Source organism: Denitratisoma sp. (genome assembly GCA_032027165.1).
Taxonomy (GTDB): domain Bacteria; phylum Pseudomonadota; class Gammaproteobacteria; order Burkholderiales; family Rhodocyclaceae; genus Desulfobacillus.
This window is the reverse complement of record JAVSMO010000001.1, coordinates 1,854,239-1,910,290: the sequence shown is the minus strand read 5'-3', so window position 1 is coordinate 1,910,290 and position 56,052 is coordinate 1,854,239. Positions and strand designations below refer to the sequence as shown.

The 56,052-nt window shown below is 69.6% G+C and carries 48 protein-coding genes (2 of these 48 only partly in view); 17 read left to right on the top strand and 31 right to left on the bottom strand.

Translation table 11 applies throughout. The features are described from left to right. Together ROZ00_09395 and ROZ00_09390 are read left to right on the top strand one after the other, a co-directional pair. Positions 1 to 883, top strand: partial view of an NADH-quinone oxidoreductase subunit C gene (locus ROZ00_09395; protein MDT3736427.1) — the 3' portion only. It extends 677 nt beyond the left edge of the window; the window shows 883 of its 1,560 coding nt (coding positions 678-1,560); its start codon lies off the left edge, out of view; its stop codon occupies positions 881 to 883. A gap of 5 nt (positions 884 to 888) precedes the next feature. Next, on the top strand, positions 889 to 1,383 hold the full coding sequence (locus tag ROZ00_09390; protein ID MDT3736426.1) for an NADH-quinone oxidoreductase subunit B family protein: 495 nt from the start codon (positions 889 to 891) through the stop codon (positions 1,381 to 1,383). Between the two features lies 1 nt (position 1,384). On the opposite strand, the gene ROZ00_09385 is transcribed toward ROZ00_09390, so the two are convergent. The 4 genes from ROZ00_09385 to chrA form a co-directional block, all read right to left on the bottom strand. Then, entirely contained in the window at positions 1,385 to 3,175 is a 1,791-nt protein-coding gene (locus ROZ00_09385; protein MDT3736425.1) for an ATP-binding protein, read from the bottom strand. A 10-nt stretch (positions 3,176 to 3,185) separates the two neighbouring features. Next, positions 3,186 to 3,923 carry a transporter substrate-binding domain-containing protein gene (locus ROZ00_09380; protein ID MDT3736424.1) on the bottom strand — a complete coding sequence of 246 codons (738 nt, stop codon included), beginning with the start codon at positions 3,921 to 3,923 and terminating at the stop codon, positions 3,186 to 3,188. Positions 3,924 to 4,049: 126 nt separating this feature from the next. Beyond that, entirely contained in the window at positions 4,050 to 4,658 is a 609-nt protein-coding gene (locus ROZ00_09375) for a hypothetical protein (protein MDT3736423.1), read from the bottom strand. 22 nt (positions 4,659 to 4,680) lie between these two features. Next, a complete protein-coding gene (chrA, locus tag ROZ00_09370; protein MDT3736422.1) occupies positions 4,681 to 6,045 on the bottom strand; it encodes a chromate efflux transporter in 1,365 nt (454 codons plus the stop codon). Between the two features lie 57 nt (positions 6,046 to 6,102). Between chrA and ROZ00_09365 the strand changes: the two genes are divergently transcribed. Further along, positions 6,103 to 7,302 (top strand): MFS transporter, encoded by a 1,200-nt coding sequence (locus ROZ00_09365; GenBank protein ID MDT3736421.1) that lies wholly within the window; start codon positions 6,103 to 6,105, stop codon positions 7,300 to 7,302. Here ROZ00_09365 and ROZ00_09360 read toward each other — a convergent pair. The 8 genes from ROZ00_09360 to ROZ00_09325 all read right to left on the bottom strand — a co-directional run bounded on the left by ROZ00_09360 (position 7,296) and on the right by ROZ00_09325 (position 13,407). Then, complete coding sequence (locus ROZ00_09360; protein MDT3736420.1) at positions 7,296 to 7,877, bottom strand: hypothetical protein; 582 nt, start codon at positions 7,875 to 7,877, stop codon at positions 7,296 to 7,298. The two genes, ROZ00_09365 and ROZ00_09360, sit on opposite strands and share 7 nt — an antisense overlap. Next, entirely contained in the window at positions 7,877 to 8,401 is a 525-nt protein-coding gene (locus ROZ00_09355) for a universal stress protein (protein ID MDT3736419.1), read from the bottom strand. Before ROZ00_09355 ends, ROZ00_09360 begins: the two co-directional genes overlap by 1 nt. Then, entirely contained in the window at positions 8,398 to 8,532 is a 135-nt protein-coding gene (locus ROZ00_09350; protein MDT3736418.1) for a hypothetical protein, read from the bottom strand. Before ROZ00_09350 ends, ROZ00_09355 begins: the two co-directional genes overlap by 4 nt. Positions 8,533 to 8,543: 11 nt before the next feature. Next, complete coding sequence (locus ROZ00_09345; protein ID MDT3736417.1) at positions 8,544 to 10,226, bottom strand: putative sulfate exporter family transporter; 1,683 nt, start codon at positions 10,224 to 10,226, stop codon at positions 8,544 to 8,546. 276 nt (positions 10,227 to 10,502) lie between these two features. After that, a complete protein-coding gene (locus ROZ00_09340; GenBank protein ID MDT3736416.1) occupies positions 10,503 to 11,933 on the bottom strand; it encodes a bifunctional serine/threonine-protein kinase/universal stress protein in 1,431 nt (476 codons plus the stop codon). Further along, positions 11,909 to 12,652, bottom strand: a complete 744-nt coding sequence (locus tag ROZ00_09335; protein MDT3736415.1) for a metallophosphoesterase family protein — start codon at positions 12,650 to 12,652, stop codon at positions 11,909 to 11,911. Before ROZ00_09335 ends, ROZ00_09340 begins: the two co-directional genes overlap by 25 nt. Positions 12,653 to 12,769: 117 nt before the next feature. After that, the gene (locus ROZ00_09330; GenBank protein ID MDT3736414.1) at positions 12,770 to 13,012 is read right to left on the bottom strand and encodes a hypothetical protein; all 243 of its coding nucleotides are present in this window, start codon (positions 13,010 to 13,012) and stop codon (positions 12,770 to 12,772) included. A gap of 95 nt (positions 13,013 to 13,107) precedes the next feature. Further along, complete coding sequence (locus ROZ00_09325; protein MDT3736413.1) at positions 13,108 to 13,407, bottom strand: hypothetical protein; 300 nt, start codon at positions 13,405 to 13,407, stop codon at positions 13,108 to 13,110. Between the two features lie 92 nt (positions 13,408 to 13,499). Here ROZ00_09325 and ROZ00_09320 point away from each other — a divergent pair, with 92 nt between their 5' ends. Next, entirely contained in the window at positions 13,500 to 14,756 is a 1,257-nt protein-coding gene (locus ROZ00_09320; protein MDT3736412.1) for a glycerate kinase, read from the top strand. Here the strand turns inward: ROZ00_09320 and ROZ00_09315 are convergent. From ROZ00_09315 to ROZ00_09305, 3 genes are read right to left on the bottom strand one after another with little or no spacing between them, the layout of a single operon-like run. Further along, positions 14,753 to 15,124, bottom strand: coding sequence for a response regulator (locus tag ROZ00_09315; protein MDT3736411.1), 372 nt, complete (start codon positions 15,122 to 15,124; stop codon positions 14,753 to 14,755). The two genes, ROZ00_09320 and ROZ00_09315, sit on opposite strands and share 4 nt — an antisense overlap. Continuing rightward, on the bottom strand, positions 15,121 to 18,354 hold the full coding sequence (locus ROZ00_09310) for a response regulator (protein ID MDT3736410.1): 3,234 nt from the start codon (positions 18,352 to 18,354) through the stop codon (positions 15,121 to 15,123). Before ROZ00_09310 ends, ROZ00_09315 begins: the two co-directional genes overlap by 4 nt. Further along, positions 18,344 to 19,396 (bottom strand): response regulator, encoded by a 1,053-nt coding sequence (locus ROZ00_09305; GenBank protein MDT3736409.1) that lies wholly within the window; start codon positions 19,394 to 19,396, stop codon positions 18,344 to 18,346. Before ROZ00_09305 ends, ROZ00_09310 begins: the two co-directional genes overlap by 11 nt. 164 nt (positions 19,397 to 19,560) lie before the next feature. On the opposite strand from ROZ00_09305, the gene ROZ00_09300 reads away from it, so the two are divergent. From ROZ00_09300 to ROZ00_09280, 5 genes are all read left to right on the top strand, one after another. Beyond that, the gene (locus ROZ00_09300; GenBank protein ID MDT3736408.1) at positions 19,561 to 21,018 is read left to right on the top strand and encodes an FAD-linked oxidase C-terminal domain-containing protein; all 1,458 of its coding nucleotides are present in this window, start codon (positions 19,561 to 19,563) and stop codon (positions 21,016 to 21,018) included. A gap of 5 nt (positions 21,019 to 21,023) precedes the next feature. Continuing rightward, positions 21,024 to 22,070 carry a glycolate oxidase subunit GlcE gene (glcE, locus tag ROZ00_09295; protein ID MDT3736407.1) on the top strand — a complete coding sequence of 349 codons (1,047 nt, stop codon included), beginning with the start codon at positions 21,024 to 21,026 and terminating at the stop codon, positions 22,068 to 22,070. Position 22,071: 1 nt separating this feature from the next. Further along, complete coding sequence (glcF, locus tag ROZ00_09290; protein ID MDT3736406.1) at positions 22,072 to 23,307, top strand: glycolate oxidase subunit GlcF; 1,236 nt, start codon at positions 22,072 to 22,074, stop codon at positions 23,305 to 23,307. Position 23,308: 1 nt separating this feature from the next. Continuing rightward, positions 23,309 to 24,985, top strand: coding sequence for an AMP-binding protein (locus ROZ00_09285; GenBank protein MDT3736405.1), 1,677 nt, complete (start codon positions 23,309 to 23,311; stop codon positions 24,983 to 24,985). A gap of 63 nt (positions 24,986 to 25,048) precedes the next feature. Continuing rightward, a complete protein-coding gene (locus tag ROZ00_09280) occupies positions 25,049 to 25,873 on the top strand; it encodes a protein phosphatase 2C domain-containing protein (protein MDT3736404.1) in 825 nt (274 codons plus the stop codon). Here the strand turns inward: ROZ00_09280 and ROZ00_09275 are convergent. Together ROZ00_09275 and corA are read right to left on the bottom strand one after the other, a co-directional pair. Next, the gene (locus ROZ00_09275) at positions 25,833 to 27,098 is read right to left on the bottom strand and encodes an ATP-binding protein (GenBank protein ID MDT3736403.1); all 1,266 of its coding nucleotides are present in this window, start codon (positions 27,096 to 27,098) and stop codon (positions 25,833 to 25,835) included. The two genes, ROZ00_09280 and ROZ00_09275, sit on opposite strands and share 41 nt — an antisense overlap. Positions 27,099 to 27,310: 212 nt before the next feature. Continuing rightward, complete coding sequence (gene corA / locus ROZ00_09270) at positions 27,311 to 28,378, bottom strand: magnesium/cobalt transporter CorA (protein ID MDT3736402.1); 1,068 nt, start codon at positions 28,376 to 28,378, stop codon at positions 27,311 to 27,313. 148 nt (positions 28,379 to 28,526) lie between these two features. Between corA and ROZ00_09265 the strand changes: the two genes are divergently transcribed. The 4 genes from ROZ00_09265 to ROZ00_09250 all read left to right on the top strand — a co-directional run bounded on the left by ROZ00_09265 (position 28,527) and on the right by ROZ00_09250 (position 33,298). Then, the gene (locus ROZ00_09265) at positions 28,527 to 30,119 is read left to right on the top strand and encodes a Re/Si-specific NAD(P)(+) transhydrogenase subunit alpha (protein ID MDT3736401.1); all 1,593 of its coding nucleotides are present in this window, start codon (positions 28,527 to 28,529) and stop codon (positions 30,117 to 30,119) included. A 13-nt stretch (positions 30,120 to 30,132) separates the two neighbouring features. Next, entirely contained in the window at positions 30,133 to 31,542 is a 1,410-nt protein-coding gene (pntB, locus tag ROZ00_09260) for a Re/Si-specific NAD(P)(+) transhydrogenase subunit beta (GenBank protein MDT3736400.1), read from the top strand. A gap of 61 nt (positions 31,543 to 31,603) precedes the next feature. Beyond that, positions 31,604 to 32,863 carry a TIGR03862 family flavoprotein gene (locus tag ROZ00_09255; protein ID MDT3736399.1) on the top strand — a complete coding sequence of 420 codons (1,260 nt, stop codon included), beginning with the start codon at positions 31,604 to 31,606 and terminating at the stop codon, positions 32,861 to 32,863. A 24-nt stretch (positions 32,864 to 32,887) separates the two neighbouring features. Further along, on the top strand, positions 32,888 to 33,298 hold the full coding sequence (locus ROZ00_09250) for a hypothetical protein (GenBank protein ID MDT3736398.1): 411 nt from the start codon (positions 32,888 to 32,890) through the stop codon (positions 33,296 to 33,298). Between the two features lie 27 nt (positions 33,299 to 33,325). On the opposite strand, the gene ROZ00_09245 is transcribed toward ROZ00_09250, so the two are convergent. From ROZ00_09245 to ROZ00_09215, 7 genes are all read right to left on the bottom strand, one after another. Next, positions 33,326 to 34,171 (bottom strand): hypothetical protein, encoded by an 846-nt coding sequence (locus ROZ00_09245; protein MDT3736397.1) that lies wholly within the window; start codon positions 34,169 to 34,171, stop codon positions 33,326 to 33,328. A gap of 1 nt (position 34,172) precedes the next feature. Further along, positions 34,173 to 36,575 carry a PAS domain S-box protein gene (locus ROZ00_09240; protein MDT3736396.1) on the bottom strand — a complete coding sequence of 801 codons (2,403 nt, stop codon included), beginning with the start codon at positions 36,573 to 36,575 and terminating at the stop codon, positions 34,173 to 34,175. A gap of 56 nt (positions 36,576 to 36,631) precedes the next feature. Beyond that, positions 36,632 to 39,295, bottom strand: a complete 2,664-nt coding sequence (locus ROZ00_09235) for an EAL domain-containing protein (protein MDT3736395.1) — start codon at positions 39,293 to 39,295, stop codon at positions 36,632 to 36,634. Then, positions 39,292 to 39,669, bottom strand: a complete 378-nt coding sequence (locus tag ROZ00_09230; protein MDT3736394.1) for a response regulator — start codon at positions 39,667 to 39,669, stop codon at positions 39,292 to 39,294. Before ROZ00_09230 ends, ROZ00_09235 begins: the two co-directional genes overlap by 4 nt. Before the next feature lie 103 nt (positions 39,670 to 39,772). After that, entirely contained in the window at positions 39,773 to 41,578 is a 1,806-nt protein-coding gene (locus tag ROZ00_09225) for a response regulator (protein ID MDT3736393.1), read from the bottom strand. 138 nt (positions 41,579 to 41,716) lie between these two features. Next, positions 41,717 to 42,358: a response regulator transcription factor gene (locus tag ROZ00_09220; GenBank protein ID MDT3736392.1), complete on the bottom strand. Its 642-nt coding sequence runs from the start codon at positions 42,356 to 42,358 to the stop codon at positions 41,717 to 41,719. Beyond that, entirely contained in the window at positions 42,355 to 43,476 is a 1,122-nt protein-coding gene (locus tag ROZ00_09215) for a sensor histidine kinase (GenBank protein MDT3736391.1), read from the bottom strand. The genes ROZ00_09220 and ROZ00_09215 overlap by 4 nt, the downstream gene beginning before the upstream one ends. 164 nt (positions 43,477 to 43,640) lie before the next feature. Between ROZ00_09215 and ROZ00_09210 the strand changes: the two genes are divergently transcribed. Together ROZ00_09210 and ROZ00_09205 are read left to right on the top strand one after the other, a co-directional pair. Continuing rightward, complete coding sequence (locus ROZ00_09210; GenBank protein MDT3736390.1) at positions 43,641 to 43,997, top strand: response regulator; 357 nt, start codon at positions 43,641 to 43,643, stop codon at positions 43,995 to 43,997. Positions 43,998 to 44,079: 82 nt separating this feature from the next. After that, positions 44,080 to 45,096, top strand: coding sequence for a cobalamin-dependent protein (locus tag ROZ00_09205; GenBank protein ID MDT3736389.1), 1,017 nt, complete (start codon positions 44,080 to 44,082; stop codon positions 45,094 to 45,096). A 10-nt stretch (positions 45,097 to 45,106) separates the two neighbouring features. On the opposite strand, the gene ROZ00_09200 is transcribed toward ROZ00_09205, so the two are convergent. From ROZ00_09200 to ROZ00_09180, 5 genes are all read right to left on the bottom strand, one after another. Continuing rightward, entirely contained in the window at positions 45,107 to 47,275 is a 2,169-nt protein-coding gene (locus ROZ00_09200) for an ATP-binding protein (GenBank protein MDT3736388.1), read from the bottom strand. An 84-nt stretch (positions 47,276 to 47,359) separates the two neighbouring features. Beyond that, entirely contained in the window at positions 47,360 to 47,836 is a 477-nt protein-coding gene (locus ROZ00_09195) for a hypothetical protein (protein ID MDT3736387.1), read from the bottom strand. An 11-nt stretch (positions 47,837 to 47,847) separates the two neighbouring features. After that, positions 47,848 to 48,693, bottom strand: a complete 846-nt coding sequence (locus ROZ00_09190) for a fumarylacetoacetate hydrolase family protein (GenBank protein MDT3736386.1) — start codon at positions 48,691 to 48,693, stop codon at positions 47,848 to 47,850. 16 nt (positions 48,694 to 48,709) lie between these two features. After that, on the bottom strand, positions 48,710 to 49,453 hold the full coding sequence (locus tag ROZ00_09185; GenBank protein MDT3736385.1) for a ferredoxin--NADP reductase: 744 nt from the start codon (positions 49,451 to 49,453) through the stop codon (positions 48,710 to 48,712). Between the two features lie 35 nt (positions 49,454 to 49,488). Next, positions 49,489 to 50,979 carry a DEAD/DEAH box helicase gene (locus ROZ00_09180; GenBank protein MDT3736384.1) on the bottom strand — a complete coding sequence of 497 codons (1,491 nt, stop codon included), beginning with the start codon at positions 50,977 to 50,979 and terminating at the stop codon, positions 49,489 to 49,491. 252 nt (positions 50,980 to 51,231) lie between these two features. Between ROZ00_09180 and ROZ00_09175 the strand changes: the two genes are divergently transcribed. Together ROZ00_09175 and ROZ00_09170 are read left to right on the top strand one after the other, a co-directional pair. Then, complete coding sequence (locus tag ROZ00_09175; GenBank protein ID MDT3736383.1) at positions 51,232 to 54,741, top strand: PAS domain S-box protein; 3,510 nt, start codon at positions 51,232 to 51,234, stop codon at positions 54,739 to 54,741. Between the two features lie 5 nt (positions 54,742 to 54,746). After that, positions 54,747 to 55,115 carry a response regulator gene (locus tag ROZ00_09170; GenBank protein MDT3736382.1) on the top strand — a complete coding sequence of 123 codons (369 nt, stop codon included), beginning with the start codon at positions 54,747 to 54,749 and terminating at the stop codon, positions 55,113 to 55,115. A 3-nt stretch (positions 55,116 to 55,118) separates the two neighbouring features. On the opposite strand, the gene ROZ00_09165 is transcribed toward ROZ00_09170, so the two are convergent. Further along, a complete protein-coding gene (locus ROZ00_09165) occupies positions 55,119 to 55,580 on the bottom strand; it encodes a hypothetical protein (GenBank protein ID MDT3736381.1) in 462 nt (153 codons plus the stop codon). Further along, on the bottom strand, positions 55,577 to 56,052 hold the 3' portion of the coding sequence (locus tag ROZ00_09160; protein ID MDT3736380.1) for a hypothetical protein. The gene runs 4 nt beyond the window's last position; the window shows 476 of its 480 coding nt (coding positions 5-480); the start codon falls outside the window, past its right edge; the stop codon is at positions 55,577 to 55,579. The genes ROZ00_09165 and ROZ00_09160 overlap by 4 nt, the downstream gene beginning before the upstream one ends.

The window sequence follows — 56,052 nt, the reverse complement described above, 5'->3', positions numbered from 1 at the left end:
CTATGCCTGGGCCTATGCCTCGGCCGTCGAGGCCGCCTGCGGCGCCAGCCCGCCGCCGCGCGCGCTCGGCCTGCGCGCGCTGATGCTGGAGCGCGAACGCGTCGCCAACCACCTCGGCGACCTCGGCGCGCTCGGCAACGACGCCGCCCTGGCCTTCGGCTTTTCCCAGTTCATGCGCCTGAAGGAGGACTGGCTGCGCCTGAACGCCGCGCTCTTCGGCCATCGTTTCATGATGGACCGCATCGTGCCCGGCGGCACGGCGCTCGACCTGGAGGCGCCCGCCTTGCGCGCCATCGCCGAGCAATGCGAAGCCATCGGGCGCGAGGTGAAGGCGCTCGGGAAAATCTACGACGAACACGCCGGCCTGCAGGACCGCTTCCTCACCACCGGCGCCATCGATGCCGAGCTGGCGCGCGAACTGTCGCTCACCGGCGTTGCGGCGCGCGCCACCGGACTGATCCTCGATGCCCGCGCCCACCGGCAGGGCTACACGCCGCCGCCGCCGTGGGCGATGCTGGGCGTGCGTCCGGCCACGGACGAGCGCGGCGACGTGGCGGCGCGGGCCGCGGTGCGCTTCGCGGAGATCGTCGAATCGCTGCGCCTGCTGCGCGAGCTCGCCGCCGGCCTGCCCGACAGCGAAGTGTGCGTCGAAGTGCCGCCGGCGCCCGGGGGCGACGGCCTCGGCGTGATCGAAGGCTGGCGCGGCGAGGTGCTGGTCGGCGTGGCGCTGGACGGCGAGGGCCGGCTGGCCCGCGTGCACCCGCACGATCCGTCCTGGCAGGCCTGGCCGGCGCTGGAGCATGCGGTGATGCGCGACATCGTTCCCGACTTCCCGCTCATCAACAAGTCGTTCAACCTCTCATACAGCGGAGCCGACCTGTGATCCCCATGCTCAGGCGCATCCTGCGCACCGGCATCGTCACCGAGCCGCCGCCCGGAACCGGCGCGGAAGCGCGCGAGGTCGCGCGCCTGAACCGGGAGATCCTGCGCATCCTCGGCCGCGCGCTGACCATCCGCCAGGTCGACGCCGGCTCCTGCAACGGCTGCGAGCTGGAGATCCACGCCCTCAACAATCCCTACACCAACCTCGAAGGCTACGGCATCAAGTTCGTCGCCAGTCCGCGCCACGCCGACATGCTGCTGGTCACCGGCCCGGTGACGAAGAACATGGAGCACGCGCTGAAAGTGGCCTACGACTGCACGCCGGACCCGAAGCTGGTGGTGGCGGTGGGCGACTGCGGCTGCACGGGGGGCGTCTTCGGCGAGAGCTACGCCAGCTGCGGCGCCGTGGAGAAGGTCATCCCGGTGGACGTGCGCGTGCCCGGCTGCCCGCCGACGCCGGTGGCGCTGCTCGCCGGCATCCTGGCGGCAGTCCGCCGCTGACTCATCCCCTCGGGATCGTGAAATGGAAGGTGGCGCCGGCGTCCGGCGCCGACTCCGCCCAGATGCGGCCGCCGTGCCGCTCGATCAGGCGCTTGACGATGGCCAGGCCGACGCCGGTGCCCGGGAACTGACTTTCGCTGTGCATGCGCTGGAACATGCCGAACAGTTTGTCGGCGTAGCGCATGTCGAAGCCGGCGCCGTTGTCGCGCACGAAGAAGACGTCTTCATCCCCCTCGCGGCGGCAACCCACCTCCACGCACGGCGCGCTGCGTCCGGCGGAGAACTTGAGGGCGTTGCCGACCAGGTTCTGCAGGACCTGGTGCAGCATGGTCGCATCGCCCTCGACCAGCGGCAGGGCCGCGACGTCGACGCGGGCGGCCGGATGGTCGCCGGCCATCTCTTCTGCGATGCCGCGGGCCAGCTTGCCCAGGTCGACCGGCGCGCGATGCAGCGGCTTCTGCGCGGCGCGGCTGTACTCGAGGATTTCCTCGATGAGCGCGCCGAGCTTGCTGCTGTTGGCGACGATGCGGTCGAGCATGCCCTGGCCTTCCTCGGACAGGCGCCCTCGCTCGTTTTCCAGCAGCAGCCGCGCGAAGCCGTTGATGGCGCGCAGCGGCGCGCGCAGGTCGTGCGAGACGGTGCTCGAGAAGGACTCCAGTTCCTTGTTGGCCCGCTCCAGCGCGGCGGTGCGTTCGGCGACGCGGCGCTCCAGCGATTCGTTGAGCTCTCGGATGCTGCGCTCGGTCTCGACGCGCTCGGTGATGTCTTCCTTGATGGCGACGTAATTGGCGATTCGGCCGTGCTCGTCGACGATGCCGGCGATCGTCGTGTTCTCCCAGTAGAGCGTGCCGTCCTTCTTGCGGTTGTAGAGCCGGCCGCTCCAGATGCCGCCGCCGGTGATGGTCTGCCACATGTCCTTGTAGACCGCCGGGGGCGTCTGGCCCGATTTGAACAGGCTCGGTTTCTTGCCGACAACCTCCTCCGGCCGGTAGCCCGTCACCCGGGTGAAGTGGCGGTTGGCGTACTGGATTCTCGCCTCGGTGTCGGTGACGAAGATCGACACCGGGCTCTGCTCGACTGCGTGAAAAAGCGGGCGGATGCGGTTGTAGGAGTCCGTCAGGTTCTCGCGCAGATTGTTGTAGGCCGCCACCAGGGCGTCGAGCTCGTCCGGGCGCGGCGGCGGCCTGCGCTCGAGCACCACCGGGGTGTTGAGGTTCTCGAAGGAGGCCTGGCCGACATGGCGGGCGAAGTCCTCGAGGTGGCGGGTGACGAGGCGGTGCACCAGCAGGAACATGAAGAGGGCGACCAGCGCCGTCTTGGCGACGTTGGCGCCGACGATGAAGACGGCGCGCTCGACGAAGCGCGCGCGGGTGACTTCCAGGTCGGCGTCCACGACCAGCTCGCCGATGGCCTGGCGGCGGCCGCGGTAGTCGTACTCGAGGGGCCAGCGCCGGGTCATGCGCGCCTCCGTCTTTGCCTGGCCCGTCGAGGCCAGCACCTGGCCGTCGACGACCACCTCGGCATGGCTGAAGTCGCGGCGCTGCTTGATGCCGTCGAGGAGGATGGCGAGCTGCCTGCGGTCGGAGACCCACACCGCCTCGACGATGCCGGGCAGGAGGCTCCGCTCGATCTGCTCGAAGCGCTCCTCGACCTCGCGCAGGTCGTCGCGGTACTCCCACGTCAGTTGCAGGACCGTGATGACCAGCGCGATCGAGCCGCTGAAGAGGATGGTCCACAGGATCAGCCGGCGCGCCAGCGTGTGGGAGATGACCTGGGGCAGATCGCGCAGCATGCCGGGTGGACTAGCGGCGCGCCGACAGGGGCGCCAGGGTGTCGTCGAAGATGCGCTTGTAGCTGCCGTCCTGCTTCATGGCGGCCAGCGCCGCCGCCAGCTTGCCGACCAGCGGCGCATGCTTGCGGTGCAGGTAGATGAACATCTCCTGGCTGGCGAGCGGCGGCTCGAGCAGACGGGCGTCGAGGGCCAGCTCGCGCGCCCACCACAGGCCCTGCCAGCGCTCGTAGAGGATGACGTCGGCGCGGTCCTGGCGCAGCAGATCGAAGAGCTGCTCCGCGTTGCGCACACGGGTGATTTCCCCGCGGTTTCCCAGATTCTTCTCGAACACCTTCCAGCCGATGATGTGGGCGACGTGGTAGGGCGCCAGGGCTTCCCAGTTCCGCGTCGGGAAGGCGTGCCGGCGGCTGTAGGCGACGAAGTCGTTGTCGATGACCTTCTCGGGCACGCGGACCAGGTTCGGGTACTGCTTCTCGAGCCCCTTGATGCGCATCGCCATGCCGTCGTCGATGCCGGCGTCGGCGTTCTGCATGGCCCGTTCCGAGGCCTCGTAAACCTGCACCTCGGCCTGCAGGCCGATGCGGCGGAAAAGCTCCGCCACCAGGCGGTCGAGGAAGCCGCTGCGGTCGGACTGGGTATAGGGCGCGCGCACGCCGGTGTTGAGCACCAGCGCGCCGCCGGCCTCGGCCCGCGCGGTGAGCGCGAGCAGCAGGCCGGCCAGGACAAGAAAAGACGTCAGACGTTCCACTATTGCCGTTCTCCCCAAAGGGCGTGATTCCTGGCGGAATCGCGCTTCTCATGCGGGTTCACGGCATGTTTCTGAAGATATTGAACCATAAAGCGAATAGGGACAAGCCCCGGGGCGCGCTAAACGCTATGGGAGGCGTTCCTTGTCCAGCGCCTGCAGGCGCGCCGGTTGTTCGGTGCGCAGGCGCAGATAGTAGTCGCCGGGCTTGTCCGCTTCCAGAACCACCAGTGCCTTGCCTTCCTGCGTCCTGACCGCGGGTTGTTCGGCGATATCGAATCTTGCCGAAATCAGTTGGATGGTGACCAGGGCATCGTGCTCGAAGGTGAGGGTGAAGCGGTACCTGCCGGCCTCCAGCTTGCCGAGCGGTATGAAATAAGCCTTTTCTTCCGCCGCATGCAGCTGCTGCAGCAGCTCCGCCTTCCAGCGGCCGTCCTTCGGCGAAGGCAGGTCGATGGCGTAATAGCCGCACTCGAGCTTCATGTGCTCGAGCAGCGCGTTGAGCTCGCGGGCGGTCTGCAGCGTGATGTCGCCGGTATAGCGGCGGATGTGGCTGTCCGTGGCGCCGGGGTCGAGCCGGAAACTCAGGCGCGAGCTGCATTCGCCTTCGTGGCAGGTGGCACAGAGGATGTTGAAACGGACAACCGACGAGGGCGGAATGGGCGCCTGTTGCGCCGCGGCCGGCAATGGGACAGCCAGGCAGGCCCATGCCGCCAGAAGGCTCAGTTGGTTTCGCATCGCCTTGCCCATCCGCGGCCGTTCAGGCAGTCGCCTGAGAGAAAGCCAGGCCCGCCGCCGCGCAGGCGCCGATCACCGGCATGATGCCGATCCTGAAACGGAACAGGGCGAGGGCGGCGGCCAGCCCGATCAGCGCCGCCGGCCACTCGAAGCCGCCGGCGAAGGGCGCCGCGGCGCTCGCCTGCGGCCACAGCACGTGCCAGGCGAAGAACACCGCCAGGTTGACGATCACGCCGACCACCGCGGCGGTGATGCCGGTGAGCGGCGCGGTGAACTTGATGTCGCCGTGGGTGGCCTCCACCAGCGGGCCGCCGACCAGGATGAAGAGGAACGAGGGCAGGAAGGTGAAGAAGGCGGCGACGAAGCCGCCGGCGACGCCGGCCAGCGCCAGCGCCTCCGGCCCGAACGCCTGTTTGGTCCAGCCGCCGACGAAGCCGACGAAGGCCACCACCATGATGAGCGGACCCGGCGTCGTCTCGCCGAGTGCCAGGCCGTCGATCATCTGCGGGCCGGTGAGCCAGCCGTAGGTCTCGACGCCGCCCTGATAGACATAGGGCAGCACGGCGTAGGCGCCGCCGAAGGTGAGCAGCGCCGCCTTGGTGAAGAACCAGCCCATCTGCGCGAAGGTGCCGTGCCAGCCGCCCTGCGCCGCGAGCAGGGCCATGGCGAGTGCCCAGATGATCGCGCCGACGGCGCAGAAGGTGCCGAAGCGGGCCCAGGAAAAGCGCGCCCACGGCGGCGGCGGGGTATCGTCGTCGATCAGCGCCGCGCCGCAGGATTTTCCCGTCGCGCCGTGGCCGCCGCCGGCGGCGAACTTCGCCGGCGCCAGCTGGCCGCCGAGGTAGCCGAGGATGGCCGCCGCCAGCACGATGGCGGGGAAGGGCACGTTGAAGGTGAAGATGGCGACGAAGGCCGCCGCCGCCATTGCCCACAGCAGGCCGTTCCTCAGCGCGCGCGAACCGATGCGCCAGGCGGCGAAGACGACAATGGCGGTGACCGCCGGCTTGATGCCGTAGAGGATGCCGGCCACCGCCGGCACGTCGCCGAAGGCAAGGTAGATCCACGTAAGGGCGATCAGCATGAACACCGAAGGCAGCACGAACAGCGCGCCGGCGACGAGGCCGCCCCAGGTGCGGTGCATCAGCCAGCCGATGTAGACGGCGAGCTGCGTCGCCTCGGGGCCCGGCAGCAGCATGCAGTAGTTGAGGGCGTGCAGGAAGCGCCGCTCGGAGATCCAGCGGCGGCGTTCGACCAGTTCCTGGTGCATCATGGCGATCTGCCCGGCCGGCCCGCCGAAGCTGATGAAGCCGAGCTTGAGCCAGTAGCGGAAGGCTTCGCCGAAGGAGATGGGGGCAGGTGCGCGATGGCTTGCGTCGGGCGGTTCCATTCGAGGCTGTCGCGGGCAACGGGATGAGGGCAGTGTAGCGCAGGGGGTGGAGACGGCATGCTTTCCGACCGGCAAATAATTTTCATCACGGCATTCCTGCGCGCCCTCGCCACCGGCATGGCCGGCGTGCTGCTGGGACTGACTTTGGCGCGGCTCGGCTTTTCCGCAGCCGCCATCGGCGCCGTGCTCTCGGCAGGACTGATCGGCGCGACGCTGGCGCTGGTGGTGGTCACCTGGGCGGGCGACCGCCTCGGGCGGCGGCGCTGCCTGCTCTGGCTGTCGCTGCTGGGGGCCGCAGGCGGCCTCGGCGCGGCGCTGGTGTCCGGCCCTCTGGCGATGGCCGCGGCGGCCTTCGTCGGCACGCTCAACGGCATGGGCCGCGACCGCGGCGCGGCGCTGGTGCTGGAGCAGGCCATCCTGCCGGCGACGACGGACGATGCGGGACGCACCGGCGCCTTCGCCCGCTACAACCTGCTCACCGACATCGGCCACGCGCTCGGCGCCTTGCTGGCCGCGGCGCCGGCGCTGCTCGCTGCCGCGGGTATCGACGAGACGCAGGCGCATCGCGCCATGTTCCTGCTCTACGCGCTGCTGCTCGCCGCCGGTGCGCCGCTGGCGCTGAAGTTGTCGGCGGCGGCGGAGAGCGGCGCCGCCGAAGCGCTCCGGCCGGTGTCGCCCGAGAGCAAGAAGATCGTCTGGAAGATCTCCGCGCTGTTCGCCGTCGATTCGATTGCCGGCGGCTTCCTCGGCTCGGCGCTGCTCTCCTATTTCTTCTTCGAGCGCTTCGCCGTTTCCGCCGCGCTGATCGGCGGCCTGTTCTTCGCCGCACGCGTGCTCAACGCCCTCTCGCATCTCGGCGCGGCCTGGCTGGCGGCGCGCATCGGACTGGTGAACACCATGGTGTTCACCCACATCCCGTCGAGCGTGCTGCTCGCCTCGGTGGCCTTCGCGCCGAACTTCTGGGTGGCGGCGATCCTCTTCCTGCTGCGCGAGGGCCTGGTGGAAATGGACGTGCCGACGCGCCAGTCCTACGTGATGGCGGTGGTCGGGCCGGAGGAGCGCACCTACGCTTCGGGCGTGACGCATCTGGTGCGGGTGGGCGGCTGGGCGGTGGCGCCTTCGTTCGCCGGCTGGCTGATGCAGGCGGCGTCGCTCGGCGCACCGCTGTTCATCGGCGCCGGCATGAAGATCGCCTACGACCTGCTGCTGTGGCGCGCCTTCCGCAAGCTCAAGCCGCCGGAGGAACGGGATCAGTAAAGAAATGCCCAGATGGCGGCGACGAAGAGCACGAACTCGAACAGCGTCGCCCAGACGATCAGGCGGGCGATGCGCCGCTCACGCGGTTTCATGCCCAGCCAGACCCGCTCGCGCCACCAGCGGTAGCCCGGCAGGCGGTTCCAGCGCGCCAGGCCGAGCAGGTGCCGGCGGAGGGCCATGCCCCAGGGCGTCAGGCTGCGGTCGACCTGGGCAAGCGCTGCCGCGTTCTCCGGCTGGCGGTAGCTTTCGCGGATCGTCAGCAGTGCGCCGGCCGCGTGCGGCGCCACCGCCACTTGCGTGGCGAGCTTGAGGCCGCTGTCGTAGTCGAGGCGGAAGCCGTTCGCGCCTTCCTCCCGAAAAGTCAGTCCGCAGGAGACGGCGAGGCCGTTCATTTCGTTGAGCCCTTCGAGGCGGTAGCACCCGTCGGCGGCGCGCTCGAAGCGGCTTATTTCAAGGTAGGGGTTCAGGCGCAGCAGGCGCTCGACGTTGCGCGCGTAGCCGAGCGCCTGTTGCGGCGCGAGCGGCAGTTCGATGTCGACCCAGGCGGCGTTCTCCGCCGCGGCCGGTTCCGCCATCAACGCGCGGTCGCCACCATGAACGGCACGGCGAGGCCGCGGCCGAGCCGGTCCAGGTCCATGCGCGAGCGCAGTCCGGGCGCGCCCTTCTGCCGCGGCGGCCCGATCACCACCAGGTCGGCATCGCATTCGCGCGCCGCGGCGAGCAGGCACTCGGCGGGCTTGCCGTAGGCGAGCCGCGGCACGCACTCGATGCCCTGCGCCGCGCAGCGCTCGGCCACGCTGTGAAGCTGCTCGCGCGCATCGGCTTCCAGCTGGCCTTCGACGTGGCGGCCGAAGGCGTCGCGCGTCCACGCGTTGTTGAGCCAGTCGTCGCCCTGCATGCCGTCCCAGAAGTCCGGCACGACATACAGTGAGACGATGCGGGTGTGACCCGGCACCGCCAGCGACAGGGCCAGCGCCGCCGCCTGCTCCGCCCCGGGCGTGCCATGGTGGGCGAGGAGCAGGGTGCGCGGCGCGAGGCCGGTCGCCATGGAACGGGCGGCCGCCATGCCGGCGACGGCCGCGTCAGTCGATGCACTCATTTGCCGATGTACAGCAGCACGCCGAAGGCGATGAGGCAGGCGGCGATCAGGGCGCCGACGTCCTCGAAGCGGTCGCTGACGAAAATCGACAGCTGGGTGCCGCGCTCGAACTTCTTCTCTTCTTCAGCCATGACGGTTCTCCTTAAACGAATTCGCGCACGAACAGCAGGACGACGATCAGCGAGCCGATCGCCTTGATGAGGCCGACCACCGAGCCGATGATGAGCGGCTTGCCGCCGGCCTGCTTGATCGAGGCCACGGTGATCTGCATGCCGAGGCCGGTGAGGCCGAAGGCAAACAGCCAGGCGATCCAGTCGCGGTAGGCCTTGATGATCTTCGAGTCGTGCCAGGCGGCCTTGTGGGCATTGCCGAGCGCGTCCTTGGCGCCCTTGTCGAGGCCTTCCATCTTGGCGACGCCGCGCAGCAGGACATCCTGCTCGCGGGTGGCCAGCTTCCTGTTGGCGATCAGGTCCTGCAGGGCTTTGTTGTCCTCCGGCGCCGTCACCTTGGGCAGCGCCGCCTGCAGCGCGGCGAGGTCCTTCTCCTTGAGCAGCTTGTCCTCCTTGATTTCCGTGCTGGAGAAGTACTTGCCCTGGTAATGGCCGGCCGGCGCGAACACGCCCATCGTCGAAAGGATGAACAGGCCGAGGAAGCCGAGCACGAAGACCGGGAACTTGGCGATCAGCACCTGGCTGAGGTCGATCTTCTGCGCGCCGGCTTCGCGCTTGACGTACCAGGCGGCGAGCCAGACGACGATGATCGGCAGGAACAGCACGCGGGTGATGTTGAAGATCTCCGCCACCTTCAGCGTCTGGATGCCGTGCGGGTCGAAGGCCAGCGCCGCGCCCGCCACCTGCGCCGAATTGAGGATGCCGGTGCCGGCCCAGGCGCCGAACTGCACCGGGCCCATGCCGAGCAGGTGGCCGATGGTCGGGAAGATGAACATGCACAGCACGCCCCACAGCAGGATGGTGCCCAGCGTGAAGGCGATGTCCACCGCCTTGGCGTTCACCACCGGCGAGGCCGCCACCGCCGCCGAGACGCCGCAGACGCCGACGCCGGAGGAGAGCACGCCGGTCATCGAGTTGCTGGCGCCCATGCGCGGGCCGGCCAGCAGCACCAGCCAGACGGAACCCAGCACGAAGACGCCGATCATCACCACCGAGAGGGCGCCGAGCTGCGCCAGCTCCGCCGCGCTGTACAGCGTGCCGAGCAGCACCACGCCGGTCTTCAGGAAGAAGCGCGCCGTGCGCACGCCGTTGGCGGCCCAGCCCGGGATGCGGAAGACGTTCACCACGATCATGCCGATGACGATGCCCAGCACGACGTAGTTGAGGTTGAGGATCTTGGCGAAATCCCAGCCCAGCGTCGGCAGGGCCGCCTTGCCCCAGTTGGCGAACATCGGGTCGAGGCCCCAGCGCACGACGAAGGCGATGGACAGGATGAAGGCCATGCCGGGGAAGATCGAGATGTAGTAGTCGAGGTGGCCTTCCTTCGGCTTCACGAGCAGGATGAGCAGGCCGATGACGCCGAAGATGCCGCCGAAGATGAAGGCGAACTGCGCCTGGCCTGCCTTCAGTGCGTCGAATTTGCCCGGCTTCATGGCCTTGGCTTCGGGGGCCGGCTTGCCTTCGGCCGCGGCCTTGTCGGCGGCGGCCTTTTCCGCAGCCTGATGCTTGTCGACGGCCTGCTTGTGCTCCTTGTATACGCCGGGGTGCAGCCAGGCCTGCAGGCCGTCGACGGCGCCGGTGTTGTTGAGCCAGCCCCACAGCAGCATGACGATGCCGATGATCAGCAGTGCCGGCGATTTGTGTGTGTAAACCATGCCTTCCCTCCTCTCATTTCATTTTTCTTCAAGGACGCACCCGGCAGCGGCGCGTTGTATTTGTTGGCATGCGCGTTGCGCTAGCAACCGGTGGGCGGCGGGGTGGCCTTGCGTGCGGGGGGAAGGGGAAGAAACGAAATCGAACGACACGAATTGCTCATGACGCTGCGCCTCCTCGTTGGTTATGCAACCTTGTTCTTATTGTTGGATGTGCATTTCTACAGCGAGGCGGTGCGCACTACAACTTCATCAATTGAATAAATAGATGTAAAAATTCTATGGATTATTTTCCGGCGGCCTGACGACGCTCACGCTGCAGGGCGCTTCGGCCACCACCCTGGCCGAGACGCTGCCGAGGTAGCGGCGCAGGGCAGAGTGGCCGCGCGCACCGACCACGATGCGGTCGACATGGTGCGCCGCAGCGTAGTCGAGCAGGGTAGCGGCCGGATCGGCGCTTTCGGCCAGATGGACGCGCAGCTTGTCGGCGGGCAGGCCGAGGGGGTGCGCCCAGTGGCGCAACTCGACCAGGGCGGACGTCTGCCGGGCGTGATCGATCTCGGGCGCCGATTCCTCGCCGAAGGGCTGCGGCGCCAGCACGGCGATGAGGGTGATGCGCAGGTCCGGTTCGGCGATCAGCGAACGCCGCAGTGCGGCGCGCATCGCCTCGGCGAGGGGCTCGCGGCGGTCGGCCAGGTCTATCGCGGCCATCACGTGGGGCGCATGGGCGAGATGCCGGGCCGGCGTCGCGGCGACCGGCGCCGGCTCACGCAGGGCCTGCAGCCAGCGTTGCGCCGCGGCGATGGGTCCGGCGCGCCGCAGTCGGGCGGCGCGCGCCGTCAGCGGCACCTGTCCGGGGTGGGCGAGGTCATGCAGCAGTTGCGCGGCGGTGGCGTAGCGCGCCTCCGGGCGAATCTCCAGGCAGCGCAGGATGATTTCCTGCAGCCAGGGCGGCAGTCCGGGGCGCAGCGCGCGCGGCGGCACGGGTTCGACGTACAGCCGCCGCCGCATGCCGCCGCGCGTGGTCGGCGCGCCGAAGGGCAGCGCGCCCGTCGCCAGGCGGTAGGCGAGCACGCCGAGGGCGAACAGGTCGCTGCGCGGATCGTTGCGGATGCCGGCGAGCTGCTCCGGCGAGATGGCGGCGCCGGTGCCGGCCGGCAGATGGAATTCCTCCTCGACGAGGTCGGGCAGTTCGCCATGGCGGGCGAGGCCGAAGTCCACCAGCACGGCACTGCCGTCCTCCCGGAACAGCACGTTCTCCGGCTTGAGGTCGTGGTGGATGACGTTCTGGCGGTGCAGGTCGTGCACGGCCGCGGCGACGGTTCCCGTCAGGCGGACGACTTCCGCCGGGTCGAGCGGCGCGCGCGCGGCGGCCTGCGTCAGGCTGCCGCCGCCGATGCGTTCCATGGCCAGCCAGGGCGCGCCGTCGACGCGGCCGCTGGCGACGAGCCGCGGCACGTGCGGTCCCGCCAGCCGGCCGAGGATCATCAGCTCCACCTCGAAGCCGACCAGGCAGCCGGGATGGCTGCCGAAAGCCAGCCTCGGGATCTTCATGACGAGCGGGAAGGGCGGGGGATCTTCGCCGCTGGCCTCGACCGCATAGAGCAGGGCCATGCCGCCCTCGTGCAGCAGGTCCACGATGCGGAAAGCGCCCACCTCCGCCCCCGGCGGAAGCCGGCGCTCGCCTATTCCCCCCTGATCAGTCGCCATGCCAGTCGCTCCGGCAGTCCGGCCTCGAGAATCCTGTTCGCCGCCGCCCGGGCATCATAAGGCACGCGGTAATGGGTGAGCGTGCCGGCGGCCGAATCGTGGAGGGCGTAGCAGGCGGCCGGATTGCCGTCGCGCGGCTGGCCGGCGGAGCCGACGATGACCAGCCAGCGGCGGAAGTCGCTGAGCGGCATGGCCACGCCCGGCACCGGCGTGAAGGCCCGAAGCGCGCCGCCGGGGGTGGTGAAATACAGCTGGGGGTGATGCACGTGGCCGACGAAGACGATGCGCGCCGCGGTTGCGTCGAGCGCCTGCGCGGCCTCCCGCGCGCCGGTGATGTAAGTCCATGCTTCCGGCCGGTCGGCGCTGGCATGCGCATACAGGCGGTCGTCCTCGGCCACGGTCAGCGGCAGGCCGGAGAGGAAATCCCGCTGGCGCGGGTCGAGCCGTTCGCGCGTCCAGTAAATGGCATCCCGGGCGGGAAGGCTCATGGCGTCGAGGTGGCCGCCGAGGCAGGCCGTGTCATGGTTGCCGGCCACGGCCAGGGCGCCCGCGCCGACCAGGCCGGCGACGATGTCGAGGCAGGCCAGCGGGTCGGCGCCGTAGCCGACCAGGTCGCCGAGGAAGGCGAACCGGTCCGTACCTTCCCGGCGCGCGTGGTCCAGGCAGGCCTGCAGGGCCTCGAGGTTGCTGTGGACGTCGGCCAGCAGGGCGGTGCGCATGGACGGATCATGCCTGACCGCCCCGGTCGCGTCGATGCCAAAAAACAAGCCGGCGTCAGACGCCGGCTTGGAGCCGCCCAGGAGGGGATTTTGGGCGGGTGAGGAGTCGTTGCGGGTTCAGAAGGCCAGGTTGCCGGGCGCGCTGGACTGCCGGTTCCGATACACGCGGGAGGAGGCCATGACGAGCTGGAACAGGTCCAGGGTCGTCAGCTGCGGATAGGCGGCCCGCGCCGTGCGGAAGACCACCCACTCGACCGGCAGGCCCTGCGGCGGCCGGGTTTCATAGCAGGGCTCGATCCGGTTGTAGGCCTCGTCGAAAAGTGCCCGCAATTTGAGGTTCTTGCGTCGTTCGTTATTCATGAGCCATTCCTTTTATTGCTGTGTTTGCCTGATTTAACGACAAATAACTTGAAGCCTGAATAGGTCGGCAGATAAATCGCTTGTAGGAATCTTTCCTACACGGCGGCCTGCGGCATGCGGATTTCCTCCGGCTGCGGCAGATGCCCGGCCTGGTCCCGCATGCGCTGGCGGTAGACGCGCACCGAGGCGCACACCAGCAGATGGACCTCCTGTGGCGGCAAGTCGGGGTATGCTTCGCGCAGCATGCGGAAGGCGAGGTGCTCCAGCGGCACCCGGCCCCAGGCCTGGCGCGGGTCGAGGCAGGGCAGGACCCGCTCGTAGGCTTCCTCGAACAGATCGCGCAGCCTGTGGTTGTGGCGCCGTTCTACGGGGGGAAAATCGGTTTTGCCGGCCATGTCCGCTCCTGGATATCGAAGTTTCGGGCGGGTTCATGGCCTTCAAGGTTTTTTACGGCAACTGAATGGGAAACTTTAGGCCGGACATGGAAATGGATGCGCGACAGTTCCTGAAGGGGCTTTTCGAGGCGGCGGTCGCCGCCGCCGACCCGGCCGCCTGCGTGCCGCGCCACTTGCCGCCGCCGACCCGGGGCCGGACCGTGGTGATCGGCGCCGGCAAGGCTGCCGCGGCCATGGCCCATGCCGTGGAGCAGCACTGGACCGGCGAATTGTCCGGCCTGGTGGTGACGCGCTACGGCCATGCCATGCCCTGCCGGCGCATCGAGGTGGTCGAGGCGGCGCATCCCGTGCCCGACGAGGCCGGCCGCGCCGCGGCGGCGCGCATGCTCGCCGCGGTGCAGGGACTGACTTCCGACGACCGGGTGCTGGTGCTGGTTTCCGGCGGCGGCTCCGCCCTGCTGGCCCTGCCCCACGAGGGCATCACCCTGGCCGACAAGCAGGCGGTGAACCGCGCCCTGCTGAAGAGCGGCGCCGGCATCGGCGAGATGAACTGCGTGAGGAAGCACCTCTCCGCCATCAAGGGCGGGCGCCTCGCCGCGGCGGCCTACCCGGCGCGGGTGCTGACGCTGGTGATCTCCGACGTGCCGGGCGACGACCCGGCGGTGGTGGCCTCCGGGCCCACCGTGCCGGACCCGACCACCTGCGCCGACGCCCTGGCGGTCCTGGAGAAATACCGCATCGCCGTGCCGCCGGCGGTGGAGGCCCTGCTCAGGTCGGGCATCAGCGAGACGCCGAAGCCGGACGACCTGCGCTTCGCCCACTGCGAGACGCGCGTCATCGCCACGGCGCAGGCCTCGCTGGCGGCCGCCGCCGCGGCGGCGCGCGCGGCCGGCGTCGAACCGCTCATTCTCGGCGATGCCCTCGAGGGAGAGGCGCGCGAGGTGGCGAAGGCCCTGGCCGGCATGGCGAAATCCTGCGCCCGGCACGGCGCGCCGGCGCGGCCGCCCTGCGTGCTGCTCTCCGGCGGCGAGACGACGGTGACGGTGAAGGGGCGGGGGCGCGGCGGGCGCAACGCCGAGTTCCTGCTGGCGCTGGCGCTGGCGCTCGACGGCGCCGCCGGCATCCATGCCCTGGCCGGCGACACCGACGGCATCGACGGCACCGAGGACAATGCCGGTGCGGTGCTGACCGACGATACGCTGGCGCGCGCCCGCGCCGCCGGCATCGACGCGAAGGCGCGGCTCGCCGACAACGACGGCTACGGCTTTTTCGCCGCGCTGAATGACCTCGTCGTCAGCGGGCCGACGCGCACCAACGTGAATGACTTCCGCGCGATCCTGATCGCCTAACGGCCCAGCGCCGCCGCGACCTTCTCCAGGAACTCGGCGGGATGGAAGGGCTTGGCGATGTAGCCGTCGCAGCCGGCAGCCAGGATGCGCTCCTCGTCCCCCTTCATGGCGAGCGCGGTGAGTGCGACGATCCTCAACCCCGCCGTGGCCGGATCGGCGCGCAGGCGGCGCGTCGCTTCGAGGCCGTCGATGCCGGGCATCTGGATGTCCATCAGCACGAGATCGGGCAGGCGCTCCCCGGCGAGGCGGACGCCCGCCTCGCCGTCGGCGGCGGCCAGCACGGCATGGCCGGCCTTCTCCAGCAGCAGCGTGGCGAGCTTGAGGTTGGCCGGGTTGTCCTCGACGATCAGGATGGTGGCCACGGTCATCGGTCCCTCGATCCGAGTGCGCGCCTCACTTCGGCGAGGAAGGTTTCGGGCGAGAAGCGGCTCTTTTGCACGACGGCCTGGACGTGGCCGTTGAGTGCCGTGCGGTCCTCCGGGGCGAGGTCCTTGCCGGTGACGATGACGATCGGCGCGAGGGCCGTGCGCGAGTCGGTGCGCAGCACCGTCACCACGTCGAAGCCGGAGAGGTCCGGCATCATCAGGTCGAGCAGGATCAGGTCGGGCGGGGCGGCGAGCGCCTTTGCGACGCCCTCGCGTCCGCCGTAGGCCCTGTCTACGGCGTAGCCTTCCGCGGCGAGCAGCGTGGAGAGATGCTCGACGGCCGCCGGATCGTCGTCCACCACCAGGATGCGTTGCCCGGCCTCTCCGGCCGGGCCGAAACCGAACTCGGCCAGCGCCCGCATCAGATCCTCCCGGTGGAAAGGCTTCTGCAGCACCGCGGAGGCGCCCAGCGAGAATCCCTTTTCCTGCTCGGCGACGATGGAGATCACCACCACCGGGATGTGCGCGTAGGCGGCGGAGAGCTTGAGCCAGTTGAGGAACTGCCAGCCGTCCTCGCCCGGCAGCAGGATGTCGAGGGTGACGAGGTCGGGCGTCTCCGCCTCGAGGTGCGCGCGCGCCTCGGCGGCATTGGCGGCGCGGATCGCGGTGAAGCCTTCCTGCTCCAGCGTCAGGCGCAGGAGTTCGAAGGCGCGCACATCGTCCTCGACCACCAGCACCTTGCCGCCGCGGGTTTCCGCCGCCTTACCGGAATGGCGGCGCGCGACGGCAAGGCAGTCGGCCGCCGGCCGGTAGGGCAGCCAGACGCGGAAGGTCGAGCCCTTGCCCGGCGCGCTGTCCACCGCGACGGCGCCGCCGTGCAGCTGAGCCAGGGATTTCACGAGGCTCAGCCCCAGCCCGGTCCCCTCATGGCGGCGCGACAGTGCCGAGTCGATCTGGGTGAAGGCGGTGAACAGCCTTGCCTGGTCCTCCGGCGCGATGCCGATGCCGCTGTCGGCAACGGCGATCTCCAGGTAATCGAGGACGCCGGGGGGCTGCTCCGTTCCGGACGGCACCTCGGCGAGCGGCACGCGGCGGGCCGAGAGCGCGACGCGGCCGCCCTCCGGGGTGAACTTCACCGCATTGGAGAGCAGGTTGTAGACGATCTGCTTGACCTTGCGCCCGTCGGCGCAAAGCTCGCCGACGTCGGGCGCGGCCTGCAGCTCCAGCGCCAGGCGACGGGCCATCGCCTTCTCGCGCACCACGGCCAGGCCGGCGCGCAGGAGCGAATCGACCGGCAGGCACTCCAGCTCCAGCGTCATTTTGCCGGCCTCCACCTTGGACAGGTCGAGGATGTCGTTGATGAGTTCGAGCAGATGGGTGCCGCTGGCGAGGATGTCCTGCAGGTATTCGCGCTGCTGCGGCGTCACTTCGCCGGCCATGCCGTCGCGCATCACCTCCGAAAAGCCGATGATGGCGTTGAGCGGCGTGCGCAGCTCGTGGGACATCGAGGCGAGGAAGTCGCTCTTGATGCGGCTGGCCTCGCGCGCGGCCCGCTCGCGCGCCTGCGCCTGCAGCGCAGCCAGCCCGATGGAGAGGTCGTCGGCCGCCTGCGCGAGCAGGGATACCTCCGCCTCGCTGAAGGCATCCGCCCTGCCGGCGTAGAGGGCAACGGCGCCCCACAGCTCGCCGTTCAGGCGGATCGGCAGCGCCGCCGCGGAGGCGAGGCCGCGCGGGGCCGCGAGCGCCTGCCAGGGCGCATACAGCGCGTCGGCAAGGATGTCCTGCATGATCACCGTGCGCTGTTCGCGGATGGCGGTGCCGAGGGGGCCGCGGCCGGCCGGCGTATCGGCCCAGGTGAGTTGCCGCAGCGCCGCCTCGAATTCGCCGTCGATGCCCTCGCCGGTGACGTACTCGATGCTGTGCGCCTCGTCGTCGATGCGGCGGCCGATCCAGGCGGCGCGGTAGCCGCCCTGGCGCACCATGTGGCGGCAGATGGCGGAGAGCAGCGTCGCTTCGTCGGCGCTCTTCAGCAGCTCGCGGTTCGAGGCGTTGATGATGCGCAGCGCGCGGTTGGCGCGGTCCAGCTGGCGTTCGCGCTCCTCCACGGCTGCGGCCATGCCGTCGAAGGCGGCGGCGAGGCGGCCGATCTCGTCCGGCGCATCGATGCCGCTGCGCGCGCCGAGATCGCCCCCCGCAAGACGGCCGGCCGTATCCGACAGTCGACGCACGCGGCTCAGCACCATTGCTTCGGCGGCGAGCCAGGCCAGGGCGAAGCCGGCCAGGAGGATGAGGGCCATGAAGGCCAGGCTGGTGGCGAAGCGCTGGCGCGCCTCGGCCTCGGCGGCGTCCTTGGGCAGGCCGAAGAAGACGGTTAGTTCATTGTCCGTGCCAGGGACATGGGCGTATGAATAGATGCGCGGCACGTCGTCGACGCCGGTAGCCTCGGCGGCACCCTCCGCCTTGCCGGCTGAGATGGCGAGCAGCATCCGGGCCCGAGGGTGCGTCTTGCCGACCCAGGCGGAATGTTCGGGATGGCGGGCGAGGATGCGGCCCTCGCGGTCCAGCAAGTGCAAAACGCCGTTCGCCGGCATCGACAGGCCGGAGACGAAGCCCGACAACCAGGCCAGGTCGAAGGCCGCGAAGACGACCCCAGAGATTTCACCCCGCGAGTTGGTCACCGGGCTGCCGAATGTGATGCTGTGCCGGCCGGTGACGCGCCCTACGAGATGTTCGCCCACCGCGAAACCCTGCGTGTCGAGCGCGCGGCGGTACCACAGGCGGTCGCCCACCAGCGGCGGATGTGCTGGGTCGAAAGGTTGTGCGCTGCAGGACACCCTGTCGTCAAGCGATGCCACGCCGAGATTGCCGTATTGATGCAGCTCGCGCTGCATCCTGGCGAGAACTTCGCTGCATATCGGCAGACGCGGATCGCCCCTGACTACGGGAAGACTGGCGAGGATGGCGAGCAGCCTCCTGGTTTCTGCGACCTTCTCGCCGAACTCGGCGGCGCGCGAGGCGGCGATGTGGCGCGCGCTGGCGGCGATGCCGGCGCGTTCGTTCCGCAGGATGTCGTAATGCAGCCAGGCGACCAGCATGAAAGCCGGCGCCAGCGCCAGGGCGACGAGGGCGAGCAGGCGTGCGCGCAGGCTGGAGAAGGGGGCGGCGGCGCGCAGGCCGGGCGGGCGCGCCGTCCCGCCGGGACTGACTTTCCCCGCCGGCGCCTCAGTCGGCATTGGTCTCGTAGATTTCGCGCCAGCGCCCGGCACAACGGCCGAAGGCGTCGAGCACCTGCGGGTCGAAGTGGCCGGGCTGGGTGCGGCCGTCGCCTACGGTGATGATCTCGACGGCCCGCGCGTGCGTGAAGGCCGGCTTGTAGGGGCGCTTCGAGCGCAGTGCGTCGTAGACGTCGGCGATGTTCATGAGTCGCGCCGGGAAGGGGATGGCCTCGCCCTGCACGCCGTCCGGGTAGCCGGTGCCGTCCCAGCGCTCGTGGTGGTTGAGGGCGATCTCGGCGCCCATCTTCGTGTAGGGGGAGCCGCCGCGCTCGAGGATCTTCGCGCCGAAGGCGGCGTGGCCCTTCATCACTGCCCATTCCTCCGGAGTGAAGCCGCCCGGCTTGAGCAGCACGGCATCGGGAATGGCGATCTTGCCGATGTCGTGCATCGGGCTGGCATGGAAGATCTCGTCGCAGAAATGCGCATCCATGCCGAGCTCCTCGGCCATGTCGCGGCAGTAGAAGCTGATGCGCTGGACATGGGCGCCTGTTTCCTCGTCCTTGAATTCGGCCGCACGCACCATGGTGAAGATGGTGTCCTTGTAGGCTTCGCGCAGCGCCTGGGTACGCTCGGCCACCTGTTCCTCGAGGATGCGGTTGTGCTCGGCGAGGAAGTTCTGGTACTCCTTCAGACGCAGCATGTTGCGTACCCGGATCCACAACTCGGCGCGGTCGATTGGCTTGTTGAGGAACTCCTCGGCGCCCATGTGCAGGGCGCGCAGACGCGAGTCGCGATCTTCCAGGGCGGTGACCATGATGACGGGGATGGCCTTCGTGCGCGCGTCCTGCTTGAGCCGGCCGGCCACCTCGAAGCCGTCCATGCCCGGCATCATGATGTCAAGCAGGATCAGGTCCGGCAGCCGGTCTCTCAGTTGCGCCAGGCAGGCGTGGCCGGAGAGGGCGGTCATGATCTCGTGGCCCTCGGCCTTGAGCTGGGCCTCGAGCAGGCGGATGTTGCGCAGGTCGTCGTCGACGATCTGGATCAGAGCCGGTTTGCCCATGGCCCTCTGCCCCTCCGTTGGCGGAAATTATGCGTTTTTCCTAGATTATGCCTTTTGGATGGAGTGTTCAAGCGGAATCGCGCACAGGCTGGCGCCGCAACCGGTGTTTACCCGCATTGCCAACATGGCCACTCCGCCATTAGCATCCGCCAGACGGAGGAAACATGGGCTCACCCGAAGAACACCGACAGCTGACCGAGGCCGAGATCGCCCGCCTCGTCGCCGGCCTGCGCCGCATCCTGGCGACTGACTCTTTGCTCGTCGAACGGGAGGACCTCGTGCCCTACGAGTGCGACGGCCTCACCGCCTATCGCCAGCTGCCGCTGCTGGTGGCGCTGCCGACCACCGAGGAGCAGGTCGTCGCCGTGCTGAAGCTGTGCCACGAACTGCGCGTGCCGGTGGTGGCGCGCGGCGCCGGCACCGGCCTGTCCGGCGGCGCCACGCCGGTGCAGCACGGCGTCGTGCTGTCGCTGGCGAAATTCATGCGCATCCTCGACATCGACCCGGTGGCGCGCACCGCGCGCGTGCAGCCGGGCGTGCGCAACCTCGCCATCTCGGAGGCGGTGGCGCCCTTCAACCTGTACTACGCGCCCGATCCGTCGAGCCAGATCGCCTGCACCATCGGCGGCAACGTCGCCGAGAACTCCGGCGGCGTGCACTGCCTGAAGTACGGCCTGACGGTGCACAACGTGCTGCGCGTGCGCGTGGCGCTGATCGACGGCACGGTGGTGGAGATCGGCAGCGAAGCTTTGGATTCGCCCGGCTACGACCTGCTCGCCCTGATGATCGGCTCGGAAGGCATGCTCGGCATCGTGCTCGAGGCGACGGTGAAGCTGACGCCGAAGCCGCAGCTGGCGCAGGTGGCGATGGCCTCCTTCGACGACGTGGTGAAGGCCGGCAATGCGGTCGCCGACATCATCGCCGCCGGCATCATCCCGGCCGGGCTCGAGATGATGGACAAGCCCGCCACGGCCGCCGTCGAGGACTACGTGCACGCCGGCTACGACCTGAATGCGGAAGCCATCCTGCTTGCCGAATCCGACGGCACGCCGGAGGAGGTGGCCGAGGAGATCGCCGCCATGTGTGCCGTGCTGGAAAAGAGCGGCGCCACCGAGATCCGCGTCTCGCAGAACGAGGCCGAGCGGCTGAAGTTCTGGGCCGGGCGCAAGGCGGCGTTTCCGGCGGTGGGGCGCATCACGCCGGATTATCTCTGCATGGACGGCACCATCCCGCGCAAGCACCTGGCGCGCGTGCTGACGCGCATCGCCGAGCTGTCGCAGGAATACGGCCTGCGCTGCGCCAACGTCTTCCACGCCGGCGACGGCAACCTGCATCCGCTCATCATGTTCGATGCCAACCGGCCCGGCGAGGTCGAGCGCGCCACCGGCTACGGCGGCAAGATCCTCGAGCTCTCGGTCGAGGTCGGCGGCACCATCACCGGCGAGCACGGCGTCGGCATCGAGAAGGTCGGCCAGATGTGCGCGCAGTTCTCGCCGCAGGAGCTGGCCGCCTTCCGCGGCGTCAAGGCGGCCTTCGACGAACACACCCTGCTGAATCCCGGCAAGGCCGTGCCGACGCCGCGGCGCTGCTCCGAATACAGATTGACGGGCTCAGCGAAATGAGCGACATGACGGAAGCGCTGCGCGAGCGCGTGCTCGCCGCGGCGGTGGACAAGGCGCCGCTGCGCATCCGCGGCGGCGGCAGCAAGGATTTCTACGGCAATGCGCCCGAGGGCACGCTGCTCGAGACGGCGGGCCATGCCGGCCTCGTCGCCTACGAGCCGACCGAACTGGTGGTGACGGTGCGCGCCGGCACGCGGCTGGCGGAACTCGAGGCGGCGCTGGCGGAAAAGGGCCAGATGCTGGCCTTCGAGCCGCCGCATTACGGCGATGCCACCGTCGGCGGCTGCGTCGCGGCGGGGCTCTCGGGTCCGCGCCGCGCCACGGCCGGCGCAGTGCGCGACTTCGTCCTCGGCGTGAAGCTGCTCGACGGCCAGGGGGAAATCCTCAACTTCGGCGGCCAGGTCATGAAGAACGTCGCCGGCTACGACGTCTCGCGCCTGATGGCCGGGGCGATGGGCACGCTGGGCCTGCTGCTGGAAGTCTCGCTCAAGGTGCTGCCGAAGCCGCCGGCGGAGGCGACGCTGCGCCTCGAGCTGCCGCAGGACAAGGCCATCGAGGCGATGAACCGCTGGGGCGGCCAGCCGCTGCCGATTTCCGCCACCTGCTGGAGCGATGGTTTGCTGACGCTGCGCCTGTCCGGCGCGCGCGCCGCGGTGGCGGCGGCGCGCGAGAAGATCGGCGGCGAAGCCGTCGCCGATGCGGATGGCTTCTGGCGCGGCGTGCGCGAGCAGGAGGACGGTTTCTTTTCCGGTGGTGCGGCGCTCTGGCGCCTGTCGCTGCCGTCGAAGGCGCCGCCGCTGGCCCTGCCGGGCGAACCGCTGATCGAGTGGGGCGGCGCCCTGCGCTGGCTGGCTTTCGACGGCCCGGCCGCGGTCGTGCGCGAGACGGCGGCGCAGGCCGGCGGCCACGCCACGCTGTTCCGCGGCGGGGATAAAGGCATCGGCGTGTTCCAGCCGCTGCCGGCGCCGCTGATGGCGATCCACCGCAAGCTCAAGCGCAACTTCGATCCGCAAGGCCTGTTCAACCCCGGCCGCTCGTATCCCGACTTCTGACATGCAGACCAACCTCGCCGATTTCATCCGCGGCACGCCGGACGGCGACACGGCCGACGCCATCCTGAGGAAGTGCGTGCACTGCGGCTTCTGCACCGCCACCTGCCCGACCTACCAGTTGCTGGGCGACGAGCTCGACGGCCCGCGCGGCCGCATCTACCTCATCAAGCAGCTGCTCGAGGGCGCCGCGGTCACCGAGAAGACCCAGCGCCACCTCGACCGCTGCCTGACCTGCCGCGCCTGCGAGACGACCTGCCCCTCCGGCGTCGAATACCACCGCCTGGTCGACATCGGCCGTGCCGTGGTGGCGCAGCGCGTGGCGCGCCCGTCCGGCCAGCGCCTGTTGCGCTTCGCCCTGCGCGAGGGCCTCACCCGCGGCTGGCTGTTCGGGCCGGCCTACAAGCTCGGACAATTCTTCCGACCGCTGCTGCCGCCTGCGCTGAAGGCCAAGGTGCTGCCGAAACAAAAGTCAGTCCCGGCGGCACGGCGTTCCCACGCGCGCAGGATGCTCATGCTGGCCGGTTGCGTGCAGCCGAGCATGTCGCCCAACATCAACGCCGCCACGGCGCGAGTGCTCGACCGACTCGGCATTTCCGTCATCGAAGCGGAGGGCGCCGGCTGCTGCGGCGCCGTGCGCCTGCACCTCGACGACCACGAGGGCGCGCGCGAGGACGCCCGGCGCAACATCGACGCCTGGTGGCCGCACATCGAGGCCGGCGCCGAGGCGATCGTCATGACGGCCTCGGGCTGCGGCGCCCATGTGCTGGAGTACGCCCACCTGCTCGAAGGCGACCCGGCCTATGCGGCGAAGGCGGCGCGCGTGACGCTGCTCGCGCGCGACGTCGCGGAAGTGATCGCAGCCGAGAAGGACGGTCTGGCGGCCCTGCTGCAAAAGTCAGTCCCCGCGGCACGGCGCAAGATCGCCTTCCACTCCCCCTGTTCGCTGCAGCACGGCCTGCGCGTGCGCGGCGCCGCGGAGGCCATCCTGCAGGGGGCCGGCTTCGAGCTGGCGCCGGTGGCCGACGGCCACCTCTGCTGCGGCTCGGCCGGCACCTACTCGATCCTGCAGCCGGAGCTTTCGCTGAAGCTGCGCGACAACAAGCTCGGCTGCCTGCAGGCCGGCGCGCCCGAGGCCATCGCCAGCGCCAACATCGGCTGCATCGCCCATTTGCAGGCCGGCACGCCCACGCCGGTTTCCCACTGGATAGAATTGCTGGATCGACAACTGGGAAGCTGAGATGGAACTGAACGCCGCGGCGAAGAACTACGACGAACTGTTCGACACCTTCCGCTGGAACGCGCCGGCGCGCTTCAACATGGCGCAGGCCTGCTGCGGGCGCTGGGCGGAGGACCGCGCGCGCTTCGCCCTCTACTACGAGGACGAGGCCGGCCGCACCGAAGCCTGGAGTTTCTGGGACATCCAGACGGCGGCCAACCGCCTCTCCAACGTGCTGCACGCGCTCGGCGTGATGCGGCGCGACCGCGTCGCCATCATCCTGCCGCAGCGGCCGGAGACCGGCATCGCCCACATCGCCTGCTACCAGATGGACGCCATCGCGCTGCCGCTGTCGCACCTCTTCGGCCCCGACGCGCTGGAGTACCGGCTGGAGAACTCGGAAGCCTGCGTCGCCATCGTCGACGAGAGCACCCTGCCCAGGCTGTGGGCGGTGAAGGACCGGCTGCCGCACCTGCGCCACGTCATCGGCGTCGGCGGCGCCAGGGAAACCGGCGTGCACGACTGGGACGCGCTGCTGTCGCGCGCCTCGCGCCGCTTCACCTGCGTCGACACCGCGGCCGACGACCCGGCCGTGATCATCTACACCAGCGGCACGACGGGCAATCCGAAGGGTTCGCTGATGGCGCAGCGCACCCTGCTCGGCAACCTGTCGGGCTTCGCCTGCTCGCACGACTTCTTCCCGCAGCCGGGCGACATGTTCTGGTCGCCCGCCGACTGGGCGTGGACCGGCGGCCTGTTCGACGCGCTGCTGCCGACCTGGCACTACGGCATGCCGATCCTCGGCTACCGCGGCCGCTTCGACCCGGAGAAGGCCTTCTGGCTGATCGAGAAGTACGGCGTGCGGAACGCCTTCCTCTTCCCCACCGCGCTGAAGATGATGATGAAGGCGGTGCCGGAGCCGAAGTCCCGTTACGACGTGAATCTGCGCACCATCATGAGCGGCGGTGAGGCGGTGGGCGAGACGGTGTTCCGCTGGGCGCAGGAGCAGCTCGGCGTCAGCATCAACGAGATCTTCGGCCAGACCGAGATGAACTACGTCGTCGGCGGCTGCGCCGCGGCGTACCCGGCCAAGCCGGGCGCCATGGGGCGGCCCTATCCCGGCCACCGCGTGGCGGTGCTCGACGAGGCCGGCAACGTGCTGCCGCCGGGCGAGGTCGGCGAGGTCTGCGTGCAGCGGTCCTGCAACGGCGAACCGGACCCGGTGTTCCTCCTCGAATACTGGAAGAACCCGCAGGCCACGGACGAAAAATACATCGGCACGGGAGAATCCGCCTGGGGCCGCACCGGCGACCTGGCGAAGACGGACGAGGACGGCTACCTCTGGTACCAGGGCCGCGCCGACGACATGTTCAAGAGCGCGGGCTACCGCATCGGCCCTTCCGAGATCGAAAACTGCCTGGTCAAGCATCCGGCGGTGGCCAATGCCGCCGTGGTGGGCGCGCCCGACGAGACGCGCGGCACCGTCGTCAAGGCCTTCATCGTGCTGCAGCCCGGCCGGCAGGCCTCGGGCGAGCTGGAGGCCGAACTCGCCGCCCACGTGCGGCAGTACCTGGCGCCCTACGAATATCCGAAGGCCTTCGAGTTCATCGACAGCCTGCCGATGACCACCACCGGCAAGGTGCAGCGGCGCGTGCTGCGGCTCCGGGAAGAGGAGAAATTCCGGGCCGGGCATGCCTGATCAGGGCGGGATCGGCCCGGGCGTGCTACATTCGGGCCGAATATTCATCAAAGTCCTTCACCCATGGCCCTCAGCGTCGAAACCTGCGCCGCCCAGCATATCGGCGACCGCAAGGAACAACAGGATCGCGTTGCACTGTTCCCCCATCCCAAGCGGCCCGGACTGCTCATGGCCGTGCTGGCCGACGGCATGGGTGGGCATACCGGCGGCGCCATGGCCGCCGAGCAGGTCGTCTTCAAGGCGCGCCAGACTTTCGACGACTATGCGCCGGCCGACGAATCGCCGCAGGACCTGCTGCGCACGATCATCAACGAGACCCATGTCGTCATCAAGCTGACGCGCTTCACCAGCGAGCAGGATCCGCACACCACGGCCTGCGTCCTGCTGTTCCAGGCCGGGCGCGTCGACTGGGCGCACTGCGGCGATTCGCGCATCTACCACTTCCGCAACGACAAGCTGGTCAGCCGCAGCTCCGACCATTCCTACGTGAACGAGATGGTGAAGCAGGGCTACCTCACGCCGGAACAGGCCGAGCACCACCCGCAGAAGAACGTCCTGCTCGGCTGCCTCGGCTCCGAACGGGAGCCGACGATCGATTTCGGCGGCACCGCGCCGCTGGCCGATGGCGACATCTTCCTGCTCTGCTCCGACGGGCTGTGGGCCTATTTCTCGGATGCCGAGCTGGGCGGCGTGCTGGCGGCCCATCCGCCGCGCGCGGCGGCGGAAATCCTCATCCAGCGCTCACGCGACCGCGCCAACGGCCACGGCGACAACTGCTCGCTGGTGATCGTCAAACTGGTGGAAAAGAAAGTCGAGAAGAAGCCGGGGCCGCCGCCCGCCGCGAATCCTAGCGGAGCTCCGCCGGGATTCCATCCGCCCAGAGCGTGAAGCAGAAGGTCGAGCCGCGGCCGGGCTCGGACTCGGCCCAGACGCGGCCGCCGTGGCGCTGCACGATGCGCTGCACGATGGCCAGTCCGATGCCGGTGCCCTCGTATTCGCCCGGCGCATGCACGCGCTGGAACGGCGAGAACAGCTTCGTCGCATGGCGCATGTCGAAGCCGGCGCCGTTGTCGCGCACGAAGTAATACGTCTCGCCGTCCTCCTCCCGCGCGCCGAACTCGATGCGCGAGTCGGCATTCCGTCGCGTGTACTTCCAGGCGTTGCCGATCAGGTTTTCCAGGGCGATGCGCAGCAGTCCGGCATCGGCCCGCACCCGGAGGCCTTCTGCGGCCCGGGCGGTCATGCGGCGCTCGGGCTCCTCGCTGCGCAGGCGCTCGAAGATGCCCGCGGCAATGCCGCCCAGGTCGGTCTCCGCGAGGCGCAAGCCGGCGCGGCCGATGCGCGAGAGCTTGAGCAGGTCGTCCATCAGCCGCCCCATGCGCCCGCTCGCCGCGATGATGCGCCGCAGGTTGTCACGGTCCGCCTCGTCCAGGATATGACCGGCATCCTCGAGGAGGATGTGCGCGAAGCCGTCGAGTGCCCGCAGCGGTGCGCGCAGGTCGTGCGAGACGGAATAGCAAAAGGCCTCCATCTCCCGGTTGGCTTCCTCCAGCTGCCGCGTGCGGTGCTGCACGCGCTCCTCGAGATCGGCGTTCAGCCGGCGGATTTCGTCGACGGCGCGCTGCCGGGAGACGGCCAGCGCCAGGTACTCGGCGACGGTCAGGGCCAGGCGGACCTCATCCGCCGCCATGGCATGCGGCGCGTCGAAATACAGCATGAACTTGCCGAGCAGCCGCCCCTGGTGGGCGATCGGGATGAAGGCCAGCGAGGCGATGCCTTCCGCGCGCAGCACCGGCAGCAGCGGTGCCAGGTCAGGATCCTGCGCCGGGTCGGCCACCAGGACGGGCTCGGGGTTCGCTGCATCGGCGGCCCAGGGCGAATGGCCTTCCGCGGCCGCGCGGTACGGCGCCGAGAGGCCATTCCAGGCGGCAAAGCGCATGACGCCCTGCGAGTCGCAGAGCAGCACGGCGGCGCGGTCTGCACGGACGATCCGGCGCAGCGCCTGCAGGGCCTCGGGATAGATCGCCTCGAGCGAAGTGCTGCGGTTGATGCTCTCGGCCAGGGCGTGCAGGGCGCGCAGCTCCGCCAGGGCGCCTTCGGACGCCGGTTCCATGGGCTGCGCAAAAGCCTGCAAAACGATTCCTCCCTGGGGTGCTGCGGTGTTTTATGCGTCGGCACCGGTCAGGCGGCCTGCCGGGCGATTTTTTTTTGGAGAGGGGATTCTACAGAAGAAAAAAACGCATCGGCGCCCTGTTTCGCGAAGCGGCCATCATTCTTTTTTTCGGCGCCGCTTATGATACCGGCGTACGTGCCATAAAGCAGTTCTTAACCCAGCCAGCGACGGCGCCAGAAGACCGTGACCATTGCCAGCGCTATCGCGCCCATCATGCCGAGCGCGACGAGGAATCCTTCGTTGTCCGCGATCAGGGGCATGTGCCGGAAGTTCATGCCGAAGATGCCGGCGATCAGCGCCGCCGGCATGAACAGCGTGGTGATGACGGTGAGGATGCGCACCTCCATGTTGACCCGGTTGGAGATGCTGGAGAGGTAGATGTCGAGCATGCCTGCGATGAGGTCGCGGATGCCCTCCAGCGATTCGATGACATGCACGGTGTGGTCGTAGATGTCGCGCAGGTAGGGCTGGGTTTCCGCCTTGAAGAAGCGCTGGTCGGCGCGGGTCAGGCTGTTGATGACTTCGCGCAGCGGCCAGACGGCGCGCCGCATGACCATCGTCTCGCGCTTGATCTCGTGGATCTCCTTGAGCAGGGCGGGCGTGGCCTTTTCCAGCAACCGGTCTTCCAGCGCCTCGGTGCGCTCGGTCAGCTGTTCCAGCACGGTGAAGTAGCGGTCGACGAGGGTGTCGAGGAGCGAGTAGGCGAGGTAGTCGGCGCCGAGCTTGCGGATCTGCCCCTTGTCGCCGCGCAGCCGCTCGCGCAGCGGATCGAAGGTGCCGGTCGGCCGCTCCTGGAAGGTCAGCACGAAGTCCGTGCCGAGCACGATGCTGACCTGGTCGGAAGCGACGGTGCCCGTCGCCGCGTCGTACTCGAAGAAGCGGGCGACGATGTAGAGATAGTCGCCGTAGTCGTCCACCTTGGGACGCTGGTCGGTGTTGAGGATGTCTTCCAGCACGAGGGGATGCAGGCTGAAGCGGTGGCCGATTTCCGCGAGGACTTCCGGTTCGTGCAGGCCGTGCACGTTGAGCCAGAGCGTGCCCGGGCCGCGCTGCTTTTCGCGCGACTCGGCGATGGAGGCGAAGCGGGTTTCCTGCAGCGCGCCGGCGTCGTATTCGAATAGGGCGATGTCGGGCTGGGCGGTGCGCCGCTCGCCGACGTGGATGAGGGCGCCGGGGGCGAGGCCGATTTTCTGCGAGCGCAGCTTGCGGGTTTTTTTCATGTTTCAGGCCTCAATCAAGAATGAGCGTGCTGCAACCTACCCACAGCGGATCGATTTAAGTATTATTGCCGCTTATCGTCAAGGTCGGCCGGCTGGCCGGCATCCTGGCGGAATCCAACGCGAAATTACCAAAGAAGGGGAAAGAGCCATGCCGCTGGTCATAGGCGTGCCGAAGGAAACGGCTGCGGGCGAGAAACGTGTCGCCACCGTGCCCGAGGTGGTTGAAAAGCTCATCAAGCTGGGTTTCGCGGTCGCCGTGCAATCCGGCGCCGGCGATGCCGCCAATTTCAGCGACGATGCCTACCGCGCCGCCGGCGCCGAGGTCGTCGACGGCGCCACCGCCCTGTGGGCGAAGGCCGACATCGTCTTCAAGGTGCGCGGTCCCTCCGCCGAGGAAGTCGGCCTGCTGCGCGAGGGCACGACGCTGATCTCCTTCATCTGGCCGGCGCAGAATCCCGAGCTGATGCAGCAGCTCGCCGCCCGCAAGGCGACCGTGCTGGCCATCGATTCGCTGCCGCGCACGCTCTCCCGCGCGCAGAAGATGGACGCCCTGACTTCGCAGGCCGGCGTCGCCGGCTACCGCGCCGTCATCGAGGCCGCCAACGCCTTCGGCCGCTTCTTCAACGGCCAGATCACCGCCGCCGGCAAGGTGCCGCCGGCCAAGGTCTTCATCGCCGGCGCCGGCGTGGCGGGACTCGCGGCGATCGGCACCGCCGCCGGCCTCGGCGCCATCGTGCGCGCCAACGACACCCGCGCCGAAGTGGCCGACCAGGTCGTCTCGCTGGGCGGCGAGTTCGTCAAGGTCGATTACGAGGAGGAAGGCTCCGGCGGCGGCGGCTACGCCAAGGTGATGAGCGAGGGCTTCCAGCAGGCCCAGCGCGAGATGTACGCCAAACAGGCCCGCGAGGTGGACATCATCATCACCACCGCGCTGATCCCCGGCAAGCCGGCGCCCCGTCTGATCACCGCCGAGATGGTGCAGTCGATGCGCCCGGGCAGCGTCATCGTCGACATGGCCGCCGAGCAGGGCGGCAACTGCGAGCTGACCGAGCCGGGCCAAGCGGTGGTCAGGCACGGCGTCACCATCATCGGCTACACCGATCTCGTCGGCCGCCTGTCGAAGCAGTCGTCGACGCTGTACGCGACCAACCTGTTCCGCCTCGCCGAGGAGCTGTGCAAGACCAAGGACGGCAACATCGACGTCAACATGGACGACGAGGCCATCCGCGGCCTCACCGTCATCAAGGACGGCACGATCACCTGGCCGCCGCCCCCGCCGAAGGCGCCGGCGGCGCCGCCGCAAGCCAAACCGGCCGCGGCGGCCGCGCCCGCCGCCAAGGGCGGTCACGGCCACGGCGCCGGCGAGCCGATGGCCGGCAGCACGCTGGCGATCATGTTCGGCGTCGCCGCCGCGCTGTTCTGGCTGATCGGCGCCTACGCGCCGGCCTCCTTCCTCGGCCATTTCACGGTGTTCGTGCTGGCCTGCTTCATCGGCTACATGGTGATCTGGAACGTCACGCCCTCGCTGCACACGCCGCTGATGAGCGTCACCAACGCCATCTCCAGCATCATCGCCATCGGCGCCCTGGTGCAGATCGCGCCGCCCCTGGCCGATGGCACGGCCGGGCGGCCGGACACGCTGATCCGCTGGCTGGCGGTGGTGGGAATCGCGCTCACCGCCATCAACATGTTCGGCGGCTTCGCCGTCACCCGCCGCATGCTGGCGATGTTCCGCAAGTAAGGGGAAGCGACAAATGACTTCAAGCCTGACGACCGTCGCTTACCTCGGCGCGACCATCCTCTTCATCCTCAGCCTCGGCGGCCTCTCCAATCCGGAGACCTCGCGGCGCGGCAACCTCTACGGCATCATCGGCATGACCATCGCCGTGCTCGCCACGGTGCTCGGCCCGCGCGTGGCCGCCGCCGGCATCCCCTGGATCGTCGCCGCCATGGTGGCGGGCGGCGCCATCGGCCTCTACGCCGCGCGCGCCGTGCAGATGACGCAGATGCCCGAACTGGTGGCGATCATGCACAGCCTGGTCGGCCTCGCCGCCTGCCTGGTCGGCTTCGCCAGTTACGTCGACACCTCGATCCAGTACACCGGCGCCGAGAAGGCCATCCACGAGATCGAGATCTACGTCGGCATCCTCATCGGCGCGGTGACCTTCTCCGGCTCGGTGATCGCCTTCGGCAAACTTTCCGGCAAGATCGGCGGCAAGCCGCTGCTGCTGCCGGCGCGCCACTGGCTCAACCTCGCCGGCCTGCTGGTGGTGCTCTGGTACGGCCGCGAGTTCGTCATGGCGCCCTCCATCGAGGCCGGCATGACGCCGCTGATCGTCATGACCGTCATCTCGCTCCTCTTCGGCATCCACATGGTGATGGCCATTGGCGGCGCCGACATGCCGGTGGTGGTGTCGATGCTCAACAGCTACTCGGGCTGGGCGGCGGCGGCGACCGGCTTCATGCTGTCGAACGACCTGCTCATCGTCACCGGCGCGCTGGTCGGTTCCTCCGGCGCCATCCTCTCCTACATCATGTGCCGCGCCATGAACCGCAACTTCATCAGCGTCATCGCCGGCGGATTCGGCACCGGCGGCGGCGCGCCGGCGGCGAAAGCCGGCGAGCAGCCGGCCGGAGAAGTCAGTCCCGTCAGCGCGGCGGAGACGGCGGAGATGCTGCGCGAGGCCAAGAACGTCATCATCGTGCCGGGCTACGGCATGGCGGTGGCGCAGGCCCAGCACACGGTGTTCGAGATCACCAAACACCTGCGCGAGAAGGGCGTCAACGTGCGCTTCGGCATCCACCCGGTGGCCGGCCGCATGCCCGGCCACATGAACGTGCTGCTGGCGGAAGCGAAAGTCCCCTACGACATCGTGCTCGAGATGGACGAGATCAACGAGGACTTCCCCGACACCGACGTCGCCATGGTGATCGGCGCCAACGACATCGTGAACCCGGCGGCGCAGGACGACCCGACCAGCCCCATCGCCGGCATGCCGGTGCTGGAAGTGTGGAAGGCGAAGACCTCCATCGTCATGAAGCGCTCGATGGCCTCCGGCTACGCCGGCGTCGACAACCCGCTCTTCTACAAGGACAACAACCGCATGCTGTTCGGCGACGCCAAGAAGATGCTCGACGAGGTGCTGGTGGCCCTCAAGGCCTGAGCCTTCCCGGCCGATGCCGCGACGACGCCCGCGCCTGCGGGCGTCGTCGTTTTCGACCCTCATGACGAACCTTTCCCAACGCTCGGTTGCAATCGTCGGCGGCGGCCCCGCCGGCCTGATGGCGGCGGAGGCGCTGAGCCGCGGCGGCGTGCGGGTCGACGTCTACGACGCCATGCCCTCGCTCGGCCGCAAGTTCCTGCTGGCGGGCAAGGGCGGGTTGAACCTCACGCATGCCGAGCCGCGCGAGCTGTTCCTCTCGCGCTACGGCGGACGCCGCGCGCGCATCGAACCGCTGCTCGACGCCTTCGGCCCCGAGGCCCTGCGCGAATGGGCGCGCGGGCTCGGCGTCGAAACCTTCGTCGGCAGCTCCGGCCGCGTGTTTCCCGTCGAGAAGAAGGCGGCGCCGCTGCTGCGCGCCTGGCTGCACCGCCTGCGCGAGGCCGGCGTGCGCTTCCATGTGCGCCACCGCTGGCTGGGCTGGGATGCGGCAGGCGCGCTGAGATTCCAAGCGCCGCAGGGGGAGCAAGCCGTGCGCGCCGACGCCGTGGTGCTGGCCCTGGGCGGCGGCAGCTGGCCGCAGCTCGGCTCCGACGGCGCCTGGGTGCCGCAGCTCGTGCAGCGCGGCGTCGACGTGGCGGCGCTGCGGCCGGCCAATTGCGGCTTCGACATCGGCTGGAGCGAACACTTCCGCACGCGCTTCGCCGGCCATCCCGTGAAATCCGTGGTGGCGTCGCTCGCGGATGAGGATGGCGCCGTCGAGCGCCGGCAGGGCGAGTTCGTCGTGACGGCGAGCGGCATCGAAGGCAGCCTGGTCTACGCGCTGTCGGCGCGGCTGCGCGACGAAATCGCCGCCCGGGGCTCAGCCGTCCTCCACCTCGACCTCGCGCCCGGCCGCGACCTGCCGCGCCTGGTCGACGAGCTGTCGCGGCCGCGCGGCGCACGCTCGCTGTCCAGCCACCTGCAAAGTTGCATCGGCCTCAAGGGCGTCAAGGTCGGGCTGCTGCGCGAAGTGCTGCCGGCGGAGGATTTCGCCGACCCCGCCCGCCTCGCCGCCGCGATCAAGGCGCTGCCGCTGCGGCTGGTGGCGCCGCGCCCGATAGCCGAGGCGATCAGCAGCGCCGGCGGCGTGATGTTCGAGGCGCTCGACGAGCGCCTGATGATCCGCCAATTGCCCGGCGTGTTCTGCGCCGGCGAGATGCTGGACTGGGAGGCGCCGACCGGCGGCTATCTCCTCACCGCCTGCTTCGCCAGCGGCCGCGCGGCGGGCCTGGGTGTCCTGGCCTGGCTGGCCGGGGCCCGCCAGCCGCTTCTTCAGCTTTAGGGCCAAAGGGATCAGAATTGATGCATGGACACCCTCGGCAGGATGCGCAAGCTCGGCTTCCGGAAGTGGTATGAGCGCCAGCTCATCGAGGGCCATCTTTACCTGACGACCTGCTTCCTCGGCATCATCGCCGTGGCCTCCTCGCTCGAACTGTTCGGCGGCCGCAAGGGCCCGGGCGGCCTGGTCCTGGCGCTGGCCGTCGGCCTCGGCGGCGTCTGGGTGAGCCTGTTCTGCTGGGAGCGCTACAAGCGCATCATGCTGGTCGCCGAGCACATCGGCGACCACGCCCACTGCCCCGCCTGCAATGCCTACGCGAAGTTCAGCATCGTCGACGCCGGCCGCGCCCTGCACGAGGAGCCCGCCAACATCGCCGATCCCAAGGAAGTCTGGCTCAAGGTGTGCTGCCGCAAGTGCGGCGAGGAGTGGACGATCTAGGCGGCTGCAATTGCTGCGGTCGGAAAGTCAGTCCCGGCGGGACGGCGCCGGCCAGGCAACGCTGCCGGCGCCCGGGGGCTGGTGCAGGCATTCGTTCAGGTCCGCGTCGGTTTCCGTGGCGGCATCGGCCTGGGAGTCGTCCTTCAGGCCGGTCACGACATGCGCCATCCGCTCGGCGTTGTCGAGCGACGCTTCGACGAGTTCGGCGAAGTCGCGCAGGGCATGCTCCAGCCCGTGCTCCTGCCAGTACGCTTTCAGCGCGGCGGCATCGGACTGTCCGATCAGGCCGGCGAGCCGGACGAAGTGGCGCAGATAGCTGCGCGCCGTGGCGAGATTGCAGAGGATGAGATCGAGCGGAGCGTCGAGTTCCTGCGCGATTCCGGCGGCCTGGCGTTCGGCCTGGTAGAGCTGGCTCCAGGTGCGCTCGATGGTCGCCACCTGGACCTGCACGCGCGCTTCGAGCTCGCCGGCCAGCGCGCGATAGTGCGCCTCGGCACCGGCGAGCGCGGCATGCCGTTCGAGCAGCGCCCGGTAATCCTCCTGTGCCGCCTGCAGATGCAGGCCGGCGGCCATGCCAAGGCGTTCGCCCGCCTCGAAGACCAGTTCGAGGAAGTCGGCGGCGGCACGCAGGTTTTCCGGTGCGGCGGACGGTGCGGACAGCGTGCCGACGCGATCAAGCCGATATTGCAGCGGGACGCCGTCCACGCCGCGCGACGCGCGGCGATCGCCCAGCAACGTCTCCCCGTTGTTGTCGCACAGGCGGAAATCCTCGCCGAGCAACCCGCGCAGCACGCCGTCCAGGCGCGTCGGGCGAATGTCGGCGATCAAGGATTTCAGGTCGATGTCGCAGTCGATGCGTTCAGGGTCGTCCATGTCATGCCTCCAGTGGCGCCCAGCCGTCGTCCGCCGGCTGGAGCATTTCGCTGCGCAGGTCGGCCTCATCCCACAGCGTGAAGAAGAATGTCGCGCCCGATCCCGGCGCGGCCTCGGCCCAGATGCGGCCGCCGTGCCGGGCGACCACGCGATGCGCCGTGGTGAGGCCGACGCCCTGTCCGCCGAACTCCTCCTCGCGATGCAGGCGGTGGAACATGCGGAACAGCTTGTCGGCGAAGCGCATGTCGAAGCCGGCGCCGTTGTCGCGCACGAAGTAGATGCAGCGGCCGCGCTCGTCCGTACGGGCGCCGAAGGCGATGCGGCCGCGGGCCGTCCTGGACGTGTACTTCCAGGCGTTGCCGAGCAGGTTGGCCAGCATGAGGCGCAGCAGCCGCGCGTCGCCCTCGGCGGCGGGCGTTTCTGCGATGTCGGCTTCCATCGTGCGCCCCGGCTCCCGCTCGCACAGCTCGGCGACCAGTTCGCGCGCCATGTCGGAGAGGCGCACCGGGCGCAGGTAAAGCGGTGCGCGGGATAGCACTGACAGGTCGTAGAGCGCCTCGATCAGCTCGCCCATCCGCGCCGTCGCGGCGACGATGCGCCGCAGGTGGTCGTGTCCGGTCGCGTCGAGCCGGCCGTGGCAGTCCTCGAGCAGGGCCTGGCTGAAGCCTTCGATGGCGCGCAACGGCGTGCGCAAGTCGTGCGATACGGAAAAGTTGAAGGCATCGAGCTCGCGGTTGGCTTCTTCCAGCGCCGCCGTGCGGGCGCGCACGCGCGCCTCCAGGGTGGCGGCCAGCTCGGAGATCCGCTGCTCGGCCTGGATCTGCTCCGTGATGTCGAGGTGGCAGCCCATCCAGGTGCGGCGCTTGCTCACCGGATCGTCGAGGAGGTTGCCGCGCGAGAGCACCCAGCGCCACGCGCCGTCCTTGTGCCGGATGCGGAAGCGGTTCTGGTATTCGCCCTGCGGATTGGCCGCATAGGCGCGGGCCGCCGCATGCACGCGCGTCAGGTCGTCGGGATGGATCAGACGGTCGAAGTCCGCGGCGGAGTTGCCGATTTCCCCTTCGGCGTAGCCGAACAGCGCCTTCCAGTTGGAGGTGAACTGGAAGTCCCAGCTTTCGACATCGCGTTCCCATAGCCCGATACCGGCCGCCTTCACGGCCTGTTCGAGCCAGTGCCGCGTCCTTTCCAGGATGTTCTGCGCGATCACCCGCTCGGTGACGTCGCGGCCGATGCCCCGGTAGCCCTGGAAGCGGCCGCCCGCGCCGAACACCGGCTTGCCGCTCACCGAAAACCAGCGAGGCGATCCGCCGGGGACACGGATGACGTAGGTGAAATCGCGGAAGACCTCCTGGCGTTCGAGCAGGGCGCGGTGCGCGGCCCATTGCGCCGCATCGACGCCCTCGATGGGCAGCTCCCAGCGTGTTTTTCCCAGGCTGTCGGCGACGCGGAAGCCGCCCTTGTTGCAGACCCCGCCCGACATGTAAGTGAAGCGGAATTCGGCGTCTTGCTCCCAGTACCAGTCGGCCGACAGTTCCGCGTAGTCGCGGAAGCGCTGTTCCGACAGTCGCAGGGCCTCGGCCTTGCGCTCGTGGGCGAGCGCCAGGCGGGCCACTTCGAGCGCGAAGCGTATGGTGCGCTCGTCCTCGGCGTCCGGTTCGCCCGCCACCCGCGGCAGCAGGACCAGGGCGCCGAGGGTTTCGCCGCCCTGCACGACCGGATAGGCCCAGACCGCGCCGACGCCGTAGTCGCGGCGCAAGGCGGCGGTTTCCGGGGCGGCGTCCGGCCCGGCGGTGTTCGCCACGACGACGCGCCCGCTGCGCACCGCTTCGGCACAGGCCATGCCGCTGGTCGCCAGGGGCAGGGTTGCATGCTCGGCGCGATAGCGCGGCGGCAGACCGGGTGCGGCGAGGCAGGTCAGGTTCTGGCCGTCGACCAGCATCACGGCGACCTGCAGCGGATGGCGCGAGACGTCCGCCAGCGTCATGCAAAGGTCCTCCATCACGGCGCTGAGCGGGCAATGGCCGGCGATCAGGCGCAGCAGGCGCCGCTCCTGCCCGGCCAGGTTCTCCAGCCGCCGGCGCTGGTCGATGTCGCTCAGGAAGCCGGTGACGCCGATGCAGTTGCCGGCCGCGTCGACATGCGGCACCGAGGAGACGGCGACCCACACCGGCGTGCCGTCCTTGCGGCGCAGGCGGTATTCGATGGTGCCGGCGCTGCCGGCCAGGCGCTGTGCGAAGTTGTGCTGCGCGCGCGTCAGCCCGTCCTCGAAATGCAGGACGCTGTAGTGCAGGCCGGTCAGTTCGTCCGCGCTGTAGCCGAGCATGCCGGCGGCGCGCGCATCGACCTGGACGAAAACGCCCCGGGCGTCCTGGCGGAACACGCCCTGCGCGCTCTCAACAACCATATCGGCGGTCCGGACGGGCGGTCCGCTCTCGCGCCTGGCCGTTCTTGCCTGCCGGTTCATGGCGCCGTCCTGGCGAGACTGACTTTCGTCTTGCCGCGCGGACGCGACGGGCGTTCCGCATCGCCCTGCAGCGCCGCCTCCAGTTCCGCCAGCCGGGCGCACGCATTGCGGTACTGGAGGCTGAGCTGGGTGTTCTCGCGCTGCAGCGCTTCGCGGCCGAAGGCCTCGCGGACGATGGCGCGCAGTTGCTCGTCGTCCCAGGGCTTGGTGACGTAGCGGTAGACCGCGCCGGCGTTGATCGACTCGATCACCGACTGGGGGTCGGTGCCGCCCGAGAGCATGATGCGCACGACGTCGGGATGCAGCTCCTTGACGTGGCCGAGGAACTCCGCCCCGCTCATGCCGGGCATGCGCTGGTCGGCGACGATCACGCCGACGCGGTTCGCCGCCAGCAGGTCGAAGGCCTCGGCGGCGTCGCGGGCGGCGAGGATGCGGTAGCCGTCCGGGCGCAACAGGCGCTGCAGGGCGGCGCGGATGTAGGCGTCGTCGTCGACCAGCAGCAGGGTGCGCATTCCCGCGTCGGCGGCGCGCACGTGCCGGATGGACGTGCCGCCCTTGCCGAGCAGGGTGGTGGCGTCGACGGACGGAAGTGGCCTGCCGATCAGGTAGCCCTGCGCATGGTCGCAGCCGCGCTGGGCGAGGAAGCCGAGCTGGCCATCGTTTTCGACGCCCTCGGCGACGACCTTCAGGCGCAGCGAGTGCGCCATGGCGATGATCGAGGCGCAGATGGCGGCGTCGTCCGGGTTGGAAACGAGGTCGCTGACGAAGGACTGGTCGATCTTCAGCACATCGATGGGGAAGCGGCGCAGATAGGCCAGGCTCGAGTAGCCGGTGCCGAAATCGTCGACCGCCAGCGTGATGCCCATCGCCTTGAGCTCGGCCAGGATGCGGCCGGACTGGTCGGGATCGTCCATGATCATCGATTCGGTCAGTTCCAGCTCGAGGTTGCGCGCCGTCAGGCCGCAGGCCGCCAGCGTGGCGGCGACGGTCTGGGCCAGGCCGGGCCGGGCGAACTGGCGGGCGGAGAGGTTCACGGCGACGCGCAGGTCCGGGTCGAAGCGCTCGATCCAGGTTCTTGCCTGGCGGCAGGCTTCGCCGAGCACCCATTCGCCGATGGGCACGATGAGGCCGGTTTCCTCGGCGAGCGGGATGAATTCGGCCGGCGGGATCAGGCCGCGCTCGGGATGGCGCCAGCGCAGCAGGGCCTCGAAGCCGCAGACGGCGCCGTCGCGGGCGAGGTCCACCTGCGGCTGGTAGTACACCTCGAACTCGCGGCGCTCGAGCGCGCCGCGCAGGGCGTTCTCCAGATCGAGCAGCCGGGCCGCGGCGGCGTTCATCTCAGCCGCGTAGAAGCGATGGGCGTTGCGCCCGCCGCGCTTGGCGGCGTACATGGCGGTGTCGGCGTTTTTCAGCAGCGACTCGACGTCCTCGCCGTCGCGCGGACTGAGCGCGATGCCGAAACTCGCGGTGCAATGGATGGTGCGCCCGTCGACCTTCATAGGCGGGACCAGCGCGGCAGTCAACTTGTGAACCACGGCGGCGGCGCCGGCTTCGTCGGCGACGTCGGGCAGGACGACGACGAACTCGTCCCCGCCGAGGCGGGCCACGGTGTCCTCCTCGCGCAGGCTGCCGGCGAGGCGCTCGGCGACCTGGCATAGCATGCTGTCGCCGGCCTTGTGGCCGAGGCTGTCGTTGATGGTCTTGAAGCGGTCGATGTCGATCAGCATCAGCGCCAGCGTGCCGCCCTCGCGGTCGTGGCGGGCCAGGCCCTGGCGCAGGCGCTCCTGCATCAGCTTGCGGTTGGGCAGGCCGGTCAGCGCGTCATGGTGGGCGGCGCGGTAAAGCAGGGCCTGGCTTTCCTTGTGCCGGGTGACGTCGCTGGCGACGCCGTCGATGCGCATCGGGCGGCCCTGCTCATCCATGATCACGCGCGAGCGGTCGAACAGCCAGCGTATCGTGCCGTCGGGGCGCACGATGCGGTATTCGGCGCTGTTGGCGCCGCTGCGCAGGGTGTTCCTGAGGTAGCCGCGCATGCGGTCGCGGTCGCCGGGGTGGATGACTTTCCTGTGCCAGAACTTGAGTCCGCGTTTGAGGCTGTCGAGCGGATGGCCGAGGATGAATTCAGCCGCCGGGTTGAGGTGCGCGACACGCAGGTCGGGCAGGCTGACCGACCAGACGATGTCGCCGAGGGCGTTCAGGATGCTGTCGAGGCGATGGCGCTGCTCGCGCAGGGCCTGTTCGGCGGCGAGACGGTTGCGGCGGCTGGCGGCTTCGTCCAGTTCGCGCGCCACCGCCGGCGCCAGCCGCTTCAGGTTGTGCTTGAGCAGGTAGTCCTGGGCGCCGGCGCGCATGGCGCCGACGGCGACGTCCTCGCCGATGTTGCCGGAAACGATGATGAAGGGCAGGTCCGGATCGTGCCGCTTGGTCATCTCCAGCGCCTGGAAGGCGCTGAACTCCGGCAGCGAGTAATCGGAGATGACGATGTCCCAGGCGCCGGCGTCGAGCGCCTCGCGCATCGCTTTGGCGGTGTCGACGCGGATGTGCTCCGGCGCGAAGCCGCCCTTGGCGAGGGTGCGCATCAGCAGGACGGCGTCGTCGGCGGTGTCCTCGACGAGCAGCACGCGCAGCGGGCGTCGTGCGGCCGCGATCGCCTCGTTCACGGCCGCGCCTCCTGCCCGCCGCGGCGGGCGAGGCCGGCGAGCAGCCGCGGCAGCTCTCTGCCGAGCGCGTCCTTGCCGGTGCAATCGTCGGCGCCCGCCGCCAGGCTGCTGCCGCGGTAGGCGGCGGCATCGTCGGCCAGCAGGACGATGCACGCGGCGGGGGCCAGCGTCCGCAGCGCGTGCATTCCGCAGCCGGCGCCGCGCCGGCCGAGCGCATAGTCGATCAGGATCATGTCCGACCGGCGCGTTTCATCCTGGTCGAGCGCGTCCTGCAGCGAGGCGGCGACAAGACACTCGCATTCCGGCAGGGCGGCGATGAAGTTGCGGCTGGCCTGACGGAACAGCGGATTCGGATCGATCACCAGGATTTTCATGGCAACACGGCTGTTGGGGATGGAGGCATCATCCGCCCGCAGCAGGGCGACCGGAATCGGCGATTTCCCGAGATGGCATCGGGAAATTCCCGATGCCGTGCGCTCAAATCCCTGCCGCGGGCGGGGGCAAGGTGAAGAAGAAGGCGGCGCCCTTGCCGGGCGCGGCTTCGGCCCAGATGCGGCCGCCGTGGCGGGCGACGATGCGGGCGGCCGTGGCCAGGCCGATGCCGGTGCCCTCGAAGTCTTCCGCGCGGTGAAAGCGCTGGAAGGGCTCGAACAGGCGCTTCGCGTGCTGCGGGTCGAAGCCGGCGCCGTCGTCGCGGACATGGAAGACCCGGTCTCCGCCGGTTTCCGTGCAGCCGAACTCGATGTGGGCGGCCGCCTGCCGGCCGGTGTATTTCACGGCGTTTCCCAGCAGGTTCTGCAGCAGCACGCGCAGCAGCCGCGGGTCGCCCATCGCCGTGCAACCGGCGGCGACCCGGGTGCTTACCGCGTGCCCCGGCGCGACGCGCAACAACTCGCCCAGGATGTCCGCGGCGAGCGCGCTCACGTCGACCTCGGCGGGCAGCAGTTCCTGGCGGCCGGCCATCGACAGGGCCAGCAGGTCGTCGATCAGCGCGTTCATGCCGCGCGCCGCATGGCAGATGCGGTCCAGGTGTTCGCGCCCCTCCTCGTCCAGCCTGGCGGCGTGGTCCTCGAGCAGGATGCGGGCGAAGCCTTCGATGCTGCGCAGCGGCGCGCGCAGGTCGTGCGAGGCCGAATAGGCGAAGGCCTCCAGCTCGCGGTTGGCCGCGGCCAGTTCCGCCGTGCGCGCTTCCACGCGCTGCTCCAGCTCGGCATTGGCGCGCTGCAGTTCCGCCTCGGCCTCGCGGCGCAGCGCCTCCCGTTCGTAGTTATGCAGAGCGAACGAGAGATCGGCGGCCATTTCCGTGACCAGGGCCATCAGCCGGTCGTCGAAGAAATTCCTTTCGCTCGAATACAGGGTCAGGGAGCCGACGGCGTGCCCGTCGAGGCGCAGCGGCACGGCGGCGGCGGCGCGCAGCCCCGCTTCGCGCAGGACCCCGCGAATCGCGGCGTGCTCGGGCGCCGCTTCCAGATCGTTGCAGAGATGGACGCGGTCCTCGCCGACGGCATACTCCGCCGGGGCGCGGCGCGGGCCGCGGATGCCGAAGGGTCGCAGGCTGGCGAACAGCCGCTCGCAATCGCCGTACCGGGCAGCGGGGACGATCTCGCCGCTGCGCGCATCGAGCAGCCCGATCCAGGCCAGGTCGAGGCCGCCGCGCGTGACGGCGATGCGGCAGACGGCCTCGAACAGCGCCTGCCGGTCGGCGAGATGGACGATCGCCTGGTTGGTCTCGCTGAGGGCGGCATACAGCCGGGACAGCCGGATGATGAGCGTCTCCGAGGCGGCCAGCTCGGCGACGCGCTGTTCGAGCTGGACGCTCTTCTCCTCGAGCTTGCCGACCAGCACCTCATTGTAGAGCTTCAGACTGTCCGCCTCGTCTGGCGCAGGCCGGCCCGGCGGCAGGGTGCCGGTCCGCGCCTGCGCGAGCACTTCTTGCAGGCGCCGCATAAAGACGCTCGGTTCGGTCGGCTTGAGGATGAAGGCGTCGGCACCGAGGTCGAGCGCCAGTTGCTCGTCCTTGGCGTCGGTGTAGGTGGCGGTGTAGACGATGAAGGGGATGCGGGCGAGATCGGCGTCGGCCTTCCATGCACGCAGCAGGGCGTAGCCGTCCATCTCCGGCATCAGCAGGTCGCTGATGATGACGTCCGGCGTCCGCTGCTGCGCCAGTGCCAGCGCCGCGGCGCCGTTCTCCGCCTCGGCGGTTTCGAAGCCATGGCCCTTCAGCACCGCCCGCAGCAGGTAGCGGTTCTCCGGCCTGTCGTCGACGATCAGGGCGTGCGTCATGGATGCACCTCCGTGAATTGCCCGCTTCGGGCCGCGCCGCCACGAGACGGACCGCGGATCAAGCTACTCCGTCGGCGTGGCGCGGTCAATCATGCCGTCCGCGGGCGCCGCCCCGCCGAAACTGACTTTTGCCGCACCCTAGTCGGCGCTGACCAGCCCGTTGCGGATGGCGTAGCGCACCAGGCTGGCGAGGTCGTGCAGGTCGAGCCGCTCCATGATCTGGGCGCGGTAGGTCTCCACCGTCTTCGCCGAGAGCTGCAGGTCGTAGGCGATTTCCTTGACGCTCTTGCCGAGTGCCAGCAGGCGCAGCACCTCGAGTTGGCGCGCGGTCAGCGCCGGCTTCGGCGCCTCGCCGGCCTTCTGGCGCGATTCGAGCAGCTGGCTGGTGATGCGCGGGGAGAGATAGGTCTGGCCGGCGGACACTGCCTCCAGTGCCGCCTGCAGCTCGAGCGTGGCGGCATCCTTCAGCAGGTAGCCGGCCACGCCAAGGGAGAGCGCGCGGTTCACGTATTCCTCGGCGGCATGCATGGAGAGGATGACGACACGGGGCGGCGGCGACTGCGCCAGGATGCGCTCGGCCGCCTGCAGGCCGTTGAGGCCGGGCATGGTGATGTCGAGCAGCACCACGTCGGGCGCGTGCGCCTGCGCGAGGGCGACGGCCTCTTCGCCGTTGTCCGCCTCCGCGACCACCGTGACGCCGTCCATGCCGTCGAGCAGGGCGCGCAGGCCGGCGCGCACCAGCGTGTGGTCGTCGGCGAGCAGCAGGCGCAGGGGCTTCATGGGCGCGCCGCTCCGGCCGGCAGCGGAAAGCAGGCGCGCACGTGGGTGCCGCCGCCGCTGCGGCTGGCGAGGCGGATCTCGCCGCCGGCCAGCGCGACGCGCTCGTTCATGCCGACCAGGCCGAGGCTGGCGCCCTCCAGCGCGCGAGCGCGGGCGGCGGCGAGGTCGAAGCCGCGGCCGTCGTCGCGCACGTCGAGGCAAAACTGGCCGCCATCCTCCTTCAGCTCGATGTGCACCGAGGTCGCTTCGGCGTGACGCAGAATGTTGGTGAGCGCCTCCTGGGCGACGCGGAAACAGGCCGTCTCGGCCGCGCTGCCGATGCGCGGCAGGCTCTCCGGCGCCGTCAGCTCGATCGCCGGCCCGTCCTCGCGCGTGTGCCGCTTGACCAGCCATTGCAGGGCGGCGCGCAGGCCGAGGTCGTCGAGCTGCGGCGGGCGCAGGTCGAGCGAGAGCCGGCGCACCTGGTCGAGCACCTGGCCGGCGACGCCGGCGATTTCCGCCGTGAGCCCGCGCGCCTTTTCGTCGTCGATGCGGCGCGCGAGCGCCTCCAGGTTGAGCTTGATGGCGGTGAGAGACTGGCCGATCTCGTCGTGCAGCTCGCGGGCGATGTGGCGCCGCTCGGCTTCCTGCATCTCCAGCATGCGGTTGGAGAGCGCCTGCAGGCGCAGCCGGGCGTGCTGCAGCGCCAGTTCGTCGCGCCGCCGGGCGCGGCGCATGCCGGCTTCGCGCAGCTCGCGCTCGATGGCGGCGCCGAGGCGCGTCAGGTTGCCCTTGATCAGGTAGTCGTGGGCGCCGGCCTTCATGGCCGCGACGGCGACGTCCTCGCCGATGTTGCCGGAGACGATGATGAAGGGCAGGTCGGGATCGAAGGCGGCAACCTGGTGCAGGGCCATCAGGCCGGAGAAATCGGGCAGGGTGTAGTCCGAAAGGACGATGTCCCAACTGCCCGCCCGCAGCGCCCCGTCGAGCTCCTCGGCCGTCTGCACGCGGGCATAGTCCGGCGCATAGCCGGCGCGCCGCAGTGACCGCAGCAGCAGTGCGACATCGTCGGGGGTGTCCTCGACGATGATGGCCCGCAGCGGCTTGGCCGCCGCCGGGCTCGTTTCAGGATCGGTCATGACACGGATCTGGGAGTCGTGACCGAAAAATGATACGCCAATATTTCCACGCGCAGGCGGCGCGGCCATCGGGAATTTCCTGATGACGTTTCAGGAATACACCTATTCAGGCTCCGCCCGCCCATGGGCAGAATGCCATCAGGATTCTCCCGGAGCCCGAGAATATGAGACTGCTGATCATCGACGCGGCGCGCCCCTTCCTGGAAGCGGCCCGGCATTGCGCCGAGGACGCCGGCGACTGCCGCGTGTCCACCGCCGTCAGTGCGGAGGCGGGCATCCGCGCCGCCCGCGCCATGCGGCCGGACATCGTGCTGGCCGACCATGAACTGCGGACCCGCGACGGCAGGTCGGTGATTCCCTTGCTCAGGCAGCTGCTGCCCGAGGCGACGCTGGTCTGCCTCACGCTCGACGACGAAGGCGAGGCGGCCCGCGCGCTGCGGCGCCGCAACGCGGATGTCTGCCTCGAGAAGCCGCGGCTGGCCGAGGCGCTGCCGGAGCTGCTGGCCGGCGCCCTGCACTGAGTCCGTCGGATTTGTCTGCCTTCCGGATAAACGGTCGGCCGCCGCGGAGCGGCGGACGCATGCCTGCATCGGGAACGCCGCGATGACGCTTCGGCAATGGGCCGCCGCAGCGGCCGATCATGTCGTCGCCGCGCTGGCGGCCGAGGCCGGCGATCCGGCGGCGGAGGTCCGTGCGCGCTGGCGCGGCGATGCCCTGATGCATGTCGCGCAGCTGTCGGCCGCATCGGCGCTCGGCAGCGCACGGGCCTTCCGCCAGTACGTGCAATGGCAGCGCCGCCTGCTCATGGCGCGCCGGCTGCCGGCGGAGGAGCTGGCGCGCTCGCTGCGACTGCTCGTTGCATTCTTCCGGCAAGCCCTGCCGGAAGACAACCGCCAGGCCGTCCTCGATCTGATCGCGGCGGGCCTTCATGTCCTCGCTGGCGAGGAGGACGTGCCCGACTACGCGCTGGAGCCGGCCGGACTCGATCCGGCGGCGGAGACGCTCGCCGAAACGCTGCTGGCCGGAGACGGCGCGCGCGCGCGGGAGCTGCTGCTGACGGCATCGCGCGAGGCCTCGCTGCCGGAGGCGGTGGCGCGCATCGTGCGGCCGGCGATGCGGCGCATCGGCTGGTGGTGGCAGGCAGGGCGCATCAGCGTGGCGCAGGAGCATCTGGCCACCGAAACCGCCCACCGCGCGGTGGATGACGCTTTCACCCATGCTCCGCGGAAACCGCGTCGCCGGCGCAGTGCGCTGTTCGCCTGCGTCGAGGGCAACCGCCACGCGCTCGGCATGCGCACGCTCGCCGATGCCTTCGAGATCGAGGGCTGGACCGCCTTCAACCTCGGCGCCGACGTGCCGACCGCGTCGCTGCCCGGCATGGTGCAAGCCCTCGGGCCGGAGCTGGTCGGCCTGTCGGTTTCCATGACGACGCAGTTGCCTGCGGCGCGCGCGGCGGTCGAGGCCCTCCGGAAGCTGCCCGACGGCGCCGGCATCCGCGTGATGCTGGGCGGGCTGGCGAGCGACAGCCTGCACGATGCGTGGCGCTGGGTCGGCGCCGACCTGGCGGCCGGCGATGCGCAGGAGGCGCTGGCGGCGGCCGAGGGGACGCGCCGCGCCTGAGCTGCCGCCCTCAGGCGGGGGAACCCGGCAAGGTGAAACTGAAGGTCGCGCCGCGGTCGGGCGCAGCCTCGGCCCAGATGCGCCCGCCATGGCGTTCTATGAGGCGCCTGACGATGGACAGGCCGACGCCGGTGCCGGGGAACTGACTTTCGCGGTGCAGGCGCTGGAACATGCCGAACAGCTTGTCGGCGTACTGCATGTCGAAGCCGGCGCCGTTGTCGCGGACGAAGAACACCCGCTCGGCGCCGGCCTCGCGCATGCCGATCTCGATCCGGGGCCGTTCGCGCCCGGCGGAAAATTTCAGCGCGTTGCCGATCAGGTTCTGCATCACCTGGGCGAGCATGGTCGGGTCGCCGCGCACCACGGGCAGCGGCCCGATGGCGATTTCGGCGTTGGGATGCTCGGCGCCCAGTTCGCCGGCCACCTTGCGGGCCAGCGCATCGAAGTCGACGTCCTGCTGTTCCATCTCCTGGCGGGTGCTGCGCGAGTACGCGAGGATGTCGTCGATGAGCTCGCCCATGCGGGCGGCGTTGTGCGCGATGCGGTCGAGCAGCGTCCTGCCGTCCTCGCTCAGGCGCGGCCGCTCGTCCTCGAGCAGGATTCCGGCGAAGCCGTTGATGGCGCGCAGCGGCGCGCGCAGGTCGTGCGACACCGAGTACGAGAACGCCTCCTGCTCGCGCAGGGCCAGTTCGAGGGCGGCGGTGCGCTCGCCCACCAGGTCCTCGAGCTTGTGGCGGTAGCCTTCCAGCTCGGCCTCGGCGCGCTTGCGTTCCGTGATGTCCTCGGAGATGCCGGCGAAGTGCAGTACGCGGCCGGCGTCATCGCGCACGGGGTAGGCGCGCGAGGCGATCCAGCGCTGCGTGCCGTCCGGCCGCAGGATCGGGTAGTCGGGAAACTGCACGACTTCGCAGCTTGAATGGCCTTCCGGCTTCGGGATTGCCGCACGCAGGTCGGCGCGGAATTTTTCCGGCACCGCCGCCAGCCAGCGCAGGCCGTCCCGGTAGAGCAGTTCGACCGGCTCGCCCCAGATTTTCTCGTAGGCCGGGCTGATGTACTTCACCGTGCGCCAGTCGGGCGTGACGATCCAGAAGGCCTCGCGGATCGATTCCGTGACTTCGCGGAACAGGGACTCGCTGCGCAGCCGGGCGTCGACCATGGCGTTGAATTCGGCGGCCACTTCGCGCAGTTCGGCGGGGCCGGAGGGAGCCGCGCGCACGCCGAGGTCGCCGGCGCCCACTGCGCGCACGGCGGTCACGAGGGAATGCACCGGCCGGCCGATGCGGCGGGCAATCGCCAGCATCAGCACGATCAGGACGGCCAGCCCGAGCAGGCTGACGAGTGCGCCGACGAGGGCCTTTTCCCGGGCCTGGGCGTAGATCGAGTCGCGCGGCACGCCGATGAAGGCGACCCAGCCGGCCTCCGGCACCGTCACCACGGAAAAGAAGCGGACGACGCCGTCGACCGCCAGGGCCTCGAATTCGCCGTCGCGCACTTCGACGATGCGGCGCGCCGCATCGGCATCCGGCCTGGTGCCGATCACCTTCTCGGGGTCCGCGTTGCGCCAGATCATGATTCCGTCCGCGTCGAAGAAACCGTAGCGGCTGTCTTCGGGCAGGTGGCGCACGGGGATGCCGGGGTCGTAGGCGTTCAGGTCGAGCGGCAGGTGGATGAGGCCCACCATGTTGCCGGCGTCGTCGCGGATCGGCAGGCTGAAGACGGTTACCCACTTGCCGGTGATGGGGCCGACGTGCGGCGTGCCGATGCTGAAGCGCTGCAACCGTGCCGCCTTGCGGAACCAGTCGGTGCCGCCGACGTCGACCGTCCGCCCGCCCGGCTGGGGCCGGGCCGAGCACAGCGTGCGGCCGCGCACATCCGTGTAGACGATGTTGGAATAGCCGGGACTCAGCGAGTGCAGCTCCTTCAACACCTCGTCGCAGCGATTTGCGTCGGCCGCCTTGACGAGGGGGCGGGCGGCCAGGCGGGCGAGCGTTTCGCGCGTCTCGGCGACCTTGCGTCCGGCGTTGGTGGCCATCGTGGTGGCGAGGATGCGCAGCGAGGTCTTGGCTCGGCTGACGGCATCCTGCATGTCGCTGTAGATGTTGTAGCCGAGCAGCGCCACCAGCGGGATGGAAAGCGCGATCAGCAGCAAGGCCAGATGGCCCCGGATCGAAGCTGGCATGGCGGCATGCGAAATGGATTTCGGCGGCCCATCCTAGGCGCCTTACGGAGGGGCTGTCAAATAAAGCCTATGCCGCTTCCGGGGTTAATCGCTTCGCTTTGCCAGGGCATGCAGGACGGCGATCGCGAAGGCGAACAGCAGCGCCCACTTGGCGGCGGCGCCGAGGGCGGAGAGGGCGTAGATCGGCGCCATGCCGAAGCGCGGCGCCGCCGTCAGCCAGAGGTGGAAGGCGTTCTCGGTCGCGTCGCACAGCGCGGCGGCGGGGAGCAGCCACGCCATGACGGCGCGGGCCGCCGGCGCGCGGCCGGCGAACAGCGGCGCGCGCCGCACGAACAGCCGGCCGAAGGCGGCGTAGCCGGCGAGCAGCAGGAAGTCCCAGGGGAAATGGGCGCGGTAGCGGGCCAGGTCCTCGGCGGACCAGAGGTGGATCACCGTGCCGAAGGCGCGCGGCGTGAAGGCGAGTTGCAGCTGCAGGATGCCGGGCTGGAGCGGAGCCAGATAGGCGGCGAGGGCGGCGAAGAGCAGGAGCACGGCGGCGCCGAGAAGCCAGACCGCGCGCATGCCGGCGATCTTCAGCGCGCGGCGACGACGGGCTGTTCCTGCACGCCGAGGCCGTCCACTCCCAGGCGCAGCCGGTCGCCGGCCTTCAGGTAGCGCGGCGGCTTCATGCCGAGGCCGACGCCGGGCGGGGTGCCGGTGACGATGACGTCGCCGGGCAGCAGCGTCATGAAGCGGCTGGTGTAGCTGACCAGCTCGGCGCAGCCGAACACCATGTTCGAAGTGTGGCCGTCCTGCACGCGCTGGCCGTTGAGTTCCAGCCAGAGGTGCAGCTCCTGCGGGTCGGTGATCTCGTCGGCGGTGACCAGCCACGGCCCGAGCGGGCCGAAGGTGTCGCAGCCCTTGCCCTTGTCCCACTGCGTGCCGCGCTCGAGCTGGTACTCGCGCTCGGAGACGTCGTTGGCGACGCAGTAGCCGGCGACGTGCTCGAGCGCGCGCTCGACGGGCACGTGCCGCGCGACCGTGCCGATGACGATGGCGAGCTCGACTTCCCAGTCGGCCTTCGTCGAGCCGGGCGGCAGCACGAGCGGATCGAATGGCCCGTTGATGCAGGTGGTGGCCTTCATGAAGAGGATCGGCTCGGCCGGGATCGGCATGCCGGCCTCCTTCGCGTGGTCGCGGTAGTTGAGGCCGACGCCGACGATCTTGCTGATGCCGGTGAACGGCACGCCGAGGCGCGGATTGCCTTTCACGCGCGGCAGCGATTCCGGCGCGATGCTGCGCAGGCTGTTCAGCCCCTGCGGCGAGAGGGTGAGCTGGTCGATGGTGGCGATGGCGACCGACAGGTCGCGCAGCCGGCCCTCGCCATCGATGAGGCCGGGCTTTTCGCGGCCCTCCGTGCCGTAGCGTACGAGTTTCATCGTGCCCTCCCGGGAATTACCAGTAGGTTTCCATGCTGATCTGTCCCGGCTCCTTGCGCCTGTGCTTGCGGAAGCCGCGCGCGGCGAGCGCCGCCGTCGCGTCCTCGACCATGGCCGGGTTGCCGCAGAGCATGACGTGGGCGAGGGTCGCATCGAGGCCGAGGCCGGCGCGCGCTTCGAGGCGGCCGTCGGCGATGGCCTGCGGGATGCGGCCGGCGAGCGCATAGTCGGCGCTCTCGCGGCTGAGGAAGGGAATGTAGGCGAAGCGCTTCGGCTCGGCCTCCATGACGCGGGAGATGGCGCGGCGGTAGGTGAGCTCGTCCGCCGTGCGGGCGGCGTGCACCAGCACGACGCGCTGGAAGCGCTGCCAGGGATCGGGCGTTTTCAGGATGGAGAGGAAGGGACCGATGCCGGTGCCGGTCGACACCAGCCAGAGGTGGATCGCCGGCGGCACCTCGTCGAGGACGAGGAAGCCGTTCGGCTTCGGCGCCACCTGGATGCTGTCGCCGGCCTTCAGTTCGGACAGGCGCGGCGAGAGCGGGCCTTCCGGCACCGTCGAGAAATAGAACTCGAGCACGGGGTCGCCCGGCGCGCTGACGATGGAGTAGGGGCGGCCGACGACCTCGTCGCCGATCTGCAGGCCGAGCTTGGTGAACTGGCCGGCACGGAAGGGCTCGATGGCCGCCTCGATGCGCAGGGAGTGCAGGCGATCGGTCCAGTCGATGCGCTCGACGACTTGTCCTTCGATCCACTGCGCCATGCGGCCTCCGGTCGGCGTGCTGCGCCGGCTGACTTTTACTTCTCGGTTTCCGGCTCGGGCTTGGGCAAGCCGCCCAGCAGCGCCGGCACCGGGCGCTTGGGCCGGTGGTGCGATCGCTTCGGCTCCGGTGCCGCCGCATCCTCGCTGCTGCCGCGCGATTCGTAGGGTTTGCTCGGGTCGAAGTCCAGCTTGGGCAGCTTCGCCTTGGCCGGCTCGACGCGGCGCGGCTCGCGCCGCTCGCGTCCTTCGTCGCGGCCGCGCGGCTCGCGGCGCGGAGCGGGGGGTTTCTCGCGGCTGACCTCGCTCTTCTCGCGGCCTTCGCCCTTCTCGGGGCGTCCGCCGCGGCCGCGGCGTCCTTTTTCGACCGGTCCGGAGAAGTCCGACCCCGGCTCGAAGCCGGGCACGACCACCTGCTCGATCGGGCGCTTGATGAGCTTCTCGATCTCGGCCAGCTTGCCGCGCTCCTCGGCGCAGACCAGCGAGGTGGCGTCGCCTTCCTTGCCGGCGCGGCCGGTGCGGCCGATGCGGTGCACATAGTCTTCCGGCACGTGCGGCAGCTCGAAGTTGATGACGTGCGGCAGGTCGTCGATGTCGAGGCCGCGCGCGGCGACGTCGGTGGCGACCAGCACGCGCGCCTTGCCGCTCTTGAAATCGTCCAGCGCTTCGGTGCGCTGCTGCTGGCTCTTGTCGCCGTGGATCGCGGTGGCCTCGATGCCCTGCTTCTCGAGGTAGTGGGCGAGGCGGCTGGCGCCGAACTTGGTGCCGACGAAGACCAGCACCTGCTTCAGGCTGCTGGTCTTCAGCAGGTGCGCGAGCAGCTGCCGCTTGTTGTCCTGGTCCACCGGGTGCATGCGGTGCGTCACCGTCTCGGTGACGGCGTTGCGGCGCGCCACCTCGATCAGCACCGGCGCCTTCAGCATGGTGTCGGCGAGCTTCTTGATTTCCTCGGAGAAGGTGGCCGAGAAGAGCAGGCTCTGGCGCTCCTTCGGCAGCATGGCGAGGATGCGCTTGATGTCGGGGATGAAGCCCATGTCGAGCATGCGGTCGGCTTCGTCCAGCACCAGCACCTCGACGCTGTTGAAGTTGACGCTCTTCTGCTGTACGTGGTCGAGCAGGCGCCCCGGCGTGGCGACGACGATCTCGACGCCGCGGCGCAGCGCCTCGGTCTGCGGCTTGATGTCCACGCCGCCGTAGACGACCAGGTCGCGCAGCGGGATGTACTTGCCGTAGGTCTGCACGCTCTCGTGCACCTGCATGGCCAGCTCGCGCGTCGGCGTGAGGATCAGCGCGCGCACCGGATGGCGGGCCGGCGACGGGCTGGTGCTGGCGTGGCGGGCGAGGCGCTGCAGCAGCGGCAGGACGAAGCCGGCGGTCTTGCCGGTGCCGGTCTGGGCGCCGCCCATGACGTCCTTGCCGGCGAGCACGACGGGGATGGCCTGGGCCTGGATGGGGGTGGGCTCGGTGTAGCCGGCATCGGCCACCGCCTTGAGCAGTTCGGGCAGCAGCCCGAGTTCTTCGAAAGTCATAGGTGCTCCTGAATCGGCCTGCGCTGATCGCTCAGCGTACCGGTTCAGGACACGAGGGGTTTCGATTGAATCTTGGTCGGGATCGACCGGACAGGTTTGCAGGCGCTAACCGGCGAACGGGCAAACCGCAGCCATTATAGCCCAAACGGCCGTGCCAGCCGTTTCAAGGCCGATGGCATAACGTGCCGAATAGCAGGTAAACTCGGTTTTTCCCAGTGTGGCGCGGGTACGGCGGCAGGTTTCGACATGGGCATGACCGATCTACAGCGGATGATTCCGGCTTCGCCGCGCGGCAGGCTCGACGAAGCGGAATTCCAGCGTCTCAAGCAGGCGGACTTCCGCCGGCCGACGGCGATGATCGCCTTCGCCGGGGCCTTTCTCGTCTTCTCGCTGTGGCTGTGGGACTGGGCCATCGATCCGCTTCACGCACCGGACACCTTCTGGCTGCGCATCCTCCTCTCACTCTCGTTCCTGCCCTACCCGCTGGCCGTTCTGGCGGGCATGCGGCGCCTGCTGCCGCTGGTGTTCTACGGCGGCGTGCTCTGGCTGCAGGTGGTGTTCCTGTGGATCCTGGCGCGGCTGGACGGCGGCGCCGCCTATGGCATCGGCGGCTTCATGTTCTGGTTCATCGTGCCGCCGCTGTTGAGCTTCATCCTGCGGTTGCGCGACAACGTGCTCGGCAACCTCGCCGTGGCGGCCTTCCCCAGCCTGCTGGCCGGTCCACTCGGCCTGCTGCCGCAGATGGACCTCCTCAAGCTCAACGCCCTCATCGTGCCAGCCGGGCTGATCACCATCGTCGGCCACGTCATGATCGACCGCCTGCTGCGGCGTATCTATGAGTACCGCTGGCAACTTGAATGGCGCTCGCTCGCCATCGACGCACTGGCCGAGGGGGTGGTCATCATCCAGGAAGGCGCGATCCGCTATGCCAATGCCGCCGCGGCGGCGATGGTCGGGCGTACGCCGGAGCAGATCGTCGGCGCAGCGCTGGGCGATTTCGTCAGCATCGACGAGCGGACCGACCTTGCCCGGCCCCTGCGCATCGACGCGCCGGGCGGCGCGGCGGCGTGGGTCCGCGTCAGCCGCGCGGACATCGTCTGGCAGGGCAAACCCGCCACGCTCGTCTCGGTGGCGGACGTCACCGAGCAGCAGCGCGCCGACGAGGCCCTGCGCAAGTCGGAGGAGCATTACCGCACGGTCATCGACAACGTTTCAGAGACCATCATCATCGCCCAGGGCAACCGCCTGGTCTTCGCCAATCCGCGCGCCGAGGAGCTGACCGGCTTCACGGTGGCGGAGCTGACCGCAAGGCCGTTCGTCCAGTTGCTCCACCCGGAGGACGTCGCGCGGGTCGCCGACCGCTACGGCCGGCGCATGCGCGGGGAGGAAGCCGAGCGCTACACGCAGTTCCGCGTCATGCGCCGCGACGGCAGCCACGTCTGGGTCGAGTCGAGCGCGGTGCGCATCCTCTGGAACGGCGAGCCGGCCACGCTGGCCTTCCTCGGCGACCAGACAGAGCGGCGCAAGACCGACGAGGCCCTGCGCCATTCCGAGGAGCGCTATCGCCTTCTTGTCGACCATGCCAGCGAGGGCATCCTCATCTCGCAGGACGGCATCCTGCGCTTCGTCAATCCGCGCATCGCCGAGCTGACCGGCCGCGGCGAGGCGGAGCTGGTCGGCAAGCCCCTGCTGGACTACATCCATGCCGACGACCGCCCGGTGCTGGTCGACCGCCATCGGCGGCGCCGTCGCGGCGAGCCGGTGCCGTCGCACGAGGTGTTCCGACTGCTCCGCGCCAACGGCGAGATCGTCTGGATCGAGTTCAGCGGCGTCGACGTCGAGTGGGAGGGCCAGCCGGCGGTGCTCTCCTTCCTCATCGACATCACCGAGCGCAAGCGGGCCGAGGACGATCTGCGCCGCTCGGAAGAAAACTATCGGCACGTCATCGAGAACTCCCCGGTCGGCATCACCATCGTCCACGGCAATCGCGTGATGCTGGCCAACAAGGCGCTGTGCCGGATGCTGGAATGCGGCGAGGAGGAACTGCTGCGCATGGGCAGCTTCCTCGACCTGGTGCATGAGGACGATGCCGCCACGATGCGCGCCCATGCCGTCAGGCTGGTCGACGAGCCTGAGGGCGGCAAGGCGGTCATCGGCTTTCGCATCCGCACGCCGAGCGGCAAGACCGTCTGGGTGGAGGGCAACACCGTCCAGGTCCAATGGCAGGGGAAGCGGGCCACCCTGTCCTTCATCCACGACGTCACCGAACGCCGCCGGCTGGAAGAAAGCCTGAAGCAGACCCTGGCCGAGCGCGAGACCATCCTCGAGCGCTCGATCGTCGGCATCGCGCTCCTCGACCCGAAGGGACGGCTGCGCTGGGCCAACAAGGCCATGGGACAGATCTTCGGCGTCGACACGGAAAGGATCCTGGGGATCTCGCTCGAGCCGTACTATTTCTCGCGGGAAGCCTACATGGAAACCGGCGCCGCCGTATCGGCGGCAGTGCTGGCGGGGAGGCACTACGAGGCGGAGCTGCTCATGCGGCGCGCCGACGGCCGACTGTTCTGGGCGCAGCTGTCGGGCAAGGCCGTGAATTCCAGCGACCTGTCGCAGGGCACGGTGTGGGCCATCGTGGACATCGACCAGCGCAGGCGGCTGGAGGACGAGCTCAAGCGCACCTCGGCCGAGCGCGAGCTGATCCTGCAGAGCGCGCTGGTCGGCATCATCTATTCGCGCGAGCGGCGCTACGTGTGGGTCAACCGCGCCTTCGCCGACATGCTCGGCTACCGGCAGGACGAGCTGATCGGCCAGTCCTCGCGCATCCTTTTTCCGAACGAGAAAAGCTGGCGGGAATTCGGCGAGCAAGGGTATGCCGTGATGGCGCGCGGCGAGCCGTTCTCGGTGGAGTGGCAGATGGTGCGGCGGGACGGCACGTCCTTCTGGGCGCAGACCCTGGGGCGCAACATCGATCCGGACAATCCGCGGGCCGGCTCGATCTGGACCATCGTGGACATCACGGCGCGCAAGCAGGCGGAGGAGGAGATCCGCGCCGCGCTGGAGAAGCAGAAGGAGCTCAACTACCTGAAGTCGCGCTTCGTCTCGATGACCTCGCACGAATTCCGCACGCCGCTCGCGACCATCCTCTCCTCGGCCGAGCTGCTGAAGTACTACGGCGGCAAGCTGCCGGAGGCGGAGCGGGCCGAGCTGATCGATGCCGTCGAGAGCGCGGTGCGCCGCATGACGCGGATGATGGACGACGTCCTGGTGATCGGCAAGGCGGAGGCCGACCGCCTGGAATGCAACCCCGCCCCGCTCGACGTGCGCGACTTCTGCGCGAAGGTGATCCGGGAGACGGTCCGCGCCGAGGAAGCCGAGGGGCGCCGCGGCGACCGCATCGTCTTCGACATGTCTGCCGACGGCATCCAGGCGCTGCTCGACGAGAAGCTGGCGCGCTTCATCCTCGGCAACCTGCTCTCCAACGGCCTGAAGTATTCGCCGAATGGCGGCACGGTTGCGCTGGCGGTGCGCGCCGACGAGGCGCAGCTGCGCTTCACGGTGACCGACAGCGGCATCGGCATCCCGGACGAGGACCTCCCGCACCTGTTCGAACCCTTCCATCGGGCGAAGAACGTCGGTACGCTGCCGGGCACCGGCCTCGGCCTGGCCATCGTCAAGAAGGCGGTCGACCTGCACGGCGGCCGCATCGAGGTCAGCAGCGCGCCGGGAAAGGGCTCCCGCTTCGACGTCACCTTGCCGAGGTAGCGGACATGGCGAAAGTGCTCATCATCGAGGACGAAAAGGACATCCGCTCCAACCTCAGGCGCTTCCTGGCATTGGAAGGTCATGAGGTGTTCGAGGCGGAGAACGGGCGCCAGGGCGTCGATAGCGCCATCGCCTGCGTGCCCGACCTGATCATCTGCGACCTGATGATGCCGGAGATGGACGGCTTTTCCGTTTTGCGCGAGATTCGCGCCCATCCGCCCACGGCGCGCACGGTGTTCTGCTTCCTGACCGCCAGTGCGGAGAAGGACACGCGCCACAAGGGGCTGGCCTGCGGCGCCGACGAATACATCACCAAGCCCTACGAGCTGGCCGACCTGCGCGAACTTCTGCGCCGGCGGCTGCCGCCCGGCTGAGGCTCAGGCGCGGGCCGCGCGGAAGACGTTTGCCGCGAAGAGGCCGACCGCCAGCGCGGCCATGACGGAGCCGATGCCGAGCACCGGTTCGGCCTGCGGATAGCCGGCCAGCTTGAAAGTCAGTGCCAGCATCATCATCGCCAGGCCGAGGTTCTGCAGCCAGAAATGCGACCGTGCCAGCCGGTTCCGCGCCATCTCCGGGTGCTGGCCGTAAATCAGCCCCATCAGTGCCAGCGAGACCCAGCCGAACACGTTCAGGTGCGCGTGTACCGAGCGCAGCGTGTGGTCGCCCTGGACGCCCATGTACACGCCGAGCGCGACAGCCACCAGCAGATAGGCGACGGCCGGGCGGATCCAGACGAGGGAGTCGGCGAGTCCGGCTGCCGACGGGCGCGCGTCGGCCCGCATGTCCCGTGCGGTGCGTTCGCCGCCCGGGCGGGTGGCCGTCAGGCTATGGCCGGTCATTTCGCGGCGACCTCGATGGCGGCCGGCCGGGCGTTGCGCATGGCCATCACGAGGCGGTCGACGCGGTAGTCCAGCTGGCGCGCAACCGTGACCGCGGTCTCGCCTTCATGGGGAGCGTGATTCAGCATGCGGCCGAAGGCGGCGGCAACGTTGTCGTCCCGGGAGTCGATGCCGCGCACGCGCACCGGCTGGTCTTCGCTGCGCACCATGGCATGCAGCAGGGTTTCCACCGGATCGGGCTCGCCGCGGGCGACGGTCACCGCGGTTTCGCCGGCATAGGGCGTGTGGTTGAGCATGTTGTCGAAGCCGGCCTGGACGGCTGCCCAGTAATCGCCGGTCGGCAGCGGCGCGCCTTTCTTCGTCTCCAGCATGTTGGCCATGCCGGCGTCGATGTTGTTCCAGTACGCGCCGTTGTCGGCGAAGGCGGTTTGCGACAGGGCCGCGATCAGGGCGGCGGCGAGGATGCGGGTTC

What these genes read in the sequence shown, in the direction of transcription:
- ROZ00_09390 (MDT3736426.1), top strand. Translation starts at nt 889, where the DNA reads ATGCTCAGGCGCATCCTGCGCACCGGCATCGTCACCGAGCCGCCGCCC.
- ROZ00_09385 (MDT3736425.1), bottom strand. Translation starts at nt 3,175, where the DNA reads ATGCTGCGCGATCTGCCCCAGGTCATCTCCCACACGCTGGCGCGCCGG.
- ROZ00_09375 (MDT3736423.1), bottom strand. Translation starts at nt 4,658, where the DNA reads ATGCGAAACCAACTGAGCCTTCTGGCGGCATGGGCCTGCCTGGCTGTC.
- chrA (MDT3736422.1), bottom strand. Translation starts at nt 6,045, where the DNA reads ATGGAACCGCCCGACGCAAGCCATCGCGCACCTGCCCCCATCTCCTTC.
- ROZ00_09365 (MDT3736421.1), top strand. Translation starts at nt 6,103, where the DNA reads ATGCTTTCCGACCGGCAAATAATTTTCATCACGGCATTCCTGCGCGCC.
- ROZ00_09360 (MDT3736420.1), bottom strand. Translation starts at nt 7,877, where the DNA reads ATGGCGGAACCGGCCGCGGCGGAGAACGCCGCCTGGGTCGACATCGAA.
- ROZ00_09355 (MDT3736419.1), bottom strand. Translation starts at nt 8,401, where the DNA reads ATGAGTGCATCGACTGACGCGGCCGTCGCCGGCATGGCGGCCGCCCGT.
- ROZ00_09350 (MDT3736418.1), bottom strand. Translation starts at nt 8,532, where the DNA reads ATGGCTGAAGAAGAGAAGAAGTTCGAGCGCGGCACCCAGCTGTCGATT.
- ROZ00_09345 (MDT3736417.1), bottom strand. Translation starts at nt 10,226, where the DNA reads ATGGTTTACACACACAAATCGCCGGCACTGCTGATCATCGGCATCGTC.
- ROZ00_09340 (MDT3736416.1), bottom strand. Translation starts at nt 11,933, where the DNA reads ATGGCGACTGATCAGGGGGGAATAGGCGAGCGCCGGCTTCCGCCGGGG.
- ROZ00_09335 (MDT3736415.1), bottom strand. Translation starts at nt 12,652, where the DNA reads ATGCGCACCGCCCTGCTGGCCGACGTCCACAGCAACCTCGAGGCCCTG.
- ROZ00_09330 (MDT3736414.1), bottom strand. Translation starts at nt 13,012, where the DNA reads ATGAATAACGAACGACGCAAGAACCTCAAATTGCGGGCACTTTTCGAC.
- ROZ00_09325 (MDT3736413.1), bottom strand. Translation starts at nt 13,407, where the DNA reads ATGGCCGGCAAAACCGATTTTCCCCCCGTAGAACGGCGCCACAACCAC.
- ROZ00_09320 (MDT3736412.1), top strand. Translation starts at nt 13,500, where the DNA reads ATGGATGCGCGACAGTTCCTGAAGGGGCTTTTCGAGGCGGCGGTCGCC.
- ROZ00_09315 (MDT3736411.1), bottom strand. Translation starts at nt 15,124, where the DNA reads ATGACCGTGGCCACCATCCTGATCGTCGAGGACAACCCGGCCAACCTC.
- ROZ00_09310 (MDT3736410.1), bottom strand. Translation starts at nt 18,354, where the DNA reads ATGCCGACTGAGGCGCCGGCGGGGAAAGTCAGTCCCGGCGGGACGGCG.
- ROZ00_09305 (MDT3736409.1), bottom strand. Translation starts at nt 19,396, where the DNA reads ATGGGCAAACCGGCTCTGATCCAGATCGTCGACGACGACCTGCGCAAC.
- ROZ00_09300 (MDT3736408.1), top strand. Translation starts at nt 19,561, where the DNA reads ATGGGCTCACCCGAAGAACACCGACAGCTGACCGAGGCCGAGATCGCC.
- glcE (MDT3736407.1), top strand. Translation starts at nt 21,024, where the DNA reads ATGACGGAAGCGCTGCGCGAGCGCGTGCTCGCCGCGGCGGTGGACAAG.
- glcF (MDT3736406.1), top strand. Translation starts at nt 22,072, where the DNA reads ATGCAGACCAACCTCGCCGATTTCATCCGCGGCACGCCGGACGGCGAC.
- ROZ00_09285 (MDT3736405.1), top strand. Translation starts at nt 23,309, where the DNA reads ATGGAACTGAACGCCGCGGCGAAGAACTACGACGAACTGTTCGACACC.
- ROZ00_09280 (MDT3736404.1), top strand. Translation starts at nt 25,049, where the DNA reads ATGGCCCTCAGCGTCGAAACCTGCGCCGCCCAGCATATCGGCGACCGC.
- ROZ00_09275 (MDT3736403.1), bottom strand. Translation starts at nt 27,098, where the DNA reads ATGGAACCGGCGTCCGAAGGCGCCCTGGCGGAGCTGCGCGCCCTGCAC.
- corA (MDT3736402.1), bottom strand. Translation starts at nt 28,378, where the DNA reads ATGAAAAAAACCCGCAAGCTGCGCTCGCAGAAAATCGGCCTCGCCCCC.
- ROZ00_09265 (MDT3736401.1), top strand. Translation starts at nt 28,527, where the DNA reads ATGCCGCTGGTCATAGGCGTGCCGAAGGAAACGGCTGCGGGCGAGAAA.
- pntB (MDT3736400.1), top strand. Translation starts at nt 30,133, where the DNA reads ATGACTTCAAGCCTGACGACCGTCGCTTACCTCGGCGCGACCATCCTC.
- ROZ00_09255 (MDT3736399.1), top strand. Translation starts at nt 31,604, where the DNA reads ATGACGAACCTTTCCCAACGCTCGGTTGCAATCGTCGGCGGCGGCCCC.
- ROZ00_09250 (MDT3736398.1), top strand. Translation starts at nt 32,888, where the DNA reads ATGGACACCCTCGGCAGGATGCGCAAGCTCGGCTTCCGGAAGTGGTAT.
- ROZ00_09245 (MDT3736397.1), bottom strand. Translation starts at nt 34,171, where the DNA reads ATGGACGACCCTGAACGCATCGACTGCGACATCGACCTGAAATCCTTG.
- ROZ00_09240 (MDT3736396.1), bottom strand. Translation starts at nt 36,575, where the DNA reads ATGGTTGTTGAGAGCGCGCAGGGCGTGTTCCGCCAGGACGCCCGGGGC.
- ROZ00_09230 (MDT3736394.1), bottom strand. Translation starts at nt 39,669, where the DNA reads ATGAAAATCCTGGTGATCGATCCGAATCCGCTGTTCCGTCAGGCCAGC.
- ROZ00_09225 (MDT3736393.1), bottom strand. Translation starts at nt 41,578, where the DNA reads ATGACGCACGCCCTGATCGTCGACGACAGGCCGGAGAACCGCTACCTG.
- ROZ00_09220 (MDT3736392.1), bottom strand. Translation starts at nt 42,358, where the DNA reads ATGAAGCCCCTGCGCCTGCTGCTCGCCGACGACCACACGCTGGTGCGC.
- ROZ00_09215 (MDT3736391.1), bottom strand. Translation starts at nt 43,476, where the DNA reads ATGACCGATCCTGAAACGAGCCCGGCGGCGGCCAAGCCGCTGCGGGCC.
- ROZ00_09210 (MDT3736390.1), top strand. Translation starts at nt 43,641, where the DNA reads ATGAGACTGCTGATCATCGACGCGGCGCGCCCCTTCCTGGAAGCGGCC.
- ROZ00_09205 (MDT3736389.1), top strand. Translation starts at nt 44,080, where the DNA reads ATGACGCTTCGGCAATGGGCCGCCGCAGCGGCCGATCATGTCGTCGCC.
- ROZ00_09200 (MDT3736388.1), bottom strand. Translation starts at nt 47,275, where the DNA reads ATGCCAGCTTCGATCCGGGGCCATCTGGCCTTGCTGCTGATCGCGCTT.
- ROZ00_09195 (MDT3736387.1), bottom strand. Translation starts at nt 47,836, where the DNA reads ATGCGCGCGGTCTGGCTTCTCGGCGCCGCCGTGCTCCTGCTCTTCGCC.
- ROZ00_09190 (MDT3736386.1), bottom strand. Translation starts at nt 48,693, where the DNA reads ATGAAACTCGTACGCTACGGCACGGAGGGCCGCGAAAAGCCCGGCCTC.
- ROZ00_09185 (MDT3736385.1), bottom strand. Translation starts at nt 49,453, where the DNA reads ATGGCGCAGTGGATCGAAGGACAAGTCGTCGAGCGCATCGACTGGACC.
- ROZ00_09180 (MDT3736384.1), bottom strand. Translation starts at nt 50,979, where the DNA reads ATGACTTTCGAAGAACTCGGGCTGCTGCCCGAACTGCTCAAGGCGGTG.
- ROZ00_09175 (MDT3736383.1), top strand. Translation starts at nt 51,232, where the DNA reads ATGACCGATCTACAGCGGATGATTCCGGCTTCGCCGCGCGGCAGGCTC.
- ROZ00_09170 (MDT3736382.1), top strand. Translation starts at nt 54,747, where the DNA reads ATGGCGAAAGTGCTCATCATCGAGGACGAAAAGGACATCCGCTCCAAC.
- ROZ00_09165 (MDT3736381.1), bottom strand. Translation starts at nt 55,580, where the DNA reads ATGACCGGCCATAGCCTGACGGCCACCCGCCCGGGCGGCGAACGCACC.